Here is a 45,560-nt window from a genome sequence, read left to right as displayed (position 1 = left end):
TTGGCCGGTTTATCACGCCTGATCCGATCGGGCTAAATGGGGGGCTGAACTTATACACTTATGCACCAAACCCCATGACATGGATCGACCCACTTGGTTGGGCGGGCAATCCTAAAACGGCAACGCATATCACCTATCAGGGCATTGATGCCGAAACCGGCAAACCGTATGTGGGCTATGCCAGTAAGCAGGGACAACAGGCAGCCCAAGAGGTATTGAAATATCGATATGGTAATGATTTTGGCCGCTTTGGTGACACACCCCCAGATATTTTATACGACGGTTACGGGCAGTCTGGCAAAGATACTGCACGAGGATTCGAACAGAGGCGTTTTGAACAACTGGACGGGTTGGAAGGTACTGCCAATAGACAGAATCCAGTTGGTCAGAAGAATGCTCGACGAAAAAAATACCTGAAAGCAGCAGATAATCATTTGAATCAAACATCTAAGCACAACGGCAAAGGAGGCGGCCGTTGCTGACGGCTGTTTTGATCACATGGTGAAACGAATTATCTGGAAATCGGGTGATCTGGTTAATATTAAATTACGGGATAACTTGTATACCATAGGGCAAATGCTGACCAGTCCAGCAATGAGATTTTATAATATTTGTAACATGGATGGTATATGGAAAGATGTTGATTTAAATGATATCACTCCTTTATTTCGTGTGTTTGTTGGTAATGTCATTAATAAGTATCTAGTACAAGAAAAAATAAAAGATAAATCCGTTATCTTAAGTAGTAAACCTTATGAACCATATTGGATAAAGCCTTATAGTTCTATGGATGTAGGGAGTTATCTTGGAAAAAAAGGGGACTTTTTATTTATGGGCGGTAAATTAATTGATCTTGGTCCAGATGGTAATATAAGTGTTACCCAGGCTCCTATTATTAAAGAAGATCTTTCGTTACCAGAAGATCGGGAACTCATTGAAAAATATGAACTAACCAATATGTGGGGACATGAATCGCTAAGAGAACGTTTGTGCCGCTATTTTGATACCGGAATTAACCGTGACGACCTGAAATTCGAAGTATTTCCGGGACTGTGGGATGACAGGGAGCAATTAAGGCCCTTAACCAGTCGTTTACCAGTACCGCTACGATAATATAAAAGACGGAAGATCTCTGTGATCTTCCGGCCTTATTCATGATCTACCGGGGCGCATACCCACGGTAAGCCAGGGCCAACCAGAGCTTACCGATGGCATCTTTGATCTGATTCGCTTCCTCGTCATTCACCGCGCAGGCGCGAATCTCCGCCCAGTTCAGCCGCTTAACCAGTTGGGCCAAGGCCAGCGCTTCAATGTGGGTTAACTGAATGTCCTGTAGATGTTCAATCACCACGTTCATTTTATCCTCTCCCTTAGCCCGCGTTGTACTCAGCCAGCATCTCCCGCATCCGCAGCTTAATCTCATTAAGCTGGCTCTGCTGCCGCTGGTATTGCTGCTGATAGTGTTGCGTAGCTTCACTGTCAGGAATGAGCACCAGACAGCCGTCCATCACCTTCACGGTAATCTGTCCCCCCGGCCTTAAACCCCGCCTGTCTATACTACCCACCACCAGAACTCAATAAGGAAAAGGCCGGATGAATCATGGAGTGGGAAAAGCGACAGTTATATTCTTTTGCAGCGAGGTTAGCTCGTTATCTGTAAATATCGCAACAGCATTTATTACCGATTCCAAGATTCAACCTTTGTGATTAATAACATAACGAGTGCTACGACCACCAGCTTCGGTGCTTTTTAAATAACTTAGCTCAACCAAATGTGCCAAGTGTCTGGTTGCAGTAGCGCGGCTGACCTTCGCCACCTTTTGATATTGACTGCTGCTAATGCCTTGCGCAAAATTGCCGTCCAGCATACGGTTTAGTACTTTCGCCTGCTCTTCAGTAAGTTGTGTCTGATCTATTCGCCGCCAAAATTTGGCTTTTTGCACAACCTGATTAATTTCTTGCAGTTTGTTTGTTAAGGTCTCATTCAATATTTTCAGAAACCAAACCAACCAGTCAGTAATATCTAAGCCGCCACGCTGAGTGTTTTCAAGAATTTCGTAATACGCCTTACGATGATGACAAATACTTACCGACATTGCATAGAAACGAATTGAGCGGTTTTCGGCTTGAGCAAGTGCAAGATCGGTTAAAAACCGGGTAATGCGTCCATTTCCGTCTTCTAAGGGGTGGATTGTTACAAACCATAAATGGACAATTGCAGCCCTAATAATGGGATCAAGGCTGGTATCTGTTCGGGATTGATTGAACCACGTTATAAATTGGAGTATTTCGTCAACCACTTTTTCTGGTGGTGGAGCTTCAAGGTGAACCGTTGGCTTATCCAAACGACCGGATACGACTTCTATCATCCCTTCGCGTAATTTACCTCCTTGTATCGGATTGAACATGGTATAGCCTTCGGGGAATATTAACTGATGCCACTTGAGTATACGTTCAAGAGTTAAATCGGAGTGGCTATTTTCTATCACATCAAGGGCGACCTCTGTAATGCCGTCACTCTTTTCTACGATTGGATAAGGTTTTTCTTCCGTAATGCCTAACCTGTTTGCCAATGACGAACGTATCGAAGCCGCATTCAATCTTTCGCCTTCAATTTCGCTTGAATAGAGTATGTTTGATAGAAGGCTATCAAGCGTTGCCTGCTTGGTATCTTCATAATCAGATTTGCCTAATAACAATCCTTGGTTGAAATGCACATCTCGCAGTAATGGTGCAATAGTGCTGGCATTCCAATGAAATTCAGGCCAGTTTGGTTGTTCCCATATCCACATTTGCGTCACCTGTGAGTCAAATAGGGCTTCTATTCTACTCACCAAATGAGGCGAATAGTAATGTTATTTGACTCATTACTAGGTTTTTCGCCTTGTATCTTTGCCGACATTGGGCGAATTTTTACCAATCACAAATGCCGAGTAATAAACCCACTGGAAACCAGTTCGGTGCGATTAGTCACTTTGGTTTTGGCAAAGATATTACGCAAGTGAGTTTTAACAGTAGATAAGGAAATATTAAGTATCTGTGCAATACGTTTGTTACTTGATCCTTCTCTTATTAAATTAATAATTTCTTGTTCTTTAGCGGTCAGAATAGTGGGTGTTTCAGGAAGCAAGTCTCTGACAGCTAATTCAATTAATGGCAAAATAGCACTGAGGCGGTTAAAGTCTTTTGGTGTAAATAGAGTATCTCGTAATAAAGAGACGCCGGCAATAATTCGGTTGTGTTGACGGATAAATATTTCGGCAATGTCTTGTATGTTATTTGGCAGCATAAATTCATGGTAATATTTATTATGTTTGGTAAGTGTCTTCTGATCTATGCTAATCATATTAATATCATTTTGTTGATAATTATCCGGTTTTAATGGATCTAAATGCTGGAAATGAGCCAGATAATTCTGGTGAGTTTCGTCTGAAATATCATATAGAATGTAATTCTCAGGGCGTAATTCATTATCCACCAGATAGAATGCTGCGGCTGAGATGGGAACCAGATGTACAATGGTGTTTAAGCAACTGTGGATTAAAGCATTTTCACGGCTATTCGGTAGTACAGTAGACAAGAAAGTTCTCCTTTTAGAATAATGTCTAACTGGATAAATCAATACTGACGATTAATTAAATGCTAATTAAAATCTATAATCAACACAAAATAAACATATTAATAACGTGATATCGATTGCAATAAATGAAATTTCTCACCGTGATGATCACCTGTTAAGAATAGAGGTTTTGGTATATATCTGAAATAATTTCTTAATGCATTGATTAAGTGATCTGTTTTTTATTGATTGATATTTAAGTGATTATTTTTGCTTTTTGTTGTTTTCTGGTATTTTTCGTCACACCTTTTCGGTTATGAATCCCCCTTTAGGTATCGTTCTTAAGGACGATAGTCGGTATTCCGTTTCACTTTCTATAGTGTATTTATCCTCAATAAAGTTTACAAAAAATTCACAAATGAATCGCTGTGAGCGTTATTTTTACGGCCAGAAGTAAGAGGGAAAATGAATGAAGATGTCAACACGACTGACTTCACATATTGAAAAGGGAGTGGTGGGGTTTCCTACCACATTGGCAAGTTCCGTCGGGGTGATCATGGCAAGCCCGGTTATTCTGACCGTGACCAGTGGCTTTGGGATTGGTGGTGACACTTTCGTACTGGCAATGTTGATCAGTTTTATCATGATGCAGGCCCAAGTGACGACGTTTGCTGAGGCAGCCGCTATTTTGCCTACTTCCGGTTCTGTCTATGACTATATCTCTTGTGGCATGGGGCGGTTCTGGGCAATTACTGGCGCGCTTTCGGCTTATTTGATTGTTCATATTTTTGCGGGTACAGCAGAAACGATCCTCTCCGGTATCATGGCATTAGTGAATTTTGACAGCCTTAATACGATGGTGGAAAGTCATAACGCTTCATGGATGGTCGGTGTTGGGCTCGTTATTACATTCGGATTACTTAATGCGTTGGGCATTGAAGCGTTCGGTAAAGTCGAGATTGTGCTGACATTCTGCATGTGGAGTACCTTGGTTATTTTCAGTATTTGCGGATTATTAATGCCGTTTGCGGTGCCGCTGGAGAGTTGGTTTGGTGAAGGACTTAATTTAAGCGACCCCTTGGCAGTGCTGAGTCTGGTCGGTATGGCAATGTTTATGTTTGTTGGCTGTGAACTGGTGACGCCAATGGCGCCGGAAATTAAAAATTCAGCCAAAGTTTTGCCGCGAGCAATGATGACGGGCCTGTGTGGGGTGGTTGTCTGTATGGGTCTATATGGAGCGTCAATCAGTCATCAGGTAGAAAATGTGCTGGTGGATGTAGAAAATAATGTTCGCTTGTTGGAAACGCCAATGGCAATTCCTGCTTTTGCCGGTCAGGTGATGGGGGATTTTGGTAAATATTGGATTGGTATCGGGTTATTATTGGCGGGAGCGGCCACGATTAATACCCTAATGGCGGCGGTACCGCGTATTCTCTACGGTATGGCATTGGATGGCGCATTGCCGCGTATTTTTACTTATCTACATCCACGGTTTAAAACGCCAATATTTGGGATTTTAGTTGCGGTAATGATCCCCTGTTTACATACTTTTATTATTCAAGGTGATTTGAACCGGATTATGCCTTTGGTATTAGCAGCCGTATGTGCCTGGTGTGTCGCTTATTTGCTGGTGACATGTTCCGTGATATTACTGCGTATTCGCAGACCTGATTTACATCGTGCTTATAAATCCCCTTTTTTCCCATTACCTCAAATTATCTCTAGTGTAGGCATTATTTTGGCGATCATTCACATCACACCTCCGGGAATGAATCCCGGTGATGTGTATATTCCATTCGTCATCATGTTGGGTCTGACCGCCAGCTATGCCCTGTTTTGGACGCTCTGTGTACAACGAGTCAATCCGTTTAAACCCGTACCCGTTGAGCAGGTACTTTCACATACTTTCGCTAAGGGTGAATTACCGGGGGTGCAACTTGAGCCACTTCGTTCCCTTAATTAATGTTATTTGGCGGCGGTTGAATAAACCGCGTTATCCTGCTGGCTATCAGGCAGGCATAATGCTAAACCGGCTGGAACAGAATTTGTCACCTTACTGTTGTGAGCGTTTATCAGCAGAAAGTTTGCAAGTAACATTACCTAGTGGATTACAGATTGAAGTTTGTGAAAAGCCGAAGGCGTTATTTCTGGCCTATATTGTCAGTTGTGGTTTTCGCTTGCAGGGAATCACTTCAATCAAGGAAAAAATTGTTATTAAAGCCAAGGTAAAAGGAATATTTCGGCGAAAAACCGTGATTTATTACTGTTGTCATGGTGCAGAGTTTGGACAACAGATTATTGATTTACTTAATCAGTATCCATTGATTGGTGAAACGTTAGCAGAGCTGGATTTCCGGGATCTGATATTGAATATTCATCAGGGGCAATGGCAATTTGAGGTGGAACATTTTGCCGCTTCTGAGGTTGTTAGCCGATTGCCAGCCAGTCGTCGTTATTTGCGTTTGACTTCTGAGCAGCGCTATTTGTTGCTCAGTACTTTGCTGATGTTTAGCCAGTTAATAGGAAAGCTAGATGAAAAACAATAAGATACACATAATACTTGTTTGTTGTTAAATAAAAACCACCGATCTTTATTCAAGAGCCGGTGGTGATGTGAGTGCAATAGATATTTACATTGGCACAGAATTTCTCGCTATATTTAAAGTATCGACAAGCTGATCAATATCTGATTTGCTGGATCTAAAGCTGGATATACAAAGGCGCAGGGCTTTTGTATTGGCAAAGGTAGTTATCGAGATCCAGTATTGATTAATCTCTAATACTTTTTCTAAAATTTTATTAACATCAAAATCCCCATTATCACGGATACAAATAACAGGTAAAGCTGAGGGATTCAATATCTGCCAATCATTTTTTGCCAGTTGCGATCTCAAATAATCAGCAAGATTGATCTGGTAATTAATAACAATCTGGTATTCTTCGTGAGAGTGGCCAATAGTCATTATCTCTGAATTGACCATCATGTGAAGACGCTCTTTGCCAATCACTTCATCTTCATACATCATTGAAAATAGCGATTGGCTCTCATCAATATCAATGCCTGAATAGTTTGTACTTTTAACATGTTCAAAAAATACTTTTTTGTTTTCCGGGTTTAAAGATTTAAAGTATTCGATGTTTTCTGGTAAAAATACCAGATTGGGAAATTGGCCTAGTTGCGCGATTTTAAAGCCGATTGAGCGATGCAATGAGAAAATCTCAATATCGTCCTTTTTATTGATTAAATCAGCAATGACTTCACCGGTAATTTGTCCATTTTCCACATTTTCTGGCAAATTAAGTTGTTTGCATGCAGCATCATCTGTAAGGATAATTTTTCCATTTCTCTTTTCAGAGAAATAATTATGAAGAAATTTTTCACTTTTACCGATGGTACCAATAAAAATAATTTGATCTGTATTGTCATTGGGCTTTACCGCAGTATCGTTTTTGCCCAACATTCTGCGAATATCCTCTGCCAGATTATCACTATATTTTGAGCCATCGGTTTTTATTTCATAATAGCGATCTCCATCTTCTTTTGTTAATGCAGTAAGTGCATGGGCAATATTTTTATTATTGAAGCAAATTCTGAATATATTGCTATTTCTTATGGTCAAGGTGGTTTCAGTTGCAGTAGGTAACAGAACAGGAATGTTATGATGTGAGTAGACTTCCGCCGCACCTATTGCCGCGTTACTTGAGAAGTGACCTATGACTATATCGACATTGTTCTCAATATTATATTTCGCTGCTTTAGTACCTCCTTCAATTGAGCCATAATCTTCACTGAGGATAAATTTCAATGTGCTATTGTTATGTAGATCTTTAAATATCTCAATAGCACGCATGACAGTTAACGCATGTATTGATCTCTTAGGATCTAAAATGGCGGAAATGCCACAAATAAGCTTGCTATTCATTTTATTTATCTTAATCAGTGAATCGTGAATAGGAGAAAACCTGATTTTTCTGTTTGAGAAAATCAGTCGAAAGCTCAGTTGGCAATAGATTTAATGTAATAATCTCAGACACCGCTAAAGCAATTTTATATCCTATGCCACAAAAGCCCATTGCCACAAAACATTTTTTTTTCGTCATCTATAAAATCAAGAATAGGGCGTTCATCTGGCGTATATGAATCATATCCTTTAATTATAGAGAGAATATTGGTTGGATCATGTTTAAATTTTGATTTTAGGAGCCTTTCGCTGATGTCGTTTTCAATAATATTATCATTATATTCTATATCTTCTGGTGTCTCGGCAGCATTTCTAATCTTAGATCCGGCTTGATAAAAATATTCAGCGAGTGGCACAATATGTGTGCCGGTTTCAGTATCTATAATTGGCATATTGGTACTGAAGGAGGTGCTAATATTTGCCAGAGGAATACTTTTAGCATTAACTGGCAGCTTATACGCCAGTGTTTTTGTCCATGCACCGATGGCTAAAACAATATAGTCCGCTTCAATGGTTGAGTGAGCAAGTTGAACGATAGCTTTGCCATTTTCGGTTGTTATGGCATGTACTTTGGTATTTTCTAATACTAGATTTCCCGTATCTCTAACAACTTGTGCTAAGTTTGAGGCGGCATTTCTAATATAGCCAAATCCGCCTTTTGGCTCAAAAAGGATAATTCGGTTGTTATGTTTGGAATAACAACCATTGGTTAATTCGAAAGCTTTTTCGGCGGATATCAGTTCTAAAGGATAGAGACTATCGCTATAATCCCTGATACTTGCTTTGACTAATTCAATGTTGTTTTGATTGAGTTCGGCGGCATAAATAATACCTGTCTGTTTGAGCGTTTTTTTAAATATTTTTCCTACCTGACTCTCTTGCATTAGCTCAATACTTCTTCGTGTGAGTCTGGCAATTTCATGATCAGGATCATGTACGCGAAATAATGCACCAGAGAATTTAGTCGCTCCATTACCGCCAATCGTCTCTTGCTCGATGAGGGAGACATTGAGTCCTTTCAATGCCAAGTTGGCAGCAACTGTTGTGCCAACTATTCCCCCTCCTATAACGGTAATTCGTATGGTTTTATCTGTTTTCATAATTAAATACCTGATCTTGATAAATTTAACAATGAACAGAAAGCCTTTATATCATGGTGAGTAATATATTCTTTTAATTTTTTGGACATTTTTGGTATTATCGGCTCAGACAAAATTGCAAATAAAATAGCAAGATTCTTGTCCAAAATATTGTAATTTAATTTTGCGTTTAATAAATCTAACATCTCCATTAATTCAGCCGCAATTTCCTTAATCGAGAAATTATCGTATCTGGAATAGGCTTGCCATCTTTCGACAATTTTTGTTTCTGATTCTGACAATACGATAGGGCTGATGATATTATCAGAATTCATTTTTTCCAAATTATCAGATATTTTTGGCAGCAGATAATTAAAGATATGGTTCCGCCATGTCCAGAACTCTTCTACGACAAAGTTTTCAGAAGAGTGTTCTGGCGATATCAGAGAGACATAGAACCTGACACTATCAGAACAGGCATTTTTGACGATATCTTTCACCCAAATCGCATGATTACGGCTGGTTGAAAAATCTTTTCCATCCAATTTTAAGAAAAAGTTGGTATAGAAAGCATGTTTAAAGCGTAATTCGTCGTTCAATAATATTTGAGCCGGGTATGCAAGAATATGGCTGTAAGAACAATCCATACCTAAAAAATTGACCATGCAAGTATTATCATCATAAATAAGGTCGTAAGGACTATCTGCATCGGTGTTTTTTTCAGAAAGCTCTTTCAGTGTTGCTAAATATCCGGCTAACCCCATAAACCAGGTATGAATACGGTGATTTTCATCAGAATAGAGTTACAGCCCTGATTCATCGGGGCGAGTCACGCCCCACGCTTTTATACCATGCGCAAAAACTTCCTCGACCCATGCTGTTAATTGTGGCCTCATAGGAGAACTAAGAATTTTCTCTTTTAATTTCTCGGCAATCACCGGCAATAATAGAAAATTGCGCTCAACATGTTTATAAACAACTTTTTCATTACACAAAATACAACGCAAATTTTTCATTTCAAATGCGTCCGGTGCCATTGCGCAGGATTCACATTGGCTTGGATCTGAGCTTTCACCACAATGATTACATTCACCTCTGGCAAAGGCTTCATAGCCCCATTTTTCACATTTTTCGCAATAAGGTTCTAAACTCACCGTTGGTGCAATAATGCCTTTATCTAAACAAGAGTGATAGAGCATCAAGCCTTTGCCACGAATTTCACCAATGATGGTAAAATCATTTTTCAATTCAGCGAGATGGTTTTTGATTTGTATTGATCTCTGTTTGACGTTCTCCAGTAAATTATCTCTCTTTATTTTTTTAGATAAAAGTAGGTAATACTTCTTCGCCGATTTCTTGAATAACCTCTTGAGGGGGCCTTTTGCCATACTGAATGCCAAGAGCCGCGTGATTAACCCCGACTTCTTGCTACTCTTCCAATAATTCAATCAATCCCAGGCGACCTGTTTTCAGGATAAACCCGCCATTCGTGGGTGTTCTGGGATAATATTTATCCTCAACTAAATCAATCCATTCATTAGTTAAGTGTGGTTTGAACATATTCCCATGGATATTTTGTCTAAATTCGCTAATATTCTTACCGAGTCTGGCGACGCCCTCTTTATTATGAGTTTGAATAGGATAGGTAAACCATCCATCTGAATTTTCCGCGATCCATTTGATATCTTGTTGCCCACGCTCAGTGACTATCAGAGGGATAAAATCATTAACCGCTTTAGGTATTAAGCGTAAATTCCCATCGATATAACCTAATGGACTGTTAATAGTGCGATGTTTGTTATCTAATAGTGCCCTGAACATATTGATTGATTCGACAAATCGCATTCCTTTTTCATTATAAGGTATGTTATAGGCAGGAAATTCTGACATTCGGTCTCCTGCGGCGACACCCAGTATTAACCGGCCATTTGATAATTGATCCACAATGAAGATAAATAGCTTTCTTGCGTACTTTGATGTTCGCACTCTTTACCGATAACACAATAAATCAATAAATTTAATTTATGCGTGTAGAAAGGAACACCGTGATATTCATTTCCAATTTCTGAAAATTAATGGTACTTTCATTTAGTTAGCGGTATAGAGAGAAATTGAATGCCGATTCTCTACAGCAGAGCAATATTTTAAATGCGAGTGATATTTTAGCCGTTAAATTATTAAGCGTTTGTCTTGAGGGGAGATATAGAGAGATGATCTACTTATACACTGATAGTTCTCCAAATGGATATAAGATTACAATTGCTTTGGAAGAGTTGGGATTGCCATACGTATTAAAGCATGTACGAATTGAACAGGGTGAAAATAGGGAGCCTGAGTTTTTACAGTTAAACCCTCATGGGCGTATACCTGTGCTTGTTGATGAAAGTACTGATACGACTCTTTTTGAATCGTCGGCGATTCTGCTTTATCTGGCATCGAAAACTCAGCAACTGCTGCCTGAGGATTTTAAAAGCCGTTGGGAAGCGATTACGTGGCTAACATTTCATTCTTCCAGCGTCGGGCCGATATTGGGACAACGGGTTCATTTTGAATTATTCGCAACTGAAAAAAATCATATGGCCATACAACGATATCATCGCTTAACGGAAGAGGCTTTCTCTACGCTGAATAAACGGCTTAGTGATTGCCCCTTTTTCGCCGGAGATGAATACTCGATTGCTGATATTGCCAATTTTGGCTGGACCCATATCGCCAGAATTATTGACTTTGATTTTAGTCATCATGAATATTTAAGTGCCTGGCATGATCGTATTGCTTTAAGGCCCGCAGTACAGCGTGGGATTATGATACCGGAGCCGGCAACGGGTCCTTAATGCGTTGATGCAGTGGGAAGATGAATTGCATGCTTAGGTATCAAATTAAGATAGAGATCACAGATAATCAGGCAAATTTACTGAAATATTTTATTGAATCATGGTGATTCAATCTATACTGGATACGTAGAAAATAATAGATAGAAAAATTTAAATGGCAATGCCTGACAACAGGGCAGGGAATTGCTATGCCTTTGGAGATCGATTTATACCTAATAGATTTCGAGTTGCAGCGCGGCGGCAAGTGAACGAATCCCTAGGAGCATAGATAACTATGTGACTGGGGTGAGTGAAAGCAGCCAACAAAGCAGCAGCTTGAAAGATGAAGGGTATATTTAAAATCAATTCTATTTCGGAGGAAATTGTTAATGTCTAAGACTGGTGAGGAATATATTGAAAGCTTGCGTGATGGAAGAACCATTTTTTTGAGTGGAGAAAAGATCACTAATCACGTGGATCACCCTGCTTTTCGGAATGCAATTAGAACCGTAGCTTCACTTTATGATTACCAGGCAGCACACGCTGATCGGATGACGTTCGAAGCGCCTGGTGGTAAGCGCGTTGGTTTATATTGGGAACTTCCTACTACCCGAGAGAAATTAATTGCCAGAGGTGAGGCTGCGTATGCCTGGGCAATGCAGAGTTGTGGTTGGTTAGGTAGAAGCCCAGATCATGTTTCTGCCGCTCTTGCCGGAATGATGACTTACCTGGAAGTATTTGAGGAATATTCCAAGGATAGGGCCGAGGCGTTAAAAAATTACTATTCATATGCCCGTGATAAAGATATTTATTTGGCTTTTACGTTAGTCAATCCACAAGGTGATCGATCCAAAACGCCCAGTGAACATATAAAAAACGTATTTCATACTCTTGGTGTGTTGGAGGAAAAACCGCAAGGAATAATTGTTCGCGGGGCAAAGATGTTAGGAACAGCAGCCGTCCTTGCGGAAGAAGTTGTTGTTGGCGTGTTTAATCCACTCAAAGAGGGAGTTGATGATAAATATGCTCTGTCTTTTGCATTACCGTTGAATACTAAGGGAATAAAAATTCTCTCTAGAAAATCCTATGAAATAGGCAGTAATAAATTTGATTCTCCTTTAGCGCATCAGTTTGACGAGAATGATGCGGTCGTTTATTTCGACGATGTTTTTGTTCCGTGGGAAAGAGTTTTTGTTTATAAAAATACGGATATGTGCCGCCGGCAATTTCAGGCAACTGGCGCTGATGTTTTAATGGATGTTCAAGGTATGGCTAGGTATGCCGTTAAGCTGCATTTCTTAACGGGTTTGGCCCATCAGCTTACCGAAGCCACAGGCGTCAATGAGTTTCCTGCCGTTCGCGAGTCGTTAGCTGAACTTGCTTGCTATGCTACTAATATTGAAGGGCTCTTTCGTGGTTTGATTAGTAATCCTGATCGGCATAATGAGTACTATATTCCCAATCGATTACAACTATATGCTTGTCAGGTTGCATTGCAGTCAACTTATCCAAAGGTAATAGAAAGCATCAGAAATCTTTCAGGTGGTGGTGTGATTATGTTACCGTCAAATTATACTGACTTAGCAAACCCAGAAATCCGTGACTTAATAGAAAAAATACAATATTCAACCCTACTGGCACCCATTGAACGCGTGAAATTACTGAAATTAGTGTGGGACGCTATCGGTTCTGAGTTTGCATCACGTCATACTCAATATGAGATGTTCTATTCAGGAGCGCATCATATTGCTTTGTCTCGTCTTTATGATGAATATGATTGGGATTTTGCTAAGAATATGAGCCGAGGGATTTTAGATTCTATTGATGTTAGTTGAGTTTTGTATTTAATTCAAATGCAACTAACTTGTTTTATTTTTATCAAATTTGAAGGGGCGGGATAGATTATATCCCGTTTTTTGTTATTTAATCTTTTAAAAGATGAGATGATATTGACCAATATCATCTCAGTATGTTGAATTATTTATATATCCATCCGTAAATTATTTCATCATGTCAGAGAATTATTTCTCTGAAAGGCTTTAACATATACCTAATAGATTTCGAGTTGCAGTGCGGCGGCAAGTGAACGAATCCCCAGGAGCATAGATAACGATGTGACCGGGGTAAGTGAAAGCAGCCAACAAAGCAGCAGCTTGAAAGATGAAGGGTATATTTATATATTGTTAATGGAAGTTAATATACAATTTATTCTATTAATAATAGTAATTGTTCTTATTCTTAAATAAGAATTTAGTGCATGATTTGCCGCGTCAAAAAATTGAATATCAATAATTAACAATTAAAAAAGAGAAAAAAATGAAAGTAAACATAATGATATGTGCTCTTATGGCTTCCTTTAATGTCTTTGCCTCTCAGTGTCACCAAATAAAATTTCAGCAAGATCAGCAAGCAATAGCCGGAAATTTTAATTCTCAAGGAGTTGCATGTATTGAGTTTAAAATTCAGCCTGAACATTATGTACAGGGATCGGCACTGGGTATGCAGAAATTGGTGGTGCAGAAGGGTAATCAACAACATATTCGCACGCTGTTTACTGATAACCCGGTGGATGCCCGTCAGTCAATTGGCTTTACTGTTCCTCAAGCGGGAAAATATCTGTTGTCAGCCAAGGGCAAAGCAGGGGAACCGTGGCAGCTTACATTGTCATTTCCACCTTATACCCCCAAGGATGATGATTACAGGCAGCAGCCAGAAAGCCCGCGTCTGAAACAACTCCAAATTGAAGTCGTGCAAGGAAAAGGTACCCGTGCCTTCTGGCGGGAAATAACTCGCAAGGGGGCGCCGTTAATTGAAGATTATGATGATAATCATAAGCGAGTCACTTTCCTGTGGCGTGGAGCAAAAGCGAATGTCTTTATTCTGGGTGCACCGAGTGGCGATCATGATCCGATGTCACATTTGGCTGGTACTGATGTTTGGTTTCGCAGCTATATCGTTCCGTCAGATACCTTGATGCAATATAGATTGGCACCGGATTTGCCGCAGATTGAAGGCGCGGCTGACGAACAGCGTAGGTCGATTTTGATTACTGCACAGGCCGATCCATTGAATAAAAATGTCGTACCGGCTGTATCGGAAGATGTGTTTAACCATGATTCATTGTTGGCACTAAGGCCAACTCTATGTGATATCGCACAATTTAAGCAATTGCCTTTTCAGGGAGTGACTAAACTTCATCAACTTGAAAGTAAGGTTTTAGGTAATAGTCGGGAAATTGCAATTTATCAACCGGTTACGCCAATGAAACAGCCAGCTATGTTGGTGCTGTTTGATGGGCAGATTTACCGTAAACAGTACTATATTGATAGATTTTTCGATTCCCTGATTGAACAGGGCAAGATACCACCTATGTATGTGGTGTTTATTGATAGTTTAGATAGTGCACGTCGAGGCCAGGAACTGCCTCCCAATCCTAATTTTGCGGAATTTATGGCGAGTGAGTTGATACCGTGGCTGGCTGCTCAGGGTATTAAAGTGCCGGCAGAACGTACCATTATTTCAGGTTCTAGCTACGGTGGATTAGCATCTTCATGGGTGGCATTTAATCATCCTGAATTGTTTGGCAATGTTCTCAGTATGTCTGGTTCATATTGGTGGGCTCCTAAGGGAGAAAAACCTGAATGGTTGATCCGTGAATTTGCCAAAGCGGAGAAAAAGCCACTGCGTTTCTATTTACAGGCGGGATTGTTTGAAACCCATGTGGGGGAATTGGAAGGCATTTTATATAATAATCGTCGCATGAAAGAGACGTTATTACAGAAGGGTTATCTAGTTGAATCCAGTGAAGTTTCTAGTGGTCACAATTATATTTCGTGGTGTGAAACTTTGTATCACGGAACACGGTCGTTAGTAGCGAAATGGTGAATTAATTCTCTTTTCTTCACATAACTGTCACATAGTTTATTTAGTATCCCTTTATCAGATAACGGTGATTTTTACTCCGATTGCATTTTAATAAGGAAACCTTAATGTCAAACAAGTATAAGAAAAGTTTGGTTGCAGTCATAGTCTCAGCCTTAATTTCAGGTATCAGCTTATCGGTATCGGCGGCTGATGATCAAAATGCTAATCAAATTATGGCAGAAGATCGGGCGGTAAAAGGTGATATTACGGAATTTGGTGGTGCTCGCCGTATGACTCAGAACCAGACTGAGGCATTAAAAGCAGCGATAAATAACCATAAAGCTAAGAACGTTATTTTGTTTATTGGTGATGGTATGGGGGATTCTGAGATTACTATTGCCCGTAACTATGCGGAGGGTGCGGGTGGATTTTTCAAAGGAATTGATGCCTTGCCATTTACCGGCCAATACACTCACTATTCTCTGGATAAAAAGAGTCGTAAACCCAACTATGCGACTGACTCAGCGGCTTCTGCCACCGCCTGGGCTTCTGGTGTAAAAACCTATAATGGCGCATTGGGTGTTGATGTGTTTGGTAAAGATCACCAAACTCTGCTTGAGCTGGCAAAAGCGAATGGTAAAGCGACAGGTAATGTCACAACGGCTAGAGTGCAGGATGCCACACCGGCGGCACAGTATGCGCATATCACTAACCGTGATTGTTATGGCCCGCAAGAGACGACGGAAAAATGTCCAACTAATGCGTTAGAGAATGGCGGGCGTGGTTCGATCACAGAGCAATTACTAGCGGCTCGTGCTGATGTCACATTAGGTGGAGGCGCCAAGATTTTCGCCCAGAAATCGGTTGTTGCTGCTGGCAAGGATAAAACGTTGGAACAGCAGATACAGGAACAGGGTTATCAGTTGGTCAGGGATGCTAAGTCACTGGCATCTGTTACCGAAGCGAATCAGAAAAAACCGCTGTTGGGCTTGTTCCATGAAGGCAATATGGACATTGCTTGGGAAGGACCTAAGGCGGTTTATCACGGTAATATTGATAATCCTCCGGTGACGTGTAAAGCCAACTCGAAACGGAATCCTGATGCGCCGACGTTGGCACAGATGACGGAAAAAGCCATTGATCTGTTAAAAGAAAATAAGAATGGTTTCTTCCTGCAAGTGGAGAGTGCTTCTATTGATAAGCAGGATCACAAAGCTAACCCTTGTGGGCAGATTGGTGAAACCGTCGTATTGGATGAAGCGGTGCAAGTTGGTTTGAAATATGCGCGTGAGCATGGCGATACATTAGTGATTGTCACCGCTGATCATGCTCACTCCAGCCAGATTATTGAAGCTGATATCAAATCTCCGGGGCTGACTCAGGCATTAATCACGAAAGATGGTTCGGTGATGGCGGTTAGCTATGGTACTTCTGAGGGCAAGGAACAGGAACATACGGGTACTCAGCTACGAGTGGCTGCTTATGGCCCTCAGGCAGCCAATGTTGTAGGTCTGACTGACCAGACAGATCTGTTCTTCACGATACGTGATGCGATGGAGTTAAAATGATTGTGTCAGGTGATGCTTTGCGTGGTTGAGGAATAAAGAGTTAAGGCCGGATAGCATCCGGTCTTAATTTTTTTGTTCTTTTGAGTGTATATTTTTCTCTAATTTCACTAGCAGGAAAAATACGGCTGTGAACTAAACAAAGTTATTTAGAGATATACTCTAAATTTGATGAATAAAGTAGTGATATGGAAAAAACCATTAAAGTTAGTGATGCGATTTTAAAGAAATAATTAGGCTGTATATAACTACTTTGCATATGCGCAAAATGTAAAGTCTTTCCTAATAATGCCCATAAGCAGGAAATTGGATATAGAGTTGAAAGTAAAATTACCATTGAGGATAAGTATATAATAGGTAATTCGAAAGCATAAGTTGATTAAAGAAGTAGAACTATCATCGGAATGGTCCCATCATAAGCTAATAATTCCAGGTTCTCTCACTAAACCGGGATTCAACAAAGTCACCTTGGAATGGCCTAAATTGGCACAGGATGAACAAAAGGAAGTGTTAAATATATCATCCCGATATAATAAAGGTTTAAAAACTGAAATCTTACTAGTTTTTGGTAAATTATTCTCACTAAAGGTTTCTTATTCAGAATAATCTGGTTTTATAATATCTGTATGACCTGCCATTCATTCAATAAATCGGATTTATCGATGTTGTCTGATGGCAGCTCTTTGTGTTTATATTATATAGGGTTAATAATGTTCAGAGGTGAATTGATCTATGTCGTCGTTAATGTTCAGGCTTTTACCGATAATACTTATCGTTGTAATGGTTCCATCATTTGTAGAAGTTGATATTACTTTGCCAGCATTTCCCCAAATGCTGAAGTTCTTTTCTGCAACTGAATCGGCAGTGCAATTTACTCTAATAGTGAATTTCCTAGGGTTATGCCTATTCACACCTATTTTCGGTCCTCTTTCTGAGTCGTATGGGCGAAGAAAAATCATTCTAATCGGAGCTGCTCTATTCTTTATTGGTAGTGTAGGTTGTTCAATTTCTGGTGATCTTAATCAATTGTATTTATTTAGGTTTATCCAAGGAGTTGGGTGCAGTGCTATTTGGGTTGTTGGGTTTATCATTTGCTCGGATATCTATAAAGATGAGGAGTCAGTACAGGTTTTTGGAATCCTTAACTCAGCAATATCAGCGGCTCTTATCATGGCCCCTATTGCTGGCTCTCTTATTGTTGCACATTATGATTGGAGATCTACCTACCATTTAGTGGCTTTACTGAGCTTTCTTTCTCTTATGGCTGTGTTTATCATTCCTGAAACAAATCGTGATACGATAAAATTGAGTGTAAATGAGGTTGCAAGAAATTATTGTCAACTTATATTTAATATGCGTTTTTTGATATATGCTTTTACCCCTGGGTTATTAGTGTCTGCGTGTATTGCATATGTATCTGTTATCCCTTTTTTATATATAGATAAAATGGGAATGGGTTACTACGTATTTGCGATACATCAAGCAATATTAGGAATATGTTTAGCGGTGGCTGGATTCTATTCAGGTGCTTTGAATAGAAAGATTGGTTCAGTTAATTGTATCTATCTGAGCATTGTCGTTTGTTTAATAGGGTGTAGTGCACTCATAATATTCAGTCATTTTTATCCTAAATCTGCAATGCCCTTTACGCTATCAATGGCTGTCATTTGTATTGGTTCTGCTTTTCAATATAGTATGGTGTTCTCTCATTCTTTGGCATTGTATCCTAAATTAGTAGGTGCAGCATCATCTCTATTAACTTTTTTCCGGCTTATTTTTTTCAGTCTCAGTGTTTTTATTTCAGGATGGGCATTTACTGGAAAGCTATTTAATTCAGCAATCATAGTATCATCGATAATTGCTATTGGGTTATTATTTTCATTACTCATTTTAATTGATTTACGAAATCATGCAGTAAGTCGAAAAATTAACGATAGGCCACATGTTAACTAATTAAAGGGTCATTTATGAAAATTAAAGTTATTGTTCCGTTGTTGACATCGAAATATAATTCAGCAGTACAAGAGGCGCTTTCTTACTATATTGCACCGGATGTATTAATTACCGTTGTTAATTTAGCCGATTCTGATAGCTTTAGCTTTGCCTCTTATCAAACCACAATTTTTTAGCTTATCTGTCGGATTAGCAATTGCAACTGACTTGTACTTCACACTTTTTTGTATATGATATTGGTAATCATTATCATTTAACTGAGTGCAAGTTATGATCAGGATTAAAGACAGAGAGAGATCGCTTTTCTGGCAGGGTATCACCAGTTTGTGGGGAATAGGTTTATCTAGCTTGGCGGGCATGCTATTCGTCATCGTCAATCCCGGCATTGAGCAGTTCAAAATTGGTGTGGTATTAGCGATGCTGCTGACACTATTTATGCTGCTAAACCAGAAGTCACGCCATTTCTTGTTAATACCATCAGGGTTTGCTGTGTTGTGTGCTTTATTGGCTGGAATACACCGGTTTGGCTGTTTTTGACGTTTTATAGCAGAAAAAATGGAGAGAAGTTCGATAAGGAAAACGGACATATTGGTGCGAAAGGAGGGACTTGAACCCTCACGTCCGTAAGGACACTAACACCTGAAGCTAGCGCGTCTACCAATTCCGCCACCCTCGCAGGTACTGCCATTTTTGTTGCCGAATTTAATCAGCGGCTGTCTGATTTGGTGCGAAGGGGGGGACTTGAACCCCCACGTCCGTAAGGACACTAACACCTGAAGCTAGCGCGTCTACCAATTCCGCCACCCTCGCAAATTCAGACACTATCAATAATGCTGATTGATAGCATGGGGGCGAATTCTAGTGGTTTTTTAGCCTACGTCAATCATTATTTATTATAGCGCTGTATGATTGCCGTAAAAATCATCATCCTTCTATTATTTTGGTTATTAAAGATAACCTGTCCTTGAACCAAGGACAGGCTGAGTAAATTAGAATTTTTTTGTTGCTTGATAAACTTTAAATTTCCCCGTCTGAGCAATGACTTCATGATTGCCAAAAGTTTTATCCAGTAAATCGGGATAAGGCAGGAAAGCGTTGGCAACAATCCGCAGTTTGCCGCCGGGTTTAAGGTAATTAGGCGCTTGGCGGATCAGGTCATCTGCTGCTTGTAAATTGGTTTTTAGCCCGTCATGGAAGGGGGGATTAGAGATAATCCAGTTGAATTTATCTTCAATGTTGGAATAGACGTTACTGACGACCACGTTACCTTCCAGTTTATTAGCTTTTAACGTTGCTTTACTGGAGGCAATCGCTGCTGCATTAACATCACTGAGAGTCAGTGCTAACTCAGGGTTTTTCTTACCCAGCACGGCGGCCAGAACACCCGCCCCGCATGCGATATCCAGTAAGCTGCCGGAGAGCGGTTTGTCAAAAGTGGAAAGTAGTAACCGGCTGCCAACATCCAGTTCATCCTGGCTGAATACACCCGGTAACGTATTCACTATGACGTTTTCCACCTGATAACTGTTCCACCAGTTATCTTGTTCGAACTGCACTTCATGTTCTAACTGGCCGTAGAACAGGCTGCAACGACGGGCACTATCGATTTTTTGAAACGTTGCCATGCCGTCCATCAGTTTGTCTACACTACGTACTCCGCTACGATTTTCACCGACAATGAAAATATTGATACCTTTTGGCAAAACAGAGAACAGGCTGCGTAATTGAAAACGAGCTTCCTGCTTACTTTTAGGCCAGTAGTAGATCAGGGTGTCACAACCTTGAGTAAATGCTTTTTCGGCTACCAAGCCAAACCAGGCATGATCACCCAAAGTGCGGATCAGTGATTGCCAGTGATGATATTGGTTAGTGTGCACTCGCACACTGGCAGCATCAATTTGGGTTGCCAGTGTATCCTGAATATCACCGGCGAAGAGCAGGTGATGAGAGCTAAATTGCTCACGGTGACGCAAAATCACTTCACTGGCGGGGGTTAACGCAGACATTTGTCTATAAGCTCCTTATGTTCTGTGCTCAAGTATCAGATGGTGATAAATTTCAACCCAATATTGGCGCAGATCGTGGCCTCTGATAACATGTTACCGATTATTTTTTACAGCAGGTGAATAGATATGGTAACCCGGCGCGATAGGTTATTAGCTCAATTGGGGATTACCCAATGGACCTTACGTAACCCTGCGGTTTTGCAAGGTGAATTAGCTGTTCACTTACCTGACACCACCCGTCTGCTGATTATTACCAATGACCACATTGATTTAACTAATTCATTATTAATAGATATTTTCACCGCTATGGGGTTGGATAAATCCTCTGTTTACTGCATTACAACAAATAATGTTGCGATGTTACCGGAACAGGTTAAGTGCCCATATTGGTTGCTGGGTGTGGATATTACACTATCATGGCCGGGAATTTCTTTGAGAAGCCCGGCATTAAATGATTTATATTGTGATGGACAGGCAAAACGTTCTCTTTGGCGACAGATTTTTCAACATGAACAACATTTCTCTATTAACTCCCGCTGATCTCCCGTCCGCTTTTCTGGTTGAGAAAGCTAGCCACGCGTTCCCGTGGAGTGAAAAAACATTTTTTGGCAATCAAGGGGAGCGGTATTTGAATTATAAAATAGCGATTAATGAACAACTTATTGGCTTTGCCATAACCCAATTGGTATTAGATGAAGCAACCCTATTTAATATTGCTATTCATCCTGACTACCAAGGTAAGGGTTATGGTAAGGCATTATTAGCGTATTTAATATCAATTTTGCCGGGTAAAGGCGTGAATACCTTATGGCTTGAAGTCAGACAATCGAATCATTCTGCTATTAGGTTGTATGAACAATCAGGGTTTAACCAAGTCTCTGTTCGTCAGCATTACTATCCTACTACGACAGGTAAAGAAGATGCCATCATCATGGCGTTACCGCTGTTTGCCTAAATAAGTGCTATAAAATTGATTGATTGTTTATAACACCAATTTCAGCGAAAATGAGCGCCAATTTTTCATTCACCCACGGGTTTGGCAACTGTTCTCCTTGAGGGGAAGCGTCTGATGTTGAGTACAAGCCCGTATATAAAGCAGAAGATTGTTATTGATGTCAAATTCCCCTTTTCAGCAGGAAGTCGCTAAACGGCGAACTTTTGCTATCATTTCTCACCCTGACGCAGGGAAAACGACGATTACTGAAAAAGTATTGCTGTTTGGACAGGCGATTCAGAAAGCCGGTACGGTGAAAGGTCGTGGTTCAAATCAGCACGCGAAATCCGACTGGATGGAAATGGAGAAACAGCGTGGTATTTCCATTACCACTTCCGTGATGCAGTTTCCTTATCAAGATTGCTTGGTTAACCTGTTGGATACGCCAGGGCATGAAGATTTCTCCGAAGATACTTATCGTACATTGACGGCGGTTGACTGTTGCTTGATGGTCATTGATGCCGCTAAAGGGGTTGAGGATCGGACACGTAAATTGATGGAAGTGACCCGTCTGCGTGATACCCCGATTCTAACGTTCATGAACAAGCTTGACCGCGATATCCGTGATCCGATGGAACTGATGGATGAAGTGGAAAATGAGTTGAATATCGCTTGTTGCCCGATCACCTGGCCGATTGGGTGCGGTAAGTCTTTTAAAGGGGTTTATCACCTCTATCTTGATGAAACTTACCTGTATCAGACCGGAAAGGGGCACATTATTCAGGAAGTCCGCGCAATTAAGGGGCTGAATAATCCTGAACTGGATGCCGCGATTGGTGAAGATCTGGCTGAACAATTGCGTCAGGAACTGGAATTGGTGCAGGGGGCTTCTCATGAGTTTGATCATCAAGCATTTTTGCAAGGTGAACTGACACCGGTATTTTTCGGTACTGCACTGGGTAACTTCGGCGTTAATCATATGCTGGATGGTTTGGTTAAATGGGCGCCAGCGCCGATGCCACGTCAAACAGATGTCCGCGAAGTCTCTGCTCAGGAAGATAAATTTACCGGGTTTATCTTTAAGATTCAGGCCAATATGGACCCTAAACACCGTGACCGTGTGGCTTTCTTGCGTGTTGTGTCAGGCAAATATGAAAAAGGCATGAAGCTGCATCAGGTAAGAATTAAGAAAGATGTGGTGATTTCTGATGCGCTGACATTTATGGCGGGTGATCGCACTCATGTGGATCATGCCTATCCGGGAGATATTATCGGTTTGCATAACCACGGGACCATTCAGATTGGTGATACCTTTACTCAAGGGGAAAATCTGAAATTTACCGGTATCCCTAACTTTGCTCCAGAATTGTTCCGTCGTATTCGCTTGCGTGATCCTTTGAAACAGAAACAACTCCTGAAAGGATTGGTTCAATTATCTGAGGAAGGTGCTGTACAGGTATTCCGTCCACTGGCAAATAACGATTTGATTGTGGGAGCCGTTGGTATCCTCCAGTTTGATGTGGTTGTTGCCCGTTTAAAAAGTGAATACAACGTTGAAGCTTTATATGAGCCGGTAAACGTCTCAACGGCTCGCTGGGTTGAGTGTCATGACGCTAAGAAGCTGGAAGAGTTTAAGCGTAAGAGTGAGCAAAACCTGGCGTTCGATGGTGGTGATAATCTGACCTATATTGCTCCAACGATGGTTAACCTAAATTTGACCCGTGAACGTTATCCTGACATCAATTTCCGTAAAACACGGGAACATTAATATTTTTAAGGCTAACAATAAGTTAGCCTTTTTCTTTACAAAAATATATGTAACACAAGAATAATTTATAATTTAGTCGGTAAGATCCGTCTTATTTTATAGCGCTTTGCTTTATTTTCCTGTTATTATTTCCTTGGTCTTTACTGTATTGATGTTCTTATTTTCCAATTTACTGGAAATGATAACCTGTTTTTAATTCTAATACGGATTGTGATTCTGCTGGGATTACGTGGTGTAAAGACAGTATTGAATGGCTTTATAGATTCAGAAATCTAACCGACAATAAGGAAGGTATAGAATGAAGAATGTTAAATTGGCTCACTGGTTAGTGGCTATTGCCTTAGGTACTATTTTAGCTAGCAATAGTGTACTGGCGGAGGAGTCTTTTAAAAATAAAGCGACACAAGCACTCGACAGTGCTGGTCAGAAAATCGATGATTCAATGAAAAACATCGATGGTTATATGGGTGATAGTGCTACCACAGCGAAGATTAAAAGTGAGTTGTTGGCAGCAAAAGGGATCAACAGTAGTGATATTTCTGTAAAAACAGAGGAGAGAGTCGTTTATATTTCTGGTTTTGTGAAAAGCGAGAAACAATCCAGAGAAATTGTAGAGATTATCTCTAAAGTGAAAGGGGTCAAGTCGATTCAAAACGGTCTGACCATAAAAAAATAATATATTTTATTAATTGAGTGGTTGTTTTCCATTCAAATGATTGACTTTGTACTAACAGGATATGCGCCCTCACCAGGGGTACTTTTATCAGAATATTGACTACGTAGCACCATAATATAATGACGGATAATAACTTTCCAAGTTATGCTCTCTATCCGTCATTTATTTTTTTGGGGGCTGTGTGGGGAAACGTATACCGATAACGTTGGGAAATATTGATCTATTATCCTATAAATATAAGTCGTCTATTAAGTCTGGAAAGGTTGCACTTGTTTGTGAAGGTGGAGGACAACGCGGCATTTTTACCGCAGGTGTGCTGGATGAATTTATGCGTGTCGAATTCAACCCGTTTGATCTACTGCTTGGTACTTCGGCCGGTGCTCAGAACCTTTCAGCTTATATTTGTGGACAGCGTGGATATGCCCGGCGAGCTATCAACCGCTATACAACCAATCCTGCCTTCTTTAATCCTTTGCGTTTTGTACGGGGGGGGCATTTAGTTGATTTAGATTGGTTTATGCAGACCGCCTATCAAGAACTACCATTGGATATTCCGACAGCTTTACGCAAATTTGAGGCTGGATGTGAATTTTATGTGTGTGCATGTCGTTCAGATAATTTTGAACCTACTTATTTCCATCCTAATGAAAAGAGTTGGCTGGAAGTGATTAAGGCATCGAGCGCTATTCCTGGGTTTTATCGCAATGGTGTGACAATCGATGATGTTGTTTATTATGATGGCGGTATCAGTGATGCTATTCCGGTAGAAGAGGCGTATCGGCGAGGTGCTGATACCATCGTGGTGATCCGCACGGTCCCTTCACAGCTCTATTACACGCCTGATTGGGTACAACGGATGAAACGCCGGTTGGGAGATAGCAGCTTGCAAAAGATGGTACGGATGCTACAACAACATGCTAAAAGCTATCACCGCACCCAGAAATTTATTGAAAATCCACCTGATGATGTACAGATTTTTGAGATCTATCCGCCTGCACCATTAACGACCAGTGCATTAGGTAGCCGTTTGCCAGCACTTAGCCGGGATTATCATCTTGGGCGTCGTTGTGGCCGCTATTTCCTGGCGACGGTGGGTCATCTGTTTGTTGGTAATAAGTTTAGTCTTGCTAAGGACAACAAAGAGAGTTTAAACCGTAACGTCTTGTACCAGAACGAAGAAAATAGTACGTTGGTTACGTTGTCGGCCACCTTAGCCGCATCGTCAGAACAGATTAATAACGGATAGTTTCATGTTTATTGATACCCACTGCCATTTTGATTTTCCTCCGTTTCGTGATGATGAGCAGCAGAGCCTGCAACGGGCGGCACAGGTTGGCGTGGATAGAATTATTGTCCCTGCTATTAGTAGGGCAAATTTGCAACGGGTATCTGAATTGGCTTGTTCTTATCCTGCGATTTATGCTGCATTGGGTTTGCATCCTCTTTATATCGATCAACATCAGGAAGCGCATCTTGCGGATCTGGAACAATTTCTAAAGCAGAAACACGAAAAGTTGGTGGCGGTTGGGGAGATTGGGCTCGATCTCTATATGACTGAACCCCAATTTGAAAAACAGAAAGTGTTATTGGACACTCAATTGCGGTTAGCAAAACAGTATGAATTGCCGGTTATCCTTCATTCTCGAAAAAGCCATGATCAACTGGCAGCGATCCTAAGAAGAATCAACCTTCCCCATACCGGTGTAGTGCACGGATTTGCGGGTAGTTTATCGCAGGCGGAGGCTTTTATCGGTTTGGGATATTACATTGGGGTAGGGGGAACCATTACTTATGAAAGAGCGCAGAAAACACGTCGCGTAATGGCTGAACTCCCGTTAACGTCTCTGGTGCTGGAAACCGATGCTCCGGATATGCCGCTTTTCGGTTTTCAGGGAGAACCTAACCGGCCGGAAAAAATTGCCGGAGTTTTTGCTTCGTTATGTGAGCTTCGTCGCGAATCTCCTGATGAAATTGCTAGCCAACTTTATCATAACAGTATTGAGTTATTTGGATTAGTTATATGATTTACAGAGTGATTTTAACTACTATTAGCAAAGATGCAGTTTTGAGGACTGTTTTTTCTCTGGATGATTCTTTGGTAATGACACGATGTCATGTAAGTAACTTGAGGCAATGATAACTAAAGGCTCACCTCCTTCTTTCTCCATGATTCTTTTCGCGTTATTTGCAATACGGATCAGATGCCCAATATCATGGGCGTTATCATTATACCCGTTATCTTTCAAGTTGCCTCTTTGTTGGCTGCACTCACTCACCCCGGTCACATAGTTATCTATGCTCCCGGGGATTCGCTCCCTTGCCGTCGCGATGCATCTTGAAATCCATAGGGTATAGAGTTTGCGAGTCGATGTTTTAAAAACTCTTTCAGACGTTCTTCTAAAATATTAACTTTCATTATTTTCACTATAATATGTCTTCTATTATCTGTCTTCTGTTATCTGTTAGTATAGTTAAAATGCAGAAGAAAAATAACTAAATATTAGTATTTAATGCGTCAATGGGAATTTATTAACGGTTGTAGGTTGGATACTCTTGAGTTAATTATTTTTGCACGATTGTTTGAGTGTTACTCAAAAAATAAATTGTTATCTCCATGGAGGAATGACTCGTAATTTAGACATGGGTTTATTTCCTTAGATTTATTTTTGAAACATTGCTTCGTCTGCTTATCTATAGATGTGAATATATAGAGTTGTTGTCTGCGGATCATAACTGCCATACTTTAATTGCGCTTACCTGATAATTATTTCTTAATTGTTGATTATTTTGCCATTCCGAGATTAGATTATCTATTGCAGATTATTTCCTCAAATTTGTGTGATTTACATCACATTTATCATTTTTTTATTGCTTTTTTCAGTAGATATTTGTGATGTCAATAGCTTGTTCATTCCGATGACTGAGTATAATCAGCGCCGACTTAGCGTCAGTGAACGATTTACGTTCGACTGACATATTTAATTTATTATTAAGTGAACAGGGATTCTTCCAATGCAACTCTTTATGAGCCTGGTCGGGATGGTAGTGCTGATCTTGATCGCAGTACTCTTTTCCAGTAATTATCGCGCTATTAAACTTCGTACTGTCCTTGGCGCCTTTTTGATTCAGATCGCTATCGGTGCTTTTGTACTTCATGTTTCCGCAGGTAAGAAATTATTATTGGGTATGTCTGAGGGAGTTTCCAGTGTCATCCAGTTTGGTCAACAAGGAATGGATTTTATTTTTGGTGGATTAGTTTCCACCAAAATGTTTGAACTGTTTGGTGGTGGCGGATTTGTTTTCGCCCTGCGTGTACTGCCTATTATTGTTTTCTTCTCTTCGTTGATTGCTGTGTTGTACTACATTGGTGTTATGCAGCTAGTTATCAAAATATTGGGTGGTGGCCTGCAAAAAATTCTCGGAACTTCACGTACAGAATCCTTGTCTGCGACAGCGAATATTTTCGTGGGCCAAACTGAGGCGCCACTGGTTGTTCGCCCTTATATTGCTACCATGACCCAATCTGAACTGTTTGCGGTAATGTGTGGTGGTTTGGCATCCGTTGCCGGTTCGGTACTGGCCGGTTATGCATCAATGGGCGTACCTTTGGAATATCTGATTGCGGCTTCCTTTATGGCGGCGCCAGGTGGCCTGTTGTTCGCTAAATTGATGGTGCCTGAAACTGAAAAGCCACATGACACTGTTGATGCTATGTCACTGGTCGCAGAAGAGGAACGCCCTGCTAACATCATTGATGCGGCCGCCTCTGGTGCTGCTTCTGGTATGCAATTAGCGTTGAACGTCGGTGCAATGTTATTGGCGTTTGTTGCCCTGATTGCATTGTTGAATGGTATTCTCGGTGGTATTGGTGGCTGGTTTAATTATCCACAACTTTCTCTTGAACTGGTGTTGGGATGGGTTTGTGCGCCGATTGCTTACCTGATTGGTGTTCCGTGGAGTGAAGCCACAGTGGCGGGTTCTTTCATCGGTCAAAAACTGGTTGTGAACGAATTTGTTGCCTTTATGAACTTCGGCGCCTATTTGAAACCGGATGATGTGGTTATGGCGGCGGGCTTGCCGGTGCTGTCAGAGCACACCAAAGCGATTATCTCCTTCGCACTGTGTGGTTTCGCTAACCTTTCTTCCGTTGCTATTCTGTTAGGTGGCTTGGGCGGTATGGCACCGAATCGTCGCGGTGATGTTGCTCGTTTAGGGATGAAAGCGGTTATAGCGGGTACACTATCCAACTTAATGAGTGCAACTATCGCGGGCTTCTTCCTGGCTCTGTAACGTTGTTGAAATAGGCAGGTGGGATAATCCCGCCTGCAATCTATTTTCCTACCGGTTTATCTTCATACTCTTATGTTTGCTAGACGTGAGTTATATTTTTTGTCGTGTATTATTTAATGGTAAGCAAGTTGGATTTGCCGATAAACTCCATGATAAATATAGTTTTATGTGATAAAAGCCACATTTAAAATTATTATCTTGCAAATTACATGTTAATTAGTGTGGTTTCTGGCACAATTTTTTGAACGTTTAAATGTTCAAATATAAGATATGCCAATATTTCAAGGAGCAAGGCGAGGCTCGCATTAAGGACCATAAGCCGAAGAGAGCATAGTGCGGTGAAAGGGAGTTCAATAGTCGCTGTAGGCATACCATCGCGACATCTTTAAGGAACCAAGTCCGCTCGCCAACAAACAATCGTTTAACAGAATGTGTGGCTCTAGCAGAAGCTAGCCGCGATAATAACGTTGGAGAGTTTTATGACCGATTTAACCGCAGCGGCGCAACGGGCGCTGAGTTTGATGGATTTAACGACACTCAATGATAATGATACAGATGAAAAAGTGACGACACTTTGTCATCAGGCGAAAAGCCCAGCGGGTAATACGGCGGCTATCTGTATCTACCCTCGTTTTATTCCTCTGGCACGTAAGGTATTACGTGAACAGGGCACACCTGAAATCCGCATTGCGACAGTGACAAACTTCCCACATGGTAATGACGATATTGACATTGCCTTAGCTGAAACTTGTGCGGCTATTGCTTATGGGGCTGATGAGGTTGATGTGGTTTTCCCATACCGTGCATTGATGGCCGGTAATGAGCAAGTCGGTTTTGACATGGTAAAAGCGTGTAAAACCGCCTGTGCAGAAGCGGGAGTGCTGCTAAAAGTTATTATTGAAACCGGTGAACTGAAAGAGGCATCTCTGATCCGTAAGGCGTCTGAAATTTCAATCAACGCTGGTGCTGATTTTATCAAAACGTCTACGGGTAAAGTGCCGGTTAACGCGACATTGGCAAGTGCTGAAATCATGATAAAGGTGATTCATGAGATGGGCGTGGGTGAAACGGTTGGCTTCAAACCTGCTGGTGGTGTGCGTACCGCTGAAGAGGCTGTACAATATCTGGCATTAGCTGACCATATCATGGGTGACAAATGGGCTGATGCCCGTCATTTTCGTTTTGGGGCTTCCAGCTTGTTGGGCAGTTTGCTAAGCACTCTGGGGCATCAGAATCAAGAGCAAAGCAGTAATTATTGATAATTGAGTACCGCATCAGTCAGTGCGTAACCACTGAATTTTTCCCGATTTTAATCATGATTAGGAGAATGCTTTGTTTCTGGCACAGGAAATTATCCGTAAAAAACGTGATGGGTATCCACTGAATGAAATGGATACCCGTGCTATAGGGATGTCTGTAGTTTCCCTTGGTGGAGGGCGCCGTAAGGCAACAGATCGCATTGATTATAGTGTGGGTATAGTATGGGGCTGAGCAATATCGTTGCTCTGGGTACAGAAGCCAAGCCAGCCACACCGATGGTTTATCGCCAAATTAGCGAATAATAACCATACTTATTATTAGATAATGGTGGCATTTTCGCATTGTTATACCCTATGGATTTCAAGTTGCATCGCGACGGCAAGGGAGTGAATCCCCGGGAGCATAGCAAACTATGTGACCGGGGTGAGCGAGTGCAGCCAACAAAGAGGCAGCTTGAAAGATAACGAGTATANNAGCTTGAAAGATAACGAGTATAGTGTGATTTGACGCAGGAGAAAATTTATGAAACGTACATTCATCATGGTATTGGATTCTTTTGGCATTGGCGCCAGTAAAGATGCCGAAAAATTTGGTGATAAGGGATCTAACACCTTAGGGCACATTGCAGAAGCGTGTGCCCGTGGTGATGCTGATGTTGGTCGTAAAGGGCCTCTGTATTTGCCGCATTTAAGCCGCTTAGGTTTAGGTAAAGCGACTGAGGAGTCCTGTGGAACTTTCCCTGTCGGTTTGGATAAAGACGCAGACATTATTGGTGCTTACGCTTATGCCAGTGAACTCTCTTCCGGTAAAGATACACCATCAGGTCATTGGGAAATTGCCGGTGTCCCGGTGTTGTTTGACTGGGGTTATTTCAAAGATGAAGAAAACAGCTTTCCGCAGGCATTGTTGGATAAACTGGTAGAGCGTGCAAATCTACCGGGTTATCTCGGTAACTGCCACTCTTCTGGTACGGTTATTCTGGATAAACTGGGTGAAGAGCATATGAAAACGGGTAAACCGATTTTCTATACCTCTGCTGACTCGGTATTCCAGATTGCTTGCCACGAAGAGACTTTCGGTTTAGATCGTCTGTACGAGCTGTGCGAAATCGCCCGTGAAGAATTGACTGATGGCGATTACAATATTGGCCGGGTTATTGCGCGTCCATTTGTTGGAGACAAGGCGGGTAATTTCCAGCGTACCGGTAATCGTCACGACTTAGCTGTAGAGCCACCTGCTCCTACCGTGCTGAAAAAATTGGTCGATGAGAAAAATGGCGAAGTCGTTTCTATCGGTAAAATTGCCGATATCTACGCAAACGTCGGCATTACGCAAAAAGTGAAAGCGACCGGCATTGATGCATTGTTTGATGCAACGCTGGTGGAAATGGAAAAAGCGGGTGACAACACCATCGTATTCACTAACTTTGTTGATTTCGACTCTTCTTATGGTCATCGTCGCGATGTTCCGGGTTATGCGGCGGCATTGGAACTGTTTGACCGTCGTCTGCCTGAAATGCTGAAACTGGTGAAGGGTGATGACATTTTAATCCTGACCGCCGACCACGGTTGTGACCCTACATGGTCTGGTACTGACCACACTCGTGAGCACATTCCGGTGCTGATTTATGGACCAAAAGTACAACCTGGTTCATTGGGTCACCGTGAAACTTTTGCTGATATTGGACAGACAGTCGCTAAATATTTTGAACTGTCGCCAATGGAATATGGCAAATCAATGCTCTGACCTACTTATTGGATTGGCTGCTTTTGGGCAGCCATATATCACTAAAATAACCAGTAAATAAAAAAATATAAGGAACTTAATTATGGCTACTCCCCATATTAATGCTGAGATGGGTGATTTTGCAGACGTTGTTCTGATGCCTGGCGATCCATTACGTGCGAAATATATTGCTGAAACTTTTCTGGAAAATGTGCGGCAGGTAAACGATGTACGCGGTATGTTGGGGTTTACCGGTACTTATAAAGGCCGCCCGATTTCTGTGATGGGGCATGGTATGGGTATTCCATCCTGCTCTATCTATGCCAAAGAGCTCATCACTGATTTTGGCGCTAAAGTCCTTATCCGTGTAGGTTCCTGTGGTTCAGTACGTCAAGATGTTCAATTGCGTGATGTGATTATTGGCATGGGGGCATGTACTGATTCCAAAGTTAACCGTATACGTTTTAAAGATCATGATTTTGCGGCGATTGCTGATTTCGATCTGGTTCGTAACGCCGTTGATGCGGCTAAAGCAAAAAACATCAATGTGCGCGTAGGTAACATCTTCTCGGTTGAGCTGTTCTATACACCTGATCCACAACTGTTTGATGTAATGGAACAATATGGCATTCTGGGTGTAGAAATGGAAGCAGCGGGTTTTTACGGTGTTGCGGCTGAATATGGCGCAAAAGCACTGACTATCTGTACCGTTTCTGACCACATCCGTACTCATGAAAAATTGACCGCCGAGGAACGCCAGACGACTTTCAATGAAATGATTGAAATCGCCCTGGAATCCATTCTGCTGGGTGATAAATAATCCCGGTTCTACATTTGCTCTTGATTGCATAAAAAGAATCGTTTTTTATTTAATGCCAGCCAGTTGAAAGAATTGGCTGGCATTGCTCTTTTATTGAGCGGATTTTTCCAACGCTTGAGCCAAATCGGCGATAAGATCCTCTGCATCCTCTATACCCACAGAAATACGTATCAACTGTGGTGTAATCCCGGAAGCAAGGCGTTTTTCTAATGGAATAGACGCGTGAGTCATACTAAATGGTTGGCTGATCAGACTCTCCACCCCGCCCAGACTTTCTGCCAATGTAAATAGTTTTAGCTCTTTAATTAACCGGCGGGCGTAATCATCATCACCTTTTAAGTGAACAGAAATTATACCACCAAAGCCCTTCATTTGACGTTTCGCCAGCTCATGCTGTGGATGGGAAGCGAGGCCGGGATAGAAGACGGTTTCGATCTGAGGCTGTTGCTCCAGCCAATGTGCGATCTTTGATGCACTGTCAATGTGGCGCTGCATACGCAGAGCCAGTGTCCGCATTCCGCGCAGCACCAGGAAACTACTAAAGGGATCGAGCACGCCACCGACAGAGTTTTGCAGAAAACCAAGTTTTTCTGCTAGTTCTGCATTTTTTCCGACGACTGCCAGCCCTGCGATCACATCAGAGTGGCCGTTTAAATATTTAGTGGCGGAGTGCACGACGATATCAAATCCCACATCAAGTGGGCGTTGAAGATATGGTGAAGCGAAAGTGTTATCTGCAACACTAATAATACCGTGGCGTTGCGCTATTTGTGCGATAGCCGTCAGATCGGCCAGTTTCAGCAAGGGATTGGTGGGTGTCTCCACCCAAATCATTTTTGTGTCGGGACGAATAGCTGCTTCAAGGCCGGCAATGTCATTGGCCTCCACATAAGTGACACGCAAACCGGCGCTGCGGCTACGTACTTTTTCGAACAGCCGATAAGTGCCACCGTACAGATCATCGACCGCCACCAAATGGCTATCCTTATCCAAGAGTTCTAGCACCGTGGAACTGGCAGCCAGCCCTGAACTAAAGGCGTAGCCTCGGCTACCGTTTTCCAGTTCGGCTATCGCACTTTCCAGAGCATCACGTGTCGGATTGCCACTGCGGGAATATTCATAACCAGTGTGCTGGCCGGGGGCTGATTGGGCATAAGTCGATGTTGCATAAATTGCCGGCATTACTGCGCCAGTGTGATCCGGTGTGTAGCCGGCGTGAACAGTTTTAGTATCGAACTTGGTCATAAAGTCATTCCTAAAAATCAATTAAGTTGCTGACGCCATGCGTTCAGCACATCTGTGCGAGTTACCAGCCCAAGAAAGCGGCCATTATCGACGATCAGTGCCACATGTCCGGCGTCGAAAGTTGCCATCAATTGTTGCAGAGAAGCGTTCTTATCCAGCGTTTTCACCTGATGAGTCATGGCGTGGCTAACGGGCAGGCTAAAATTGCGTGGATCAGCCTGTACGGTGTGCATCAAATCCCACTCATCAATAATGCCGACTACTTGCTCTCCTTCCAGCACCGGTAATTGAGAAATCTCATACAAGCGCATGCGGGTATGAGCGGTTTTCAACGTATCCTCTGGCGATATAAAAACCGTAGCGCCATCCTGATAACGGTAAGTAATATAATCGCTGAGATCGTGCTGTTGCACACGTGATTGGAATCCCTGTTCTAGCATCCAATAATCATTAAACATTTTTGACAGATACTTGTTTCCACTATCACACGCTAGCGTAACCACACGTTTGGGGGTGGTTTGCGCACGGCAGTAGCGTAGTGCGGCGGCGAGCAAGGTTCCGCTGGAAGAACCCGCCAGTACACCTTCCTTTAGCAGCAGATCACGGGCACTGGAAAAAGCTTCTGTATCACTGACGCGGTATGCATGATGCACTCGACTAAAATTACCCAGAGGAGGGACAAAATCTTCGCCGATGCCTTCCACCTGCCAACTCCCGGCCTCACCATATTTGCCGTGTTCGATATAGTCCACCAGGATAGAACCATTTGGGTCTGCCAGAACAAACTCAGTTTCCGGCGAAACTTGAGCGAAATAGTGACTCAAGCCGCCAAGCGTGCCACCGGACCCGACACCAATCACTACTGCATCGACATTGTGGTCCATTTGCTGCCAGATTTCTGGTCCGGTAGTGGTAGTGTGCGCTGCTGAATTAGCCGGATTATTGAACTGATCGATATAATAAGCACCGGGGATCTCTTGCGCCAGACGTAGAGCATAATCTTGATAGTACTCTGGATGACCTTTACTGACGTCAGAACGGGTAAGACGTACATCGGTACCCAGTGCACGCAGATGAAACACCTTCTCCCGGCTCATCTTATCTGGAACAACCAGAATCAATTTATAGCCTTTCAAGGCGGCAACTAATGCCAATCCAATGCCGGTATTACCAGCCGTGGCTTCGATAATAGTACCACCAGGTTGAAGTAGCCCTTGTTCTTCCGCCTGCTCGATCATGGAAAGAGCAACGCGATCTTTAATAGAGCCACCGGGATTTTGATTCTCCAGCTTAATAAATAATTGACATGGACCGGTATTCAGATGCGTTAACTCCAGCAACGGGGTATTGCCAATCATATCGAGAACAGAGCGTGATGTGGTCATATCATCTCCAGATAATCCGTTGTATTCAGATAGTTATGGAGGATAACTCTGTATACGTATTTGTTTGAAAGAATGAATAGCAACCATATATAGCCAAAAGGAATATATTAGTTTTATTTTAGATGTTCAGAAGTATAGACGTTTAGATTTCCTGATTTATTAAAGTGTGAGGTAAATAAAATCATTTAATTTACTGTCAGGCGCTAATCAGAATAAAGCCGATGATTTTTATCAGCAATTTTTACTTCGATAACTTAGTTATTAATCTAAGAAGTATTCAGGTTTCAAAAATATTCCATATACAAGATGATGACTATTTTTACCTTGTTTCTTGGCGTCTCTATTGTGATTTTAAAATAACATCTTCCTGTCTTCTATCTTTACTCTGGAAAATCATATACATTTTGTGTAGAGTTTGATCGTGTAAAAATAAAACAGAAGAGATTTTATGAATGAGGTGGTCTGAAACCTTAAAAGAAAAACTTTTTGATATTGCTTATAAGAAATTGGAGTTATTTCAGAAGTTAGATAATGTTGTTGATGAACATGCTCGAATTTTGGAGGATATTAGACAAGATCTTAAACATGATGAAGCGACAACTACTGCGATTATGTTTGAGCTTGCAAAGATGGGATTCCTATATCAAAGGAGTAGAGATAAGGCACGCAAAGTCGCTTTGCCGATGAGAGACAAAACAGCATCTAAAGATAATTTTACATTGTGTGTATCTTATAAAGCGCTGGAAAAGAAAGAGAGGGAGGTATTTTTAAAAGCTAATCAGCTTTTTGAGGCGGGGTGGTTGATGAATGATGTTGTTGCTCACTTTTCCCTGCAATTAAATCGATCGAAAAGAAACATTATACAAGAATTGTATCGCCAAGAATTAATTATTTTCTTAGATGGAGAATATCAGCCATGTGGCGTAAGCCGTAAGTCAGAACAACTTGGCCTTGCTAATTATTTAGCGACTAAGAGAGCTCCACAGCCTCTTAAAGATGAAATTAACACATTGAGAGCTCGATTATCTGAACTCTATAGCGTATATCAAAATAATAGTCCGAAACTGGTATTTTCAAATGACGGAACGGGTTTTGGTAAGAGCTATGGAGTACTTAGCCGTTACATTGAATCAGTTGCTGTTAATGCGAAAAACAGTGATTTTACCAATTTTCTATTTATTACTCCCCAGAAAGCACAGATTGATTTTGACAAGAAGCTGATTAAACAGGCGAAGGAAAAAGGTATTGAATTTCTTGGCCTTTATGGTCAGGAAGATCTGAGAGACTTGAACTTTGTAAATTGGATTGAAGATTGCAACGGAGAAATTATTGAGAATAGAAAACGTTATTTAACATGGGAAAAAAGAGCGAAAAGATCACAGCTGGAATCGAAAGCCAATAATTTAGCTGTTATTGTTAGAATGATAGATGATATTGAAAAGCAAATTTTAAGACAAAAACGGCAGGGTGATGAATTTGATCTTATTCAGGATTCCGAAGATCAACTTCAAAAGTATAAATCTAATTTAACGAGGGCGCTTGATGAGTTATCTAAGGCCGCTTTAAACCGACAAGAGTTGGCAGTTAACCTACCTGCTATTATGCGAGCAGAGAACAAGATTGAGCGGTTGCGTAAAGAAATTATCTTTCATTGTATACCTATGGCAGCAGCGATGGTTTCGCCTTGTATTCTGCTGGCAACGACGAGCAAATTTGATAGACCGATTAAAATGCCATGGATAAATAAGGCAGGTAAATATATTGTAAAATCGATGCCTTTTGATTACTTAATTGGTGGAAAAAAGAAACTCACAGACAGTATATTAAGTGCTTTTTTAGAATCCCCTGTTGCAGAACAAATTGAATATTTAAAGACAGAGTTTTTCAAGATCGACGACGAAAGCTATTTTAGAAAACACAATATCAGTTTTACATTAGTGATTGATGAAGAACATGAGGCTTACCGAGTTTTTTCAACGTCGCGTAGTGTGAATTTAATTGATAACAAAGTACAACTTGTTCATGTTTTTGCGGTAACTTACCGTCTATTACAACAAGTAAAAGATATTGATGTTGCTAAGATGCCATATTTACCTTTTTTCTCTGAGAAAAATGAATTTATTCATGATATCAAGGTATATTTGGAAAAGAATTGCGAGCTATCTTTAGAAGGAACTATTGAACAAAACTTGGAGTCTTTACTTAAACTTTTTTCTGGCAATATCGATTTTGTTCAAATTAAGAGTGATGATATTGAACAAGTCATTAATATTACAAGAAATGTATTTAGCTTTTCTCCCAAACGTTTTTTTAATGAAGAAGCACTAAAGAAGGTAAAAATTGAATTTGTACATAGAGGGAGTGGTTGTCAGTTATATTATTCTACGGATAGTGGAGATAAAAATCCTTCTCTGCATGATACTTATCAACTTGCGATGGTTGTATTGGCTGCTGCTGCGAAGATTTCCAGTCGCTCACAATTTGCTAAATCACTTAAGCAGGCGGGGGATAGTAGCCAAAACTTTTTGATGTATAAGTTTATACAGAAGGCAGGAAAAATCAGGAATGAACTGAAACAAATGTTTGATCATCCTGCATCGGAAGAAATGTTGATTTCTTACTTCTATACATATTTTCAGTCTAAAACAGTATTTACCATAGAGCGGATGAAAGAGTTAGAGTTTCAAGACGAGACATTAAGTAATCTCACGTATATAAATTTTACTCTTGATCTTATTAAAGAGCAGCCCGAAGTGGCTTTGCTCCGTAGTCTCTATAACACAAGGAATAGCGTAATTTGTCTCAGTGCGACGACAGGTTTTGCTGAAACCTATTCAGGACAATATAATCGTAATTTCTTACGGCGGTTTTGCTCTGGTAAACCAAATAACTTAGATATTCAAATCATTGAGCGAAGTGGTACTGATATTGCTTTATTGGCTTCTTTACGGGATAAACGAGCGGAACTGAGAACTATTGACTTTGGTATATTTAATTCAGATCTTCCTTTATTTGATTTTTGCAAAGATTTTGATGAGAGTTTTAAAGTAAAATTTAATTTTCTTATAAACGAGCTTTACGGTTTGGATAAAAACTTTAAAAAGAGTTTAAATAACTACCAAAAGATAGAGTTCGAACGTCAGCTTTGTTCTATGCTCCTTGCTGCTTATCAAGGTAAGCATACGATGAGTTTGGCATTGAGTAATCGTTTTCAGCGTAAATTGAAAAAATATTTTTCCAGCTCAGAAGTAAAGATTAAGAATATCAAAAAAATTCATGATTCATGGCAAATATTTGAGTATTTACCTTTTGCAAATAAACCTAAGATCCGTGTGATTTTATTTGATGCGAAATTACGTAAAGAGTGTAATATTAGAGACTTCACCCATGTAAAGGATGAAAATACGAAAGTTGTATTACTCTCCTCTTATAAAAGTGCTGGTACAGGGTTAAATTATTTTCTTACTTATCCGGGAGAAGAGGGGGATTTATTCGAGGAAGATTTTGAGCGTTTAGTATTAACGAGTGCGCCATTCTGGAGTTCAATCATTAAGGATGAAAAAACAAATGATAGGACACTTCACTCGTTGCAAAACTATCTGCTGTTAATGAAACAATGTTCTGATTCAGATGAAGAAAAATTTCTAAAGGATTTTGACATCAATTTATCAAGTGGTGAAGATTACCAGTTCTTAATGCGTGAACATATGATTGCTAAACTAAAAGATTTAATGCAAGCTATTGGTCGTGTTGAGCGTAAAGATACGAAGATGAATACAGAGATATTCATCCCGGATAGTGCTGTAGAGGATGGAATAGTTCTGTTTAATCAATTTACGAGAATTAAAAAAAATCGTCCGATATTAGAGAGTATGTCTTTATTAAATCATCATTTTATGCTGTTATGCGAAAAAGAAAGAATGATGTGTAGTTTTAAATCGTGTGAAGAGAGAAAATCATTTGAGAAAGAAATAGCTCGAAATTCGGCTTTACTTAAAGAATTTTTTGAAGATTTTGTTCCAGAGGTGCTCTCAGTTGCAAGGAAAGATAATGTTGAAGCGATTATATTTAACGAACAGCTTCGATCTATTGAAAGTCTGATATCGCCATCAAACTATGTAAAAAAATTGAAATCAAATCCTCATATTCAAAACAACCAAGCAATGATGGATGCGGTTGATGCATTATATATTGATACATCTACCGCTCCACAGTTGAAGTTAAGTATTAAAAATCTTGAAGATGGGATAGTAACGTTAACTGATATTGAGCATGGCTATTCAATATATCATCCTAAAGAATGGATTTTTTCAGGTATTGGTAATCGAGTTGGTGGTAGAAAAGATGAACATGTCACACATCTTTTAAAAGAAATTGAAATTATAAACAAGAAGGTGTTTAAAGATTGCATTCCACATCCCTTTTTTATTCCATTACTCAAAGGGAATATTGGTGAATATTTATTTACCCTACTTTTGGCTAGATTACATAATTGTCAGCCAATAGAACCTGAATTATTGAGTGAAAAAATAGGAAAAAAAGCCTATGAGTTGTTTGATTTTTATATTGAGGTGGATAAGCATTTAATTTGTGTTGATACAAAAAATTGGTCATCTACTTTAGATAAAAGAGAGCAATCTTTAAAAACACATGATAATGCTCAAAGAAAAGCTGGAACTATTTTAAGTTATATTGATAATAAATATGAATCGGTTAAGTTCGTATACTTAAATACTCGTATGGAGAATAACCCATTAAATCTTGAACAAGAAGTATCTCCAGATAGTAAAATTTATTATCTTAACTTATTTAAAGAATACTTTGGGTATGAAAATAAAAAGCAAGATTATGATCAGGATTTTCGTATAGGTTCAGGAAGTGATTTAGTTAGAGAAGTTCGTATTAATAAACAGATATTAAATTTATTGCAAGGTGGTTGATAATGATAAAGTTAGTTGATATTGCTAAGGATTGTTCTGGCGTTTCTCCTGTAGCTAAAACTAATATTTTAGACATTGGCGGGAATATTTCTGATAATATAGAAAAGCTATTTGAAGTAGATGATGGTAGTGGATTATATATTACTCACGGTCAAAAGAGCTTTGTTAAAGAAGAGGGCGAGAGAGACAAAGATTTCTATGCTAAAGTAGATAAGGAAATACAGAAAATTATAAGGAAAAAACTAAATTTAAATCTATCAGAAAAAGTGTTTTACGATAGTTTTTGGAATAATAAAGCAATTCACTTTTTTTATCTTTCCGACCAGGAATATGACATAAAAGGGTTTATTGATAAATTTGAAGAAAATAGCAATTTTTTATGCAATGTTTTTTCTGCGATTGTGGGATTGCATATTAAAAGAATTTTTCTTAAAGAGCTTGAAGAGAACTATGAAATAGAACCTGTGTTTTATAATTCACGAATTTATTTATCAGCAGAAAAACGTGGTAATATAATTGATGCTTTTTATCCGCGTTTTCATTTTATTTATCAAAAAGAGTTAGTCGTAAATTTACATAGAAAGGCTTTTAGAATTGAAAAAAAAGTGGATTCATACAATACAGAAGAAACTCAATTATTATTTAGAACTAAAGAAAATAATTTTCAAGTCACAGATAATATCAATACCAATGAACACTCTAAGAAAGAATTTATGCGATTCATGAAAGGATATCGAAATAGTAAAAATTATGTTCAAAACTTGATTATACAAAAAATAAAAGAACTATTAAATCATGCTGAGATCTCTTTTAGTGAAAGATACTTTAAAGCTGACTACGTCCTTCATGACTTTATCACGGTTAATAAAAATTTATTACATCCTCTGGTATTAATAGATGCCAGAATTCCAAAGCATTCTTCTGATAGTAAATCAAAAATGTTTTTGGAAAAAGAGATTAAGGAAGTATTTGAACTAAAAAAATTAACTTATTCCTCTGCTAAAGATTTTGATGCATTGGATAAAAATAAAAACTATTTGGTTCTCAATTCATTGGATGGTGGAGCTAAAACCAGTATATTGGTCGAAGGTGAAATTAAAAACACGACATGGGATGCATTTAAGCATATTGGAGAAAATGGAATAGAAGATGCTGAATTGGATTACTATTCGGAATTAAAACATTATAGGCTTGAATCGCAAGGTGAAACAGTTATTCAGGGTATAAATTTAGATGATAATATTGTGGGAAACGATAAGAAGACTGGCCTGGAAAAGTTAAGCGACAAAATAGTTATAAAAATTCAAAAGATCAAAAGTGAATTTTGGATAAAAGAGAAGGTATTCAAAGAGAAAAAAATTGAAAATATTGATCTTCCAGATTTAAAGATAACTCTTGTATATATTAGGATTCCTGATGGATTTAAGAAAAATAAGAAAATACTTGCTTCAATAGTTAATGTTGACATTCATAATAAAACGATTTTTATCAATGAGCATTCACTTGTAAAGAGTCAGTCGGCCCTTGAGGAAAAATGCGAATTTATGAAAAATATATCAAAACTTTATAATGACTCTTTTTATTTGTTTGATAATGTTGAAAAAGTATGTCTTAGTCGATATAACTCGAATAGAATTCCCAGGATCATCGGTAATCAGAAAATAGATAATATTGAATATGCCTTGGAAGATGAAAGTTTAGTGAATAGAGTATGTAATCCGATTGAAACAGTTTTACCCTATTACTTAGCGCCTAAGCAGAATAGTCAGTATGAACATATTTATCTTCAACCGAGGGGAGATGACTTATTATATTTTGTATCACCATGTAATTCACCTAATCAAACGATTGCAAAAGAGAACTTAATTTACAATATTCTGACTATGGATAAAGAGGGTAAACAGATAAATGCTATGGAACAAAACATCACATCTATTTTCCTACGTTCTTTTACCAACGATATATTAAAGCTAAGGGAAGTTAGTAAAAGCTCTTTATTTGAGAAAATAGCTAAGATATACATTGAAAACTAGGTGGAAATTAAAAGGTTTTCTCCGAAAAAACGGAAGGATTACCCCGGCGGCACCGAGGCCATGCTAAAAGTCACGGTGCGTTAGCCCCGTCGAGTGTTTCACAACGTCGAGAATCGTCATACAAACCTGCAAAAGGAAAAAGAGACCTAAGAACGGACTTGCTATCTGCTTCTCATACTGATGAAAGGCAGTATATTGGGAGCGGTTGAGGGGGTATTTTGTATTGAAAATCACCACCCGGTCTGTCATATTGCGGAAATACGAGAGGACACACCGAATTCATATGCTCATTCTGAAAGCCTACTTTTTAGCAGAGCAATTAATGACATTAAATCGAAATCCATTAACCATTAATAGAAAATTAAAAAGAAATCAGCACGACAGAGAAAATTTTCTAATGAACTGAAACTTAGATGTTTTCTCACCATCATTTTAAAAAGTAAGCTATAAAAATAATGCAATAAAAAAGAGATAAAACGGTTAATTTGGCAGGATTTAAGCCATGAAAAAGGAGGGTTTATCCGAAAAAACTTAAAGGGTATGTTTAATATCGTCAGGCTATTTACTGGCTGAATTATGAAAATCACTTAGGATTGCTAGTAAAATAGAGCCAGTAAAAATAAAATTCGGAAAGGATAAAAATAACTGTTAAAACCTTATGCCGATTAAAACCAGAGATTAAGAACATGACTTTTAATAGTGGTTTAAACTCTGTATGTCATAAAGCTATCAATGAAAAATGGAAGATAGTCATATGAATAATTTAATCAGATAATCTATTTTCTAAAAGGAGACGACTTTAATAATATTTTCAGCGGGTAATCTGTATCTGAAATGTTAGATGATGCGACGACATCTTGTATTTTAAATAAGTTTTTCAGCAAATTGAGAGCATGGCTAAAAATTAAATAGTCTCAGTCAGGTGGGATTTCTGACTCAGGTATCATTAGCCGTTTAGTGTAAACTGCTCAACTCTTTGAGGCACTTCATATTGGTTTGAATTCCATTTCAATTTGCTATAAATTGCATGTTATCTCCAATCTGTTATACCTATTTTTATACTATCTCCATCAGAGATATTCCGTATTTGCAGAGCAAAATTAGCTCTAATCCTCATAGCTTCAAATGAACGGGCTAAATAAAGATTCTCCAATTTATATTCTCCTCCTGCAACGAAGGGAACTTTAGGTATTAAACGATAACCAGATTGAATAGGGCCATTAATTTTTTGCCAGGAATGTGCTAAAGAATACCCAGTTAGGACTTCGTAATCTTGCAATATAATTCCACACCATTCATTTATGTTTTCAGCCAGTTTATCAAATAAACCCGTTTCAGGATCGAATGTATAGATGTAATCACCTTTTAAACAAAACTGATTTCCAAAGATGTCTTCTGCAAAAAAAAGAGCGTCTTTAGCCATATCTTCATATGAGTCAATCCATAGTTCACTGTTATTCCAGTCTATTAGGCCGATTTCTTCGCTCACTGTTTCATATGGAAAAACTCGTAAGGCTGACTCAAACCCATAAAATCCATTTTTTTTCGTTAATAGATAACTTAATTCATCTATTAATGATGGCTCATAAACAGAAGTAATGTATTTTCCTGACTTAACAGAAGAAAGGTCATTACTACAAATAGATAATAACTTATCAGCTAAAGGCCACATTTTTTCATTTCTCCGTCTCTGTCTTTTTGACATACAAAAAGTATCTCTCCATGCAGGGTAAGAGGCGGTGGTGATATCCCGGTTTGCCAGTGCAGAAATGTGGTCACGGGCTTAAATTTGTCCGCCGAGGTTGGTGATGGGTTAAATCCACTTTTCCTACCCTAATAAAGTGTAAGCATCTAGTTATCTCATCTGGTGGTAGAAAGATAATATTGAGCAAATGCTTCCTGTAATTCTTCATGGAGAACTTCCCCCTTACTTGTTGGGTGTCCAACTTTCGGGAGGGCAGTTCACTAGGGCTGGGATCTTATCAGAGATTAAAAGATTACTAGCGTATATTAAAGCGGTACATCAGCCAAATAACGATCCCTCCTATTCCGCCGAGCAAACTACCAAGTTTCAGGCTCTTCATCCAATCAAGTTGATAGATACTTCTGTCAGTTAAAAGCCACTCTACCGCGACTAGACCAAATGAGTAAGTTGCTGCACAAATTATTACTAATAAAATCAAATTAATGATAGATGACTTCATTTTCTACCATCCTTATCGTTTAAGGATTTATTACTTATATCGTCACTATGCTTTGATTTATTATCTGTAATATTAGTATTTATGGTTGCACCGCTATACTCTAACAAGCCGGATCCTACAAATCCCCCCCAATACTTGGAGCCGGACTTAACTCCACTCCGTTAGTTAAAAAGTTGGAATAAACAGGCTTATCACTGTATTTCAGAGCATTATAACTTCCCGGCATACCAAAATGATTTTTAATTTCTGCTGCTTCCAATTTGCCTGTAATTGCTGAGCCCATACCATACCCTAAGGTTGTTCCGAATGCTGCACCAACCATTGCCGCTTCTGAGTTTTGACTCGTTACTTGGCTTCCAAGATATGCACCACCAACATTTACTCCTACATTTGCATACAGTGACCTGCCTGTTCCGCTCCAGCCAGTCGCTCCAGCAAGAAATAAGCTCAAATAATCAAATTTATCTCCGGTGTTACCATTCGCCACCTGAACGGCTCCATTCGCGCCCATACTTAAGCCCGTACCGATCATTTTGGCATTGCCAGACGCGGCTGAATTAAATAACGAACGCCCTCCGGCCATCAAACCAAAAACATTTTCAGGCTCTGTCACATCACCCTCAACCATGGCCTTATCCGTACCAGCTGCGCAAACTAACGGATTTTCTTGGCAGGTTTTCCGGTATTGCTCTGAATTTGCTTTATGTATTGCGGCATATTTGTTGATAACTGGCTGACAATCCTTGCCTGCGGCTTTACATGCCGTCATTTCTTTATCAAAAGCATGGGCTTCATCAAAGCTCAAAAAGTTATTCTCCACCGCATTCTTTCCGGCCTGGGCCCCGGTAACGGCGCTGCCGGTGGAGTCACCGGCAATGCCGCCAGCCAGACCCGCTGCCAGAGTGGAGAGGGTGCTGATGGTCTGTTTTTCTTCTTCACTTAAGTCACTGACTTTAACATTTTCGCCGTGAATGTGCTTCATCAGTTCCCGGGCGGCCAGTTCACCGCCCGCCGCGCCTGCCGCACCTGCCAGTGCATTGTTACCGCTGACTTCGGCCGCTACTGCCCCCAGAATTGCATGGGCCAGGGTATTACTTACGACATCCACTTGATGGGTTTTCGGGTCGGTGGTCAGGTCTTTAATCACCCCGGCCAGGTAAGGGGAAGCACCGCCCGCCAGTGCCTGACCAATATTGCCTCCCGCGAGTCCCTGAATGGCTGCGGTAGCGGCCTGTAAAGCGGTGTGGTATTTCCCACCGGTGCCAAAGCCAGATTCATTCAATGCCTGGTTATAGGCGGTCTTGTAAATCTGGTCTTTAATGAGTTCCGGGGTGATGTCGGTTTTACCTTTATCCTCCAGGACTTTTATGGCCGCTTTTCTATCCGGTTCACTGATGTTCTCCAGTTTAGCGTGGGCCGCTTTGGTGGCGATAATGGCTCCTTCGGTACTGGCGATGTCAATCACCTGCGCACTGATTT

The 45,560-nt window shown here is 40.2% G+C and carries 37 protein-coding genes, 2 tRNA genes and 2 pseudogenes; 24 read left to right on the top strand and 17 right to left on the bottom strand.

Going from position 1 to position 45,560, the window contains the following annotated elements; all coding sequences use genetic code 11:
* Both KZ793_RS18315 and KZ793_RS18310 read left to right on the top strand, forming a co-directional pair.
* The coding region (locus KZ793_RS18315) for an RHS repeat-associated core domain-containing protein (protein WP_225816637.1) at positions 1–482 on the top strand (482 nt) is incomplete at its 5' end.
* Positions 483–498: 16 nt separating this feature from the next.
* Complete coding sequence (locus KZ793_RS18310) at positions 499–1,113, top strand: hypothetical protein (RefSeq protein WP_225816636.1); 615 nt, start codon at positions 499–501, stop codon at positions 1,111–1,113.
* 46 nt (positions 1,114–1,159) lie between these two features.
* Here KZ793_RS18310 and KZ793_RS18305 read toward each other — a convergent pair whose 3' ends face one another.
* The 4 genes from KZ793_RS18305 to KZ793_RS18290 all read right to left on the bottom strand — a co-directional run bounded on the left by KZ793_RS18305 (position 1,160) and on the right by KZ793_RS18290 (position 3,580).
* On the bottom strand, positions 1,160–1,357 hold the full coding sequence (locus KZ793_RS18305; protein WP_225816635.1) for a DUF7706 family protein: 198 nt from the start codon (positions 1,355–1,357) through the stop codon (positions 1,160–1,162).
* 13 nt (positions 1,358–1,370) lie between these two features.
* Positions 1,371–1,568 (bottom strand): type I toxin-antitoxin system SymE family toxin, encoded by a 198-nt coding sequence (locus KZ793_RS18300; protein WP_225816634.1) that lies wholly within the window; start codon positions 1,566–1,568, stop codon positions 1,371–1,373.
* A 126-nt stretch (positions 1,569–1,694) separates the two neighbouring features.
* Complete coding sequence (locus tag KZ793_RS18295) at positions 1,695–2,792, bottom strand: Fic family protein (RefSeq protein WP_225816633.1); 1,098 nt, start codon at positions 2,790–2,792, stop codon at positions 1,695–1,697.
* A 128-nt stretch (positions 2,793–2,920) separates the two neighbouring features.
* The gene (locus KZ793_RS18290; protein WP_225816632.1) at positions 2,921–3,580 is read right to left on the bottom strand and encodes a response regulator transcription factor; all 660 of its coding nucleotides are present in this window, start codon (positions 3,578–3,580) and stop codon (positions 2,921–2,923) included.
* Positions 3,581–4,028: 448 nt separating this feature from the next.
* Here KZ793_RS18290 and KZ793_RS18285 point away from each other — a divergent pair, with 448 nt between their 5' ends.
* Both KZ793_RS18285 and KZ793_RS18280 read left to right on the top strand, forming a co-directional pair.
* Complete coding sequence (locus tag KZ793_RS18285) at positions 4,029–5,522, top strand: APC family permease (protein ID WP_225816631.1); 1,494 nt, start codon at positions 4,029–4,031, stop codon at positions 5,520–5,522.
* Complete coding sequence (locus tag KZ793_RS18280; RefSeq protein WP_225816630.1) at positions 5,497–6,105, top strand: DUF3156 family protein; 609 nt, start codon at positions 5,497–5,499, stop codon at positions 6,103–6,105. Before KZ793_RS18285 ends, KZ793_RS18280 begins: the two co-directional genes overlap by 26 nt.
* An 84-nt stretch (positions 6,106–6,189) precedes the next feature.
* Here KZ793_RS18280 and KZ793_RS18275 read toward each other — a convergent pair whose 3' ends face one another.
* The 4 genes and pseudogenes from KZ793_RS18275 to KZ793_RS18260 form a co-directional block, all read right to left on the bottom strand.
* The gene (locus tag KZ793_RS18275; protein ID WP_225816629.1) at positions 6,190–7,482 is read right to left on the bottom strand and encodes a SidA/IucD/PvdA family monooxygenase; all 1,293 of its coding nucleotides are present in this window, start codon (positions 7,480–7,482) and stop codon (positions 6,190–6,192) included.
* 125 nt (positions 7,483–7,607) lie between these two features.
* Positions 7,608–8,621 carry an NAD(P)/FAD-dependent oxidoreductase gene (locus KZ793_RS18270; RefSeq protein ID WP_225816628.1) on the bottom strand — a complete coding sequence of 338 codons (1,014 nt, stop codon included), beginning with the start codon at positions 8,619–8,621 and terminating at the stop codon, positions 7,608–7,610.
* 2 nt (positions 8,622–8,623) lie between these two features.
* Positions 8,624–9,799: pseudogene (locus KZ793_RS18265) on the bottom strand (methionine--tRNA ligase).
* 229 nt (positions 9,800–10,028) lie between these two features.
* Positions 10,029–10,544, bottom strand: a complete 516-nt coding sequence (locus tag KZ793_RS18260; protein WP_225816639.1) for an LLM class flavin-dependent oxidoreductase — start codon at positions 10,542–10,544, stop codon at positions 10,029–10,031.
* Positions 10,545–10,810: 266 nt separating this feature from the next.
* On the opposite strand from KZ793_RS18260, the gene KZ793_RS18255 reads away from it, so the two are divergent.
* The 7 genes from KZ793_RS18255 to KZ793_RS18225 all read left to right on the top strand — a co-directional run bounded on the left by KZ793_RS18255 (position 10,811) and on the right by KZ793_RS18225 (position 19,332).
* Positions 10,811–11,434 (top strand): glutathione S-transferase family protein, encoded by a 624-nt coding sequence (locus KZ793_RS18255; protein WP_225816627.1) that lies wholly within the window; start codon positions 10,811–10,813, stop codon positions 11,432–11,434.
* A gap of 368 nt (positions 11,435–11,802) precedes the next feature.
* Complete coding sequence (locus KZ793_RS18250; protein ID WP_225816626.1) at positions 11,803–13,248, top strand: 4-hydroxyphenylacetate 3-hydroxylase family protein; 1,446 nt, start codon at positions 11,803–11,805, stop codon at positions 13,246–13,248.
* Positions 13,249–13,729: 481 nt separating this feature from the next.
* Positions 13,730–15,298, top strand: a complete 1,569-nt coding sequence (locus KZ793_RS18245) for an esterase family protein (RefSeq protein WP_225816625.1) — start codon at positions 13,730–13,732, stop codon at positions 15,296–15,298.
* Between the two features lie 104 nt (positions 15,299–15,402).
* On the top strand, positions 15,403–16,845 hold the full coding sequence (phoA, locus tag KZ793_RS18240; RefSeq protein ID WP_225816624.1) for an alkaline phosphatase: 1,443 nt from the start codon (positions 15,403–15,405) through the stop codon (positions 16,843–16,845).
* Between the two features lie 729 nt (positions 16,846–17,574).
* Complete coding sequence (locus KZ793_RS18235) at positions 17,575–18,795, top strand: MFS transporter (protein WP_225816623.1); 1,221 nt, start codon at positions 17,575–17,577, stop codon at positions 18,793–18,795.
* Positions 18,796–18,809: 14 nt separating this feature from the next.
* Entirely contained in the window at positions 18,810–18,971 is a 162-nt protein-coding gene (locus KZ793_RS18230; RefSeq protein WP_225816622.1) for a hypothetical protein, read from the top strand.
* Between the two features lie 94 nt (positions 18,972–19,065).
* Positions 19,066–19,332 (top strand): DUF1435 family protein, encoded by a 267-nt coding sequence (locus KZ793_RS18225; RefSeq protein WP_225816621.1) that lies wholly within the window; start codon positions 19,066–19,068, stop codon positions 19,330–19,332.
* A 52-nt stretch (positions 19,333–19,384) separates the two neighbouring features.
* Here the strand turns inward: KZ793_RS18225 and KZ793_RS18220 are convergent.
* The 3 genes from KZ793_RS18220 to rsmC all read right to left on the bottom strand — a co-directional run bounded on the left by KZ793_RS18220 (position 19,385) and on the right by rsmC (position 20,801).
* Positions 19,385–19,471 (bottom strand) — tRNA-Leu (locus tag KZ793_RS18220).
* Positions 19,472–19,518: 47 nt separating this feature from the next.
* Positions 19,519–19,605 (bottom strand) — tRNA-Leu (locus KZ793_RS18215).
* A 179-nt stretch (positions 19,606–19,784) separates the two neighbouring features.
* The gene (gene rsmC / locus KZ793_RS18210) at positions 19,785–20,801 is read right to left on the bottom strand and encodes a 16S rRNA (guanine(1207)-N(2))-methyltransferase RsmC (RefSeq protein ID WP_225816620.1); all 1,017 of its coding nucleotides are present in this window, start codon (positions 20,799–20,801) and stop codon (positions 19,785–19,787) included.
* Between the two features lie 126 nt (positions 20,802–20,927).
* On the opposite strand from rsmC, the gene KZ793_RS18205 reads away from it, so the two are divergent.
* From KZ793_RS18205 to KZ793_RS18180, 6 genes are all read left to right on the top strand, one after another.
* Entirely contained in the window at positions 20,928–21,341 is a 414-nt protein-coding gene (locus KZ793_RS18205; protein WP_225816619.1) for a DNA polymerase III subunit psi, read from the top strand.
* A complete protein-coding gene (gene rimI, locus KZ793_RS18200; protein WP_225816618.1) occupies positions 21,310–21,756 on the top strand; it encodes a ribosomal protein S18-alanine N-acetyltransferase in 447 nt (148 codons plus the stop codon). Before KZ793_RS18205 ends, rimI begins: the two co-directional genes overlap by 32 nt.
* A gap of 157 nt (positions 21,757–21,913) precedes the next feature.
* The gene (gene prfC / locus KZ793_RS18195; RefSeq protein WP_225816617.1) at positions 21,914–23,503 is read left to right on the top strand and encodes a peptide chain release factor 3; all 1,590 of its coding nucleotides are present in this window, start codon (positions 21,914–21,916) and stop codon (positions 23,501–23,503) included.
* 298 nt (positions 23,504–23,801) lie between these two features.
* Positions 23,802–24,179 carry a BON domain-containing protein gene (locus tag KZ793_RS18190; protein WP_225816616.1) on the top strand — a complete coding sequence of 126 codons (378 nt, stop codon included), beginning with the start codon at positions 23,802–23,804 and terminating at the stop codon, positions 24,177–24,179.
* A 181-nt stretch (positions 24,180–24,360) separates the two neighbouring features.
* Complete coding sequence (locus tag KZ793_RS18185) at positions 24,361–25,425, top strand: patatin-like phospholipase family protein (RefSeq protein ID WP_225816615.1); 1,065 nt, start codon at positions 24,361–24,363, stop codon at positions 25,423–25,425.
* Between the two features lie 4 nt (positions 25,426–25,429).
* Positions 25,430–26,203 (top strand): TatD family hydrolase, encoded by a 774-nt coding sequence (locus KZ793_RS18180; protein WP_225816614.1) that lies wholly within the window; start codon positions 25,430–25,432, stop codon positions 26,201–26,203.
* A 24-nt stretch (positions 26,204–26,227) separates the two neighbouring features.
* Here KZ793_RS18180 and KZ793_RS18175 read toward each other — a convergent pair whose 3' ends face one another.
* The gene (locus KZ793_RS18175) at positions 26,228–26,455 is read right to left on the bottom strand and encodes an HD domain-containing protein (RefSeq protein ID WP_225816613.1); all 228 of its coding nucleotides are present in this window, start codon (positions 26,453–26,455) and stop codon (positions 26,228–26,230) included.
* A 748-nt stretch (positions 26,456–27,203) separates the two neighbouring features.
* On the opposite strand from KZ793_RS18175, the gene KZ793_RS18170 reads away from it, so the two are divergent.
* The 5 genes and pseudogenes from KZ793_RS18170 (at position 27,204) to deoD (ending at position 32,274) form a co-directional block, all read left to right on the top strand.
* A complete protein-coding gene (locus KZ793_RS18170) occupies positions 27,204–28,469 on the top strand; it encodes a NupC/NupG family nucleoside CNT transporter (RefSeq protein WP_225816638.1) in 1,266 nt (421 codons plus the stop codon).
* A 479-nt stretch (positions 28,470–28,948) separates the two neighbouring features.
* Positions 28,949–29,728 (top strand): deoxyribose-phosphate aldolase, encoded by a 780-nt coding sequence (gene deoC, locus KZ793_RS18165; protein ID WP_225816612.1) that lies wholly within the window; start codon positions 28,949–28,951, stop codon positions 29,726–29,728.
* Between the two features lie 121 nt (positions 29,729–29,849).
* Positions 29,850–29,948, top strand: a pseudogene (locus tag KZ793_RS22965) (hypothetical protein); the annotation flags it as partial.
* A 303-nt stretch (positions 29,949–30,251) separates the two neighbouring features.
* Positions 30,252–31,475, top strand: a complete 1,224-nt coding sequence (gene deoB, locus KZ793_RS18155; protein WP_225816611.1) for a phosphopentomutase — start codon at positions 30,252–30,254, stop codon at positions 31,473–31,475.
* A gap of 82 nt (positions 31,476–31,557) precedes the next feature.
* On the top strand, positions 31,558–32,274 hold the full coding sequence (gene deoD, locus KZ793_RS18150; RefSeq protein ID WP_225816610.1) for a purine-nucleoside phosphorylase: 717 nt from the start codon (positions 31,558–31,560) through the stop codon (positions 32,272–32,274).
* A gap of 90 nt (positions 32,275–32,364) precedes the next feature.
* Here the strand turns inward: deoD and KZ793_RS18145 are convergent, their stop codons facing one another.
* Positions 32,365–33,519, bottom strand: coding sequence for a trans-sulfuration enzyme family protein (locus tag KZ793_RS18145; RefSeq protein WP_225816609.1), 1,155 nt, complete (start codon positions 33,517–33,519; stop codon positions 32,365–32,367).
* A 17-nt stretch (positions 33,520–33,536) separates the two neighbouring features.
* Positions 33,537–34,904, bottom strand: coding sequence for a pyridoxal-phosphate dependent enzyme (locus KZ793_RS18140; RefSeq protein ID WP_225816608.1), 1,368 nt, complete (start codon positions 34,902–34,904; stop codon positions 33,537–33,539).
* Between the two features lie 452 nt (positions 34,905–35,356).
* On the opposite strand from KZ793_RS18140, the gene KZ793_RS18135 reads away from it, so the two are divergent.
* Entirely contained in the window at positions 35,357–39,844 is a 4,488-nt protein-coding gene (locus KZ793_RS18135; protein ID WP_225816607.1) for a hypothetical protein, read from the top strand.
* A 2-nt stretch (positions 39,845–39,846) separates the two neighbouring features.
* Entirely contained in the window at positions 39,847–41,877 is a 2,031-nt protein-coding gene (locus KZ793_RS18130; RefSeq protein WP_225816606.1) for a hypothetical protein, read from the top strand.
* 1,030 nt (positions 41,878–42,907) lie between these two features.
* Here KZ793_RS18130 and KZ793_RS18125 read toward each other — a convergent pair.
* The 3 genes from KZ793_RS18125 to KZ793_RS18115 all read right to left on the bottom strand — a co-directional run.
* Positions 42,908–43,549, bottom strand: coding sequence for an SMI1/KNR4 family protein (locus KZ793_RS18125; protein ID WP_225816605.1), 642 nt, complete (start codon positions 43,547–43,549; stop codon positions 42,908–42,910).
* A gap of 328 nt (positions 43,550–43,877) precedes the next feature.
* The gene (locus tag KZ793_RS18120) at positions 43,878–44,081 is read right to left on the bottom strand and encodes a hypothetical protein (RefSeq protein ID WP_225816604.1); all 204 of its coding nucleotides are present in this window, start codon (positions 44,079–44,081) and stop codon (positions 43,878–43,880) included.
* Positions 44,082–44,196: 115 nt separating this feature from the next.
* The coding region (locus KZ793_RS18115) for a VENN motif pre-toxin domain-containing protein (protein WP_225816603.1) at positions 44,197–45,560 on the bottom strand (1,364 nt) is incomplete at its 5' end.

This window comes from Photorhabdus antumapuensis, from assembly GCF_020387775.1.
GTDB lineage: Bacteria > Pseudomonadota > Gammaproteobacteria > Enterobacterales > Enterobacteriaceae > Photorhabdus > Photorhabdus antumapuensis.
This window is presented reverse-complemented; position numbering and strand designations above follow the sequence as displayed.

Coding starts and splice junctions, on each gene's coding strand:
- KZ793_RS18310 (WP_225816636.1), top strand. CDS start 499: ATGGTGAAACGAATTATCTGGAAATCGGGTGATCTGGTTAATATTAAA.
- KZ793_RS18305 (WP_225816635.1), bottom strand. CDS start 1,357: ATGAACGTGGTGATTGAACATCTACAGGACATTCAGTTAACCCACATT.
- KZ793_RS18295 (WP_225816633.1), bottom strand. CDS start 2,792: ATGTGGATATGGGAACAACCAAACTGGCCTGAATTTCATTGGAATGCC.
- KZ793_RS18285 (WP_225816631.1), top strand. CDS start 4,029: ATGAAGATGTCAACACGACTGACTTCACATATTGAAAAGGGAGTGGTG.
- KZ793_RS18275 (WP_225816629.1), bottom strand. CDS start 7,482: ATGAATAGCAAGCTTATTTGTGGCATTTCCGCCATTTTAGATCCTAAG.
- KZ793_RS18270 (WP_225816628.1), bottom strand. CDS start 8,621: ATGAAAACAGATAAAACCATACGAATTACCGTTATAGGAGGGGGAATA.
- KZ793_RS18255 (WP_225816627.1), top strand. CDS start 10,811: ATGATCTACTTATACACTGATAGTTCTCCAAATGGATATAAGATTACA.
- KZ793_RS18250 (WP_225816626.1), top strand. CDS start 11,803: ATGTCTAAGACTGGTGAGGAATATATTGAAAGCTTGCGTGATGGAAGA.
- KZ793_RS18245 (WP_225816625.1), top strand. CDS start 13,730: ATGAAAGTAAACATAATGATATGTGCTCTTATGGCTTCCTTTAATGTC.
- phoA (WP_225816624.1), top strand. CDS start 15,403: ATGTCAAACAAGTATAAGAAAAGTTTGGTTGCAGTCATAGTCTCAGCC.
- KZ793_RS18235 (WP_225816623.1), top strand. CDS start 17,575: ATGTCGTCGTTAATGTTCAGGCTTTTACCGATAATACTTATCGTTGTA.
- KZ793_RS18230 (WP_225816622.1), top strand. CDS start 18,810: ATGAAAATTAAAGTTATTGTTCCGTTGTTGACATCGAAATATAATTCA.
- KZ793_RS18225 (WP_225816621.1), top strand. CDS start 19,066: ATGATCAGGATTAAAGACAGAGAGAGATCGCTTTTCTGGCAGGGTATC.
- rsmC (WP_225816620.1), bottom strand. CDS start 20,801: ATGTCTGCGTTAACCCCCGCCAGTGAAGTGATTTTGCGTCACCGTGAG.
- KZ793_RS18205 (WP_225816619.1), top strand. CDS start 20,928: ATGGTAACCCGGCGCGATAGGTTATTAGCTCAATTGGGGATTACCCAA.
- rimI (WP_225816618.1), top strand. CDS start 21,310: ATGAACAACATTTCTCTATTAACTCCCGCTGATCTCCCGTCCGCTTTT.
- prfC (WP_225816617.1), top strand. CDS start 21,914: ATGTCAAATTCCCCTTTTCAGCAGGAAGTCGCTAAACGGCGAACTTTT.
- KZ793_RS18190 (WP_225816616.1), top strand. CDS start 23,802: ATGAAGAATGTTAAATTGGCTCACTGGTTAGTGGCTATTGCCTTAGGT.
- KZ793_RS18180 (WP_225816614.1), top strand. CDS start 25,430: ATGTTTATTGATACCCACTGCCATTTTGATTTTCCTCCGTTTCGTGAT.
- KZ793_RS18170 (WP_225816638.1), top strand. CDS start 27,204: ATGAGCCTGGTCGGGATGGTAGTGCTGATCTTGATCGCAGTACTCTTT.
- deoC (WP_225816612.1), top strand. CDS start 28,949: ATGACCGATTTAACCGCAGCGGCGCAACGGGCGCTGAGTTTGATGGAT.
- deoB (WP_225816611.1), top strand. CDS start 30,252: ATGAAACGTACATTCATCATGGTATTGGATTCTTTTGGCATTGGCGCC.
- deoD (WP_225816610.1), top strand. CDS start 31,558: ATGGCTACTCCCCATATTAATGCTGAGATGGGTGATTTTGCAGACGTT.
- KZ793_RS18145 (WP_225816609.1), bottom strand. CDS start 33,519: ATGACCAAGTTCGATACTAAAACTGTTCACGCCGGCTACACACCGGAT.
- KZ793_RS18140 (WP_225816608.1), bottom strand. CDS start 34,904: ATGACCACATCACGCTCTGTTCTCGATATGATTGGCAATACCCCGTTG.
- KZ793_RS18135 (WP_225816607.1), top strand. CDS start 35,357: ATGAGGTGGTCTGAAACCTTAAAAGAAAAACTTTTTGATATTGCTTAT.
- KZ793_RS18130 (WP_225816606.1), top strand. CDS start 39,847: ATGATAAAGTTAGTTGATATTGCTAAGGATTGTTCTGGCGTTTCTCCT.
- KZ793_RS18125 (WP_225816605.1), bottom strand. CDS start 43,549: ATGTGGCCTTTAGCTGATAAGTTATTATCTATTTGTAGTAATGACCTT.
- KZ793_RS18120 (WP_225816604.1), bottom strand. CDS start 44,081: ATGAAGTCATCTATCATTAATTTGATTTTATTAGTAATAATTTGTGCA.